The following is a 57671-nucleotide window of genomic DNA, read 5'->3' as shown; positions in this document are numbered from 1 at the left end:
GGCCGAGCCTCCATGCACGCTCCAGTCCTCGGACATGTACATGTGCGACATGTGCAGTTCGTCGCCGATCAGGAACGCACGAAACTTCCGGAACAGGCCCGTGGCCGGGTCCCGGGTGTCCAGCCATTCGATCAGATACAGTTCTCGCACCCGATCCGTCACCTGCATGCGGCGCAGTTCCCGACGGTTTTCGATCCGATACATCCAGCGCCCGGTCTGCAGGCCGGCCGAACGCAGGATCACCGGGTACCGGATCCCGTTTGCCTCCATCGCCTCCTCGACCGCCATCACCGGATCGGAAACGCCCTGCACGGGGATCGCGACCGTCCTGGGGAACCGGACACCGGGCGTATTCGCGAACCGCCGTGCATTGGCATCCCGACGGGTCTGCAGAATCCTTGACGGATGATTCACGACCGGCAGGCCCAGCCTCTCCACCAGTTGCTGCGCCGTTGCCAGGTCGTCCGGGGACTTGTCGGCATCGGTGATGGAACACAGGACGACATCCGCCGGGGGTGCCTGATCCATCAGCTCCGGGCGATCCTGGAGGGCCTCCGCATACACATCGCTGGTGGGATATCCGGCTCGTGCCACATGCGTACTCAGGTCGTTTCCGGTCTCGAAGGTGATCTGCCCCGACTGCCGGTTGATCCGTGGCGGCGTCCGACTCATTGCCTTCAGAATCAGGACATGCGGCTTGCCGTCATCCCCTTCGCGGGTCTGGAACCCCCTGTCGGCCAGGGCCTCGCGACACTCCGCAACCGCACCCTCACGGTCACCCGTCATGCCTCTGAGTGCGCCTGCCTGCAGGCGGAGTGAAGAAGGCCCGTCGGGACGACGCTCCACATTGCCCCGGGCCACCTCCAGTGCGGACTCCAGCTCCCCCAGACGGAGACGCGCCAGGACACGCGCGTTGGCCCACGTCGACGACTCCGGATCAAGCTCGGCCAGTCGGTCTGCCGCGGCGATCATGGCCTGACTGTCGTCGTTGGCACGGCCGATGCGAAACAGGCGCTTAAGGTCATCCTCGGTCCCGCCCCGTTCCGCGGCCCGATGGGCGGCCTCCAGCGCCGACGGCATCTCCAGGCGCTCCCGCGCGATCGTGAGCGCACGCCAGACCTCACCCTGACGGTCCTGGCCCGTCAGCCGCGAGAGTTCACGTTCCGCACGCTCGGTGCGTCCCTGCTCCAGATGCTGCAACGCGGCCTTGAGGGTCAGCGGCGCGCTGTTCGAACGTTTACGGGTTTTGCGGGCCAATCGAGATCTCCCCATGCTAGGCTTTTGGCGATCTTACCGTAGCGGCCGACCCGGCCAACATTTGAACGATACGGCAACGTTACGCACCGCCGTGACCGTCAGGAGACCGAGCAACCGCCATGTTCAGAACCATCATGCCACTGTCACGCGCCGGCGACTCTCTGGGTGTCGAATGGGAGGCCGGTTTCGAATTCGCGCGCGGCAGCGAGCGCGTGGAAATCGGGCTGTCCGAATGTATTCAGGCCGCCGCGGCCATGCCCCTGGCCCTGGTGAAGGATCCGGAACAGGAAGCTTTCCGCGTGGTGGCGGTCATGGGCGTGGAGGACAACGACAACCTGCTGGTCGATGACGACGGGCACTGGCATGCGGGTTACACGCCGTCCGCCCTGCGCCTCTATCCGTTCACCCTGAGCGGCGGCACCAACGGAGCCGATCCCGAACTGGCCTACGACGCGGCCAGTGGCATGGTGCATGTCGGCGGCTCGCAGCGTTTGCTCGATGACGGACAACCGACGGAACTGCCCGAGCGCCTGATCAAGGCATTGCGCTGGATGGAGGAAGACAAGATCGCGGCACGCATCGCCGCACAGTCACTGGAGGTGGCCGGCGTGGTGGGGCCATGGGAACCCTCGATCACGCTGCACGGCGAGGAGGTATCCCCCCGGGGTCTGTATGGCGTTGACCAGAAGGCACTCGCGGGCCTGCGCGGCCCCATGCTTGAAGCCCTGAATGACGCCGGCGGCCTGCTGCTGGCCCATGCCCAGCTCGTCTCAATGAACAATTTCCCATTCCTCGGTCGTCGCCTGCACGAAGCCGAGAAACAGGCGCGACCGATGCTTTTCGACGCCTGAACGGAACGAAGCGCGGATCGGCCAGGGGGCTGGCCTCCTACGGTTGAACCCGTGCCCCCCGGCAGGAGGCCGGCCCTCCGGCCGATCGGGCCCGGGGGATGGCTGCCAGCGAGGGCCCTACGCGGTGAGGGTCAGGGCCATGACCACCAGGGCCACGGCCTCGACGATCTCGAGGGTGGCGCCGGCGGGGTCGCCGGTGAAGCCGCCGAGCCAGCGGCGGAAGAACGCGGCCAGGGCGACCACGGTGGCGCCGGCGGCGATCAGGGCGATGATGGCGCCGGGCAGGCCGCCGGCCACGCCGAGGATGACCACGGCGATGGCCGTGGCCACCAGTACTCCGGCGGCGGCCCGTTCGGGCAGGTTCGCCGCCATGTCGGCACCCAGGCCGGCGGGATTGAGGTAATCCGCGAGGCGGAACAGCAGCACCAGGGCGGCGCGGCCGAGGACCACGGCGATCACCAGCGCCAGCCACTGCGCGGCGGCCACCAGCGGCACCAGTGCGGCGAACTTGACCAGCAGCACCAGCATCACGGTAGCTACCGCGATCGGGCCGGAGGTCGGGTCCTTCATGATGGTGCGGGCGCGCTCGGAGTCGCCGTGGCTGCCCACGCGAGCGTCCACCGTGTCGGCCAGCCCGTCCAGATGCAGCGCGCCAGTGATCGCCACCCAGCCGGCCAGTACCAGCGCGGCCAGCAGCAACGGTTCGGCGCCCGGCAGCAGGGCCAGCAGCATGCCGCCGACGGCCAGCAGCAGGCCCAGCACCAGCCCCACCAGCGGGTAGAACAGCAGCGAACGTCCGGCGTCTTCCGGGCGCGGGGCCTCGGCCAGCAGGCGCGCCGGCAGTGGCACCCGGGTGAGGAACACCAGCGCCAGCCACAGCGGGGCGAGCGTGGCCGGCCGGCTCATGCCTGCACCCGCGCGGGATCGACCCGGTGCAGCACCGCCAGCGGGGCCTCGATGCTCAGCAGTTCGGCCAGCGGGATGCCCTCGAAGTGCGCACGCAATACGCGGATGACGCCGCCGTGGGTCACCACCAGCGTGCGCGCGGTGCCGGGCGTGGCCACGCTCTCGCGCCAGCCGGCCAGCACGCGCTCGCGGAACGCACCCAGCGCCTCGCCTTGCGGCGGCGGGCAGCCTTCCGGATCCTGCCAGAAGCGGCCCAGCGCGTCGGCCTCGGTCTCCATCAGCGCGGCGGCGCTGCGGCCCTCCCAGGTGCCGAAGTGCAGCTCGCGCAGGCGCGGCTCCACCACCAGCGGCACCTCCCAGCGCTCGGCCCAGGCCGAGGCCGGCCCCTGACAGCGCTGCAGCGGCGAGGTCACGATGCGGTCCCAGGCCGGTTCGCCGGAGTCCAGACCGGGTGGGCGCCGGCGTGCCAGTTCACCCTCCATCGCCGCCTGGCCGCGCGCGGTCAGCGGCACGTCGCTGCCGGCGCCGCAGAAACCCTCGCCGGTGGTCTCGCCGTGACGCAGCAGCCCGACCCGCGCCCCGTCGCCGGCGGACGCCCCCGTACTCACGCGCCCGCTCCGGACTCGTCGTCCGCCACCCCGGCCTCGTCGAAGGTCGCCATGCCGGCGTGCAGCTCGCAGGCCATGCGCAGCAGCGGCACCGCGGTCGCCGCGCCGCTGCCCTCGCCCAGGCGCATGCCCAGATCCAGCAGCGGCTGCGCACCCAGCGCCTCCAGCACACGGTCGTGGCCGGGCTCGGCGGAGCGGTGGGCGTAGAAGAACCAGTCCCCGGCCCCCGGGCACAGCCGCGTCGCCACCAGTGCCGCGGTGCTGGCGATGAAGCCGTCCACCAGCACCGGCTGGCCGATCTGCGCGCTGGCCAGGAACGCACCGGTCAACCCGGCGATCTCGAAGCCGCCGACCCGGCGCAGCCACTCCAGCGCCGAATCGCCGGCCTCGGCGTGCAGGGCCAGCGCGCGTTCGATCACCTCGGCCTTGTGCCGCACCCCGGCCGGGTCCAGCCCGGTCCCCGGGCCCGCCAGCGCGTCCGGCGACGCCCCCAGCAGGCCGCAGGCCACGGCCGCCGCGGCGGTGGTGTTCCCGATGCCCATCTCCCCGCCGATGAACAGCCCCCCGCCGCCCTGGCGCGCCCGTTCGGCCGCCTGGCGCCCGGTGTTCAGCGCACGCTCCAGCTGCGCCGGGGTCATCGCCGGCTCGCGCGCGAAGTTGGCAGTGCCCGGGCCCAGGCCGGCGCGGATCACGCCCTCGGGCTCGGGACCGCCGGGCAGCGTGCCCAGGTCGATGATCTCCAGTCGCGCGTCCAGGCTGCGCGCGAGCACCGTGATCGCCGCCCCGCCGGCGGCGAAGTTGGCGACCATCTGCCCGGTCACCGCCTGCGGAAAACGCGAGATGCCTTCGGCGACCACGCCATGGTCGCCGGCGAACACGGTGATCCACGGGTGCGGCGGGTGCGGGCACTCGCGGCCCTGCAGCGCGGCCAGGCGCTCGGCCAGGGTCTCCAGGCGGCCCAGCGAGCCCGGCGGCTTGGTCAGCCGTTCCTGTCGGGCGCGGGCACGCGCGGCCGCCCCGGCATCCAGCGGCGCGGCGGGGACATTCAGCCAGTCACAGTCTTCGGTCACGCGCGTTCCTCGCAGGTCGATGCGGTCATCAGGCGTTCACTATCGGGCCCTTGAGCACGTGCGGCAGGCCGGCGACGGTCAGCACCACGCGGTCGAGATCGGCGGCCAGGCGCTGGTGCAGCGCACCGGCCTCGTCGGCGAAGCGCCGCGACAGCGCATCCAGCGGCACGACCCCCAGCCCGGTCTCGTTGCTCACCGCGATGATGCTACCCGGCAGGGTCGGCAGCGTGGCGATCAGCGCCTCGCGCTCGCGCTCGATGTGCGCCTCGTCCTCGGTGCACAGCAGCTGGGTCAGCCACAGGGTCAGGCAGTCGATCAGCAGGCAGCGATCCGGCGCCGCGGCCTCCTGCAGCCGGGCGGCCAGGTCGTCGCCGGCCTCGATCAGGTCCCAGCCGGCCGGCCGCCGGCGGCGGTGCTGTTCCACCCGCCGCAGCATCTCGTCGTCGTCGGCGCGCGCGGTGGCCACGTAGGTCACCGGCTGTCCGGACGCCAGCGCCAGCTGTTCCGCCATGCGGCTCTTGCCCGAACGCACGCCGCCCAGTATCAGGGTTCTCATGACCGGGCGCCCCCTTGTTGCACGTGCAGCAGGTCCAGCAGTCGGTCGATGTCCATGTGTTCCTCCAGTGCGTCGGCCAGACGCTCCAGGCTCGCCTCGCGCAGCGCGTCCAGATCCACGGCGGCGCCGTCCGCCTCCAGCCCGGCCCAGGCCAGCAGTGCCCCGGCGGCGGCCGGCTCGTCGAACACCCCGTGCACGTAGGTGCCGGCCACTGCGTCGTCCGTCGAACGAGCGCCGTCCGGCCCGGCGGCCAGTTGCAGCACCGGGCGTTCGCAGTCCGCCCCGGCGGTGTGCCCGGCGTGGATCTCGTAGCCGCGCACCGGCGCCGCCCGCTCCATCACGCCCTTGCCGGTCACCTGCCGCAGCTGCTTGGCCGGGCGCAGCGTGGTCTCCACGTCCAGCAGGCCCAGCCCGATCGAGGAGCCCGGGGCGCCCTCGACGCCTTCCGGGTCGTGCACCGCGCGCCCCAGCATCTGATAGCCGCCACAGATCCCCAGCACCCGGCCACCGTAGCGCAGGTGACGCATCAGTTCGCGCTCGAAGCCCTGTTCGCGCAGCCAGGCCAGGTCGTCGCGCACCGCCTTGGACCCCGGCAGGAGCACCAGATCCGCCGGCTGCAGCCGCTCCCCCGGCCCGGCGAAGCGCAGCGACACCCCCGGGTGCAGGCGCAGCGGGTCGAAATCCGTATGGTTGGACATCCGCGGCAGCGCCGGCACCACCACCCGCAGAGGCTCGCCCTCGCCGCTCGCCCACGCGCCACTCGCCGGGGCCGCCTCGCGCAGCAGCGCGTCCTCGGCATCCAGCTGCAGCCCCGACAGATACGGCAGCACGCCCAGCACCGGCTTGCCGGTCTCGGCCTCCAGCCAGTCCAGCCCGGACTGCAGCAGCGCCGGATCGCCACGAAAGCGGTTGATCACGAAGCCGGCCACCCGCGCCCGTTCGCTTTCCGCCAGCAGCGCCAGCGTACCCACCAGATGCGCGAACACCCCGCCGCGGTCGATGTCGGCGACCAGGATCACCGGGCAGTCCACCGCCTCGGCGAACCCCATGTTGGCGATGTCTCCCGCGCGCAGGTTGATCTCCGCCGGCGAGCCGGCCCCTTCCACCAGCACCGCGGCATATTGCGCCGCCAGACGCCGGTGCGCCGCCAGCACCGCCTCGCGCGCCACCGGCTTGTAGTCATGGTAGGCGCGCGCGTCCAGCTCCTCCACCGCGCGGCCGTTGACGATCACTTGCGCACCCCGGTCGCTGGAGGGCTTGAGCAGCACCGGGTTGAAGTCGGTATGCGGCTGCAGCCCGCAGGCGGCGGCCTGCAGGGCCTGGGCCCGCCCGATCTCGCCGCCCTGAGCGGTCACCGCGCTGTTGAGCGCCATGTTCTGCGGCTTGAACGGCGCCACCGCGATCCCGCGCCGGCGCAGCACGCGCCCCAGCCCGGCCACCAGCACGCTCTTGCCGGCATCCGAGGTGGTGCCCTGGACCATCAAGGTGCCGCCGGTGTCAGTCATCACTCAGCTCCGTAAGCGCGGCCTCCAGGCGCTGCCAGCCCGCCTCGTCGCCGGGCAGCCCGAAGCGCAGGCTGGCCGGCTCCTCGAAGCGCCGCACCAGGATCGCCGCGCGCGCCAGCCGGTCCTGGATCTCTTCGGCACGTTCGCTGCGCACCCACTGGAACAGCGCGGTACCGCCATCCGGGGCGAGTCCGTGTGCGCGCAGCAGGGCCGCCAGGCGTTCGCCCTCGCCCGCCAGCTGCATGCGCCGCGCCGACTGCCAGCCATGATCCGCCAGCGCCCCGGCCGCGACCTGCCGCGACGGCCCCGGCACGCTCCACGGCCCCAGGCGCGCGCTCAGCGCCCGGCGCAGCGGCTCCGGCGCGAACACGAACCCGACCCGGGCCCCGGCCAGGCCGAAGAACTTGCCCAGCGAGCGCAGCACCACCAGCCCGTCACGCGGGCCCTCGGGCACCAGACTCAACTGCGGCTCGCTGTCGACGAAGGCCTCGTCCACCACCAGCCAGCCGCCGCGCCGCGCCAGCCGGGCGTGCCACTCCCGCAGCTGCGCGGGCTCGACGCGCGTGCCGGTGGGGTTGTTGGGGTGGATCAGCACCAGCACGTCGACCGCGTCCAGCACGGCCTCGATGGCGCCGGCCTCGGGCTCCACCGGCTGCACGGCGTGGCCGCAGGCGCTCCAGGCGCGCGCGTGTTCGTTGTAGCCGGGGTGCAGCACGCCGACGCGGGCCTGCTCGCGGCCGGTGCCCTCGCCCCACAGCACCGGCAGGGCCTGGATCGCGGCCTGGGAGCCGGGCAGCGGCAGCAGGGCGTCGCTGCCGTAATACGCGGCGGCCGCCGCCTCCAGCCCGTCATCGGCCTCCGGCAGCCGCGTCCAGGCCTGCGGCGGCAGCGGCGGCACCGGCCAGCCCCGCGGGTTGATGCCGGTGGACAGGTCCAGCCAGTCCTCGACCGCATGCCCCCAGCGCCGGGCCGCCGCGCGCACGCCCCCGCCATGGCGCGACTCCGGGGTCGCGCCGTCCCGGGATCCGGACCGGGCGTCAGGCGAAGACAATGAACGACACCCCGATCACGATCACCGCCATCCACAGCGCCAGCGCGCGGTCCACCAGCCCCATCGCCCGGCGGATGCGCGCGGCACCGGCCGCCCCCTCGTCTTTGTCGCCGGTGGCCTCCGTGGCGTGACCCAGCACCGGACGCCATTCGCGCCGGCCGTGGTAATACGCATAGCCGCCCAGCCGCACACCCAGCGCGCCCGCGCCGGCGGCCATCACCGGCCCGGCATTGGGGCTCTTCCACGCGGCGGCCTGTTCGCGCCAGCAGCGCAGCGCGCTGCCCATGCGCCCGGCGGCGGCATAGGCCAGCGCGGTCAGGCGCGCCGGGATGTAGTTAAGCACGTCGTCCAGCCGCGCGGCGGCCCAGCCGAAATGGCGGTGGCGCGGCGTGCGATAGCCCCACATCGCATCCAGGGTGTTCACCAGCCGATAAGCCACCACCCCCGGCGCACCGGCCACCAGAAACCAGAACACCGTGGCGAACAGGGCGTCGTTGCCATTCTCCAGCACCGATTCCACGGTCGCGCGGCTGACGCCGTCGGCATCCATCTCGTCGGTCGCGCGTGACACCAGCATTCCCGTCCCGGCGCGCGCGCCGTCCAGGTCGTCCTGCTCCAGCGACACCGCCACCCGCTCGGCGTGCTCGTCCAGCGAGCGCCAGCCAAGTGCCAGCACCAGCACCAGCAGGCTGACGATCCAGCCCCAGGCGAGACTGGCCGCCCAGGCCGCCAGCACCACCCAAGGCAGCACCAGCACCGTCAGCAACAGGGTGCCGCGCAGCCGGCTGTCCGCGTGGAAGCGCCGTTCCAGCCCCTGCGCGAGGCGCCCGAAGCCCGCCAGCGGATGGAAGCGCCGCGGATCACCGAACAGCCGGTCCAGGGTCAGGGCGCCCAGCAGGACGAGAAAGGCGGTCACGCGCTGTTCTCCTCCCGGGAGCCACCCCGGAAATCGTCGCCGACGTCGTCCTTCGGATCGGGGACCGGGGTCGAACCCGCCCGGCCCCAGCAATCCTCGAACACCAGCTCGTCCAGCGGACGCCGGGTATCCCAACCCTCGGTCTCCAGCATCGGCTCGTCGTAGAACGCCTCCACCTCACCCAGGCACAGGATCGCGATCGGGTGCGCCCCCTCCGGCATCCCCAGGGTGCGCGCCAGCCATTCCGGCTCGAACAGCGACACCCAGCCCATGCCCAGGCCCTCGGCACGCGCCGCCAGCCACAGGTTCTGGATCGCGCAGGCAGCCGAACACAGGTCCATCTCCGGCAGGGTGCGCCGGCCCAGCACGTAGCGCTCGCGCCCGTCGGTCAGGGCGACCACCAGGATCTCCCCGGCGTCGCGGATGCCCTCCAGCTTCAGCCGCTGAACCTCGGCACCGCGCTCGCCGCAGGCCTCGGCGGTGCGCTCGTGTTCGGCGGCCACATGGCCGTGGATGGTTTCACGCAGCGCCGGATCGGCCACCCTTACGAAGCGCCACGGCTGCATGTAGCCGACGCTGGGGGCACGATGCGCAGCCTCCAGCAGGCGCCCCAGCACCTCCGCGTCCACCACGGTGCCGGCACGGAAATGCCGCATGTCGCGGCGCTCGTTGATCGCGCGATAGACCGCGGCGGCTTCTTCCGGCGGAAAACCCGACTCCGGGGCGGCCGGGAAAGGGCTGGAAGGTACGGCGGATGACGGGGTGTTGCGGGACATGCGAAGACGTCTCCCGGCAGCGGGCGAGATGGGTGCAAGGGTGTCGCGAGGATCCGGCGCATGGCCGGACGGGAAGGCAGGATGATACGCGTTCGCACCCGCCCTCTCCAGTGCGCCCGGTCACACACGGCCCTGCCGCGGGCGGGCTCTCCCGCGGGGGCCGTGACACTCCTGTTATGATATTGCGTCCTTGCAGGCGCGGCACACCGCCGGTTGCGGCTTTTTCCCGCCGGGGCACCATCCGCGCCAGCCCCCCGGAACCGGAAATCCAGGAACCACTGCGCATGTCATATCGTTCGAACCTGTTGCCGGCCCTGCTCGCGGCGAGTGCCCTGCTGCTGAGCCCGGCCGGCCACGCCGCCGACAACGACTCCATTTCCGTGATCGACGACACGGATCGGGAAGTCCGGCTGGACGCCCCGGCCGAGCGGATCGTGAGCCTGGCCCCGCACATCACCGAGGTGCTGTTCGCGATCGGCGCCGGCGACCGCGTGATCGGCGCGACCGACCACAGCGACTACCCGGAACAGGCCGCGGACATCCCCCGGGTCGGGGGCTACACCAGTCTCGACCTGGAACGCATCCTCGCCAAGGAACCCGACCTGGTGGTGGCCTGGGACAGCGGCAACTCGCGCTCGCACATCGAGCGCCTGCGCGAACTGGGCCTGACCGTCTACACCTCCGAACCGCGCGGGTTCGACGGCGTGGCCTCCAGCATGGAGCGCATGGCCGAACTGGCCGGCACCGCGGAACAGGGCCGCGCCGAGGCCCAGCGCTTCCTGCAGGAGATCGAGGCCCTGCGCGCCGAATACGCGGATCGCGACCCCGTCCCGCTGTTCTATCAGGTCTGGGACCAGCCACTGATGACGGTAAACAACGAACACCTGATCGCCGAGGCCATCGAGGTGTGCGGCGGCGAGAACGTGTTCGGCCACCTCGACCGCCTGGTACCGCGCATGGACCGCGAAGCGGTGATCCACGCCGACCCCGAGGTCATCATCGGTGGCGGCATGGGCGAGGACAACCCCGCCTGGGTCGAGGCCTGGCGCGAGTGGGACAACATGCTCGCGGTGCGCCGCGACAACCTGTTCTTCCTGCCGCCGTCGCTGCTGCAGCGCCACACCCCGCGCATCGCCGAGGGCACCGCCCTCATGTGCGAGGAGCTGCAGACCGCCCGCGACCGGCGTCCCGAATCGCCGTAACCAGGCGTGACCCGCTCCTTCCTGCTTGCCGCGGGCGTGCTGCTGCCCGCCTCGCTGTTGTCGCTGGTCGTGGCCCTGGCCTGGGGCAGCGTGGCCATCCCGCTCGGCGAGCTCCCCCGGGTGCTCACCGGCGAGGCCTCGGCGCTGCACGCCACGCTGATCACCGAACTGCGCCTGCCACGCGCGCTGGCCGCGTTCGCCGCGGGCGGGCTGCTGGGCGTCGCCGGCGCGCTGATGCAGGTGCTGCTGCGCAACCCGCTGGCCGACCCCTACGTGCTGGGCCTCTCCGGCGGCGCCTCGGTGGGCGCTCTGCTGGCCATGCTCGCCGGGCTGTCGATGTTCTCGGTATCCGCCGCGGCCTTTGCCGGGGCCATGCTCTCCACACTCATCGTGTTCGGCCTGGCGCATGGCACCGGATCCTGGACCGCCACCCGCCTGCTGCTGACCGGCGTGGTGGTGGCCGCCGGCTGGGGCGCGCTGATCAGCTTCCTGCTGGCGGTCAGCCCCACCGCGGAACTGCCGGGCATGCTCTACTGGCTGATGGGTGACGTCTCGCATGCCCGCCATCCGGGCCCGGCCTGGGGCGTGCTGGTGTTCGTGGTGCTGGCGGCCATGCCGCTGGGCCGCACCCTCAACGTCCTCGCGCGCGGCCCCATGCAGGCCGCCGCGCTGGGCGTGTCGGTGCGCCCGGTCGAATGGTCGATCTACATCGCCGCGTCGCTGATCACCGCCACCGCGGTCACCCAGGTGGGCGCGGTGGGCTTCGTCGGCCTGATCGTGCCGCACATGCTGCGTCTGGTGTTCGGCAACGACCAGCGGGTGATCCTGCCCGCCTCGGCGCTGGCCGGCGGCATCCTGCTGACCCTGGCGGATACCCTGGCGCGCACCATCATCGCCCCGGAGCAGCTGCCGGTGGGCGTGATCACCGCAATGCTGGGCGTGCCGGTGTTCCTGTTCCTGCTGTACCGGAGCCGCTGAGATGAGCCGCGCCGACGCACATGCCGATGCCCTCAGCGTGCACGAGGCCCCCACCGCCGACACCCTGCTGGCCACCCGCGACCTGGTGATCGACATCCCCGAACGCGCGGACTCCTCGCCGCTGCACCTGACCGTCAACCCCGGCCAGTGCTGGGGCATTCTCGGGCCCAATGGCGCCGGCAAGAGCACGCTGCTGCACACCCTCGCCCGCCTGCGCCCCCCGCGCGCCGGCGGGATCGAACTGACCGGGCAGCCCCTGGGCAGCCTGTCGCGGCCGGATCTGGCACGGCGCCTGGGTCTGGTGTTCCAGAACCACCATGACGGCTTCCCTGCCACCGTCCTCGAAACCGCGCTGATCGGCCGCCACCCGTACCTGCGCCCCTGGGACATCGAGACCCGCGAGGACGTGGACGCCGCCCGCGCCGCGCTGGCCACCGTGGACCTCGACGGCATGGAGGGCCGGCAGGTGGACACCCTCTCCGGCGGCGAACGCCAGCGACTGGCACTGGCCACCGTGCTGACCCAGGACCCGCAGGTTCTGCTGCTGGACGAACCCACCAGCCAGCTCGACCTGCACCACCAGGTCAGCGTCCTGCAGCGCGTGCGCGAAATCGCCGGCGGTGAACGCCGCGCCGCAGTGATGGCCCTGCATGACGTCAATCTGGCCGCCCGCTTCTGCGACCACCTCCTGCTGATGTTCCCCGACGGCGGCGCCTGCTGGGGCCCCACCCGCAGCATGCTGGTGCCCGCCGCGCTGGAACGCCTGTACAACCAGGCCCTGAGCGTGGGCGAGGTGGACGGCCACCCGGTATTCCTGCCCCGAGTGGAGTAGCCCATGGAGTTTCATCGCATCCTCGAAGGCACGACCGATCCTGACAGCCTGCAGCGACGCCTGACGGTGCCCGCCCTGCCAACAGCCTGCGAACTGATCGACAACCTGGTCGAAGACCGGGGGACCGACCAGGGCGTCATCTATTGCCTGTGGGGCGAGTTCCGCGTGAACCGCGAGCTTATCCACGGCGGCGTGCGCTTCAGCCTGCCGGACTGCCCCAACGGCGTGGCCTGGACCCTGACCACCGGGCACCCGCCGGACGAGTCCGCCGTCGTACTGCATCTGACCATGCATCGGCGCGAACACGAGCCCGACTTCATCGAGAGCCTGGAGGCCTTCGCCGACGCGTGGCAGCTCCCCTGACCGGCAACAACGCGCCGGATCGGACCATGCAATTTTCTTTTCGTTTTGCGGTCGGTATGGTGCAGACTCGACGCGAAGGAGAACGCCATGAACCCCACGCCACCGGACAGCATCCGCCACTCGCACCCGACGCAGGACGGCGCGGGCGTGAAGATCCGCCGCATCCATGACTTCGGCGGCGGCCTCGACCCGTTCCTGATGCTGGACGAGCTGAAGACCGCCCCCGGCGACGAAGACGTGGGCGGCTTTCCCGACCATCCGCATCGCGGTTTCGAGACCCTCACCTATCTGGTGCGCGGCGGCGTCAGCCATCGCGATTCCATGGGCAACGAAGGACAGGTGCAGGCCGGCGGCGCGCAATGGATGAGCGCCGGCCGCGGCGTGATCCATTCCGAGACCCTGCATCCCGATCCGGAAGGGCTGCACGGCTTTCAGCTGTGGGTGAACCTTCCGGCCGCGCGCAAGATGGAGCCCCCGCGCTATCGCGACGTCGGCACCGACGCCATGCGCCACCTGCCGGAGGAAGACGCCCCGCTGGACTTCAAGGCCGTGGCCGGCTCCTGGCAGACCAGCGCCGGCGACACCGAGGGCCCGCTCGGCCAGATCGGCGAAGGCGCGGGCATGGCGGATCTGAGCCTGCCGGCCGGCTATCGCCTGTCACTGGCCGTGCAGCTGGACGAGCGCGTGCTGGGCTACGTCTTCGAGGGCGCGCTCACCGGCCTGAACGCCGGCGAACTGGGTGTCTGGCACGGCCACACCATGATCCACCTGATCGCCCGCCAGGACAGCCGCGTCCTGCTGTTCAAGGGCCGCCCGCTGGCCGAACCCATCGCCCACTACGGGCCGTTCGTGATGAACAGCGACGCCGAGATCCAGCAGGCCATCTCCGACTACCAGTCCGGCCGCCTCGCCGCCCGCCCCGCCAGCATCGACTGACAACGGGGCCGCGGGGCCACGCGCCCACGCGACGGCGGCGCACGAATTCAATGCATTGTCCCTGTCTGCATTCAAGACCGGCCCTTCCAGTACCCCGGCTCTCGATGAAGGTTCATCACCGCAATGACGAGGACACCTCCCTCTTCCGCGGAGTAAAGCACTCCATACGGAAACCTCCGTACCAGGGCCCTCCGGATATCTCCGTCAAGCACTGGCCAGGCCGCTGGATACGATACGGCCCTCTGAACTGCCGAATACACTTCCACAGAAAGATCGTATCCGAGGCCAGGCTCGATCTCTTCGTAGTAGCCCACAGCCTCACGCAATTCGCGCTCAGCTTCCGGATGAAAGCGGAAGCTCATTGAGATTGCTCGCCCCAGATCTTCGCAAACACTTGTTCTCCGGGAACGGCCTCCACATCACCGGAACGAAACTCCTTCAATCGCTCCTGCGCCACCGAAGCCCATTTTTCATCGATCCGGGATTCGGGGGGATTGAGACTGCGCAGAAGCGAATCGACCACCAGCGCACGCTCCTCAACTGGGAGTGCCTCGGCTTCATCAATCAGGTCCTTGATCCTCATAGATCACCTCTCACGTAGATCCTGTTACTTCCGAACGCCAGCCATCAGACGCTCAAGACACGATCGGCCCCCGGACGGTACTACACCACAATACTCCGCGACGCGGGCCTACCCCCGCGCGTCGCGTTCCCAGTTCATGCAGCGGCGCACGGCTTCCTTCCAGCCGTGGTACTGGCGGTCGCGCGTGGCGGCGTCCAGCTGCGGCTCGAACACGCGTTCGATGCGGCTGAATGCGCGCAGGTCGTCGCGGCTCCACAGGCCCGTGGCCAGACCGGCCAGGCCGGCGGCGCCCAGGGCGGTGCTCTCGGTGATGGCCGGGCGCTCCACCCGCACCCCCAGCTGGTCGGCCTGGAACTGGACCATCAGATTGTTGGCCACCGCACCGCCGTCCACCCGCAGGGTCTGCAGGGCCAGGCCGGAATCGGCCTGCATGGCCTCGATCACGTCGCGGGTCTGGTAGGCCAGGGCATCCAGCGTCGCGCGCGTCACGTGCTCCTTGCGCGTGCCCCGGGTCAGGCCGAAGATCGCCCCGCGCGCATGCGGATCCCAGTACGGCGCCCCCAGCCCGGCGAAGGCCGGCACCACGTAGACCCCGCCGGCGTCCTCCACCCGGCTCGCGAAGTACTCCGACTCCGCGGCCGTATCGATCAGGTGCATCTCGTCGCGCAGCCACTGCACGGCGGCCCCGGCGATGAAGATGGAGCCCTCCAGGGCGTATTCCACCTGCCCGTCCAGGCCCCAGGCGATGGTGGTCAGCAGGCCGTGTTCCGAGGTCACCGGGCGGGTGCCGGTGTTCATCAGCAGGAAACAGCCGGTGCCGTAGGTGTTCTTGGCCATGCCCGGCTCGAAACAGGCCTGGCCGAACAGGGCCGCGTGCTGGTCCCCGGCCATGCCGGCCACCGGCACCCGCGCGCCGCCGAACATCTCCGTGCCGGTGTGGCCCAGTACCTCGCTGGAGGACACCACCTCGGGCAGCATGGCGCGCGGGATGTCCAGCGCTTTCAGCAGGGTGTCGTCCCACTGCAGGCGGTGGATGTCGAACAGCATGGTGCGCGAGGCGTTGGTCACGTCGGTGACGTGGCGCTCGCCGCGCGTGAGGTTCCACACCAGCCAGCTGTCCATGGTGCCGAACAGCAGGTCGCCGTTGCGGGCCTTCTCGCGCGCGCCGTCCACGTGATCGAGGATCCAGCGGATCTTGGTACCGGAGAAATAGGCGTCCGGCAGCAGCCCGGTGGTCGCGCGGATATGGCCTTCCAGACCCTCGTCGCGCAGGCGGTCGCAGAGATCCGCGGTACGCCGGTCCTGCCACACGATGGCCGGATGGATCGGGCGGCCGCTGTGACGATCCCATACCAGCGTGGTCTCGCGCTGGTTGGTGATGCCGATGGCCGCCAGCTGCGCGGGCTTGATGCCATTGCGCTCCAGCGCCTCGCGCGCCACGCCGATCTGGGTGCCCCAGATCTCCATCGCGTCATGCTCCACCCAGCCGGAGTGCGGGTAGGACTGGGCGAACTCTTTCTGCGCGACCCCGGCGATACCGCCCTCCAGATCGAACAGGATGGCCCGGCAGCTGGTGGTGCCCTGGTCCAGGGCGAGGATGTATCCGTTGGCCATGATGTCCTCCCGCTTGATCCGCCTCGCCCCGAGTTTCAGGCGAGCGCGTCCGCATCCGCAAACTGCAGCGCCGCCAGCCGTGCATACAGCCCGCCCTGCGCCAGCAGTTCGGCATGGGTGCCCTCGCCGACCACGCGGCCGCCGTCCAGCACGACGATCCGGTCCGCCGACTGCACGGTGGCCAGCCGGTGGGCAATGGTCAGCACGGTGCGCGCGTGCCGCACCTCTTCCAGCGCCGCCTGCACCTCGCGTTCGCTTTCGGCGTCCAGCGCGCTGGTGGCCTCGTCCAGCAGCAGCACGGCCGGCTCGCGCAGCAGGGCGCGGGCCAGCGCCAGACGCGCCCGCTGGCCGCCGGACAGGCGCACGCCGCGCTCGCCCAGCGCGGTGTCCCAGCCCTCCGGCAGCGCCTCGATGAACCCCCGCGCATGCGCCGCCTCCGCGGCCGCCTGCAGCGCCGCGTCGGACGCATCCGGCACGCCGTAGGCCACGTTTTCGCGCACGGTCCCGGAGAACAGCACCGGCTCCTGCGGCACCACCGCGATGTGCCGGCGCAGTTCGTCCGGCCGCAGGCGGCGCAGGTCGTGCCCGTCGAGCCGGATACAGCCCGCATCCGGGTCATGAAACCGCAGCAGCAGCCGGAACAGGGTCGACTTGCCGGACCCCGACGGTCCCACCAGCGCCACCGACTCGCCCGGGCGTACCCGCAGGGAGACCCCGTCCAGTGCCGGCGGCTGCGGGCGCGTCGGATAGGCGAAGACCACGTCCTCCAGCGCGATCTCGCCGCGCACCGGGTCCGCCAGGGCTTCGGGGTGTCGTGGCCAGGGCGGCCCGGAACGGACCTCCGCGAGTTCCAGCAGGCGCTCCGCGGCTCCGGCCGCCCGCAGCAGTTCATTGGTCACCTCGCTGAGCGCGGCGATCGAACCCGCCACCAGGGCCGCGTAGAACAGGAACGCGGCCAGCTCGCCCGGGGTCATCATCCCGTCCAGCACGCGGTGGCCACCGATCCACAGGACCCCGGCGATCAGGCCGAACATCAAAAGCATCACCGCAGCGGCCAGCAGTGCGCCGGTGGCGGCCCGGCGCGTGGCCATGCCGAAGGCGGCTTCCACCGCCGAGGCATGCCGGCCGCGTTCGGCGTCTTCCTGGCCGTGGGCCTGCACCGTCTCGATCGCGTACAGGGTCTCGTCAGTGCGTGCGCCCACGTCCGCGACCCGGTCCTGGGTCCGGCGCGAGAGCCGGCGCACCCGGCGCCCCAGCAGCCACACCGGCACGGCCACCGCCGGCAGGCCGGCCACCAGCAGGACCGCCAGCGGCGGACTGGACAGGAACATCAGGACCAGCCCGCCGACGATCAGCAGCAGGTTGCGCGCGGCAATGGTCAGGGTGGTGCCGACCACGGTCTGGATCAGCGTCGCGTCGGCCGTCAGGCGCGAGATCACCTCGCCGGTGCGGGTCTGCTCGAAAAACGCCGGATCCAGCCGGATCACATTGGCGAAAACCGCGCGGCGCAGATCGGCCACCACCCGTTCCCCGAGCCACGTCACCAGATAGATGCGCGCACCCACGCCGATGGCCATCACCGTCACCACCACCAGCAGCAGCACCAGCGCGCGGTTGAGCCCGGCGGGGTCCTCGGGACCCAGGCCAGCGTCCACCAGCAGGCGCAGCACCCCGCCGAAGGCCAGGATCGCCCCCGAGCCCACCACCAGCGCCACCAGCCCGAACACGATCCGCCGCCGGTACGGCCGCAGGAATGCGAGCAGCGGCATCAGGACCCGCAGGTTGCGGGCCGCGGGGCGCGGGGTGTCGGCGTCGTCCCAGTTCATGCCGGCTGCCGGCGGTGGGGGAATGCGGGTGCGGAGAGGGTCATCCGCCGGCTGCGACGAATTCGACGGTGTTCCCGTCAGGATCGCGCACAAAGGCCGCGGGACGCCCGGAACGGCTGCGCTGCGCGGGGAAACCCGCCGCCTCCAGCCGTGCCAGCAGGGCCTCCAGCCCGTCCACCGCCAGGGCCAGATGGCGGTCGCGGCCCCCGGCGACCCCGCGCTCCACCGGATCCGGGTTGGGCACACCCAGCAGATGCAGGGCGCGCCCGTCACCCAGATCGAACCAGCGCCCGGGGAACCCGAGATCCGGGCGCGGCAACGGCGCCAGCCCGAGCAGATCCCCGTAGAACGCGGCCGAGCGCTCCGGTTCCGCCACCACCACGCTCACGTGGTGCACCCCGCGCACCACGCCGTCGCTCATGCGACCGCCCCGTCTCCCGGGGTCTGCAGCAGCACCACGGTCTGCGCGGCGAGACCCTCCTCGCGGCCGGTATAGCCCAGCCGCTCGGTGGTGGTGGCCTTCACGTTGACCGCGTCCGCCGGCAACCCGGTATCCGCGGCGATGTTGGCGCGCATGGTGTCCACGTGCGGGCCCATGCGCGGACGCTGGGCGATGATGGTGGCGTCGATGTTCACCGGCACCCAGCCCGCCGCGCGCACCCGGCGCAGGGTCTCTTCCAGCAGGTCGCGGCTGTCGGCACCGGAGAACGCCGGATCGCTGTCGGGAAAGTGGCGGCCGATGTCGCCCAGACCGGCCGCCCCCAGCAGGGCATCGCACAGCGCGTGCAGCAGCACGTCACCGTCGGAGTGGGCGCGCACGCCGTAATCGAACGGGATCCGCACCCCGCCGACCACCACGTGATCCCCCGCCTCATAGGCGTGTACATCGAAACCCTGGCCCACACGCATCGCCGTCATCCCCGATACCCTCCGTCGAGCCGGCCCTGTTCCAGCAAGTATAGACGGGCCAGTTCGAGGTCCTCGGCGCGCGTAATCTTGATGTTCATCAGCGAGCCCTCCACCAGCCGCGGCCGCAGTCCCGCCCATTCGATCGCGCTGGCCTCGTCGGTCACCGGGTGTCCGGCGGCACGCGCACGGGCGTTGGCGTCGCGCAGCGTGCCCAGGCGGAACATCTGCGGGGTCAGGGCCCGCCACACCCGCTCGCGATCGAGGGTGGATTCCACCCGACCATCGGCGTCCGCCCACTTGATGGTATCGGTGGACGGGGCCGCCAGCACCCCCCCCACGGGATCGTCGCGCAGCTCGTCCAGCATGCGGTCGAGATCGTCCGGCGGCAGGCACGGGCGCGCGGCGTCGTGCACCAGCACCCAGTCCTCGGGGCCGGCGCGTTCCTCGAGGAAGTCCAGGCCGTTCTGCACGGAGTCGGCCCGCTCGTCGCCGCCGGCCACGCGGAACAGACGCCCGCCGGCCAGCGGCAGGTCGAGCGCGTCCGGATCCACGTCCGGGCCCAGCACCAGGATCACGCCGCGAATCCGCGGATGCTCCAGAAAGATCGACAGGGTATGGGCCAGCACGCTGCGCGGCCCCAGGGTGAGGAACTGTTTGGGACGATCCGTCCCCATGCGACGACCAATCCCGGCTGCGGGGATCAGCGCCCAGAAGACTCCCGAACCTTCGGGGGAGTCGGCATCACTCATCGAACGGATCCTCCACGATCGTCGTGTCCTCCTCGAAATGCTCCGGCGCGGCCCCGGTGGACGCGTCCTCGGGCATCAGCCCCGGGACTTCGCCCGGGGCTTCGTCTTCTTCATCCACGATGAAGAAAAAGGTCTCGTCCTCGCGAATCATGCCCAGGTCGCGCCGGGCGCGTTCTTCCACCGCCGCGGAGCCCTCGCGCAGATCGCGGACCTCGGCCTCCAGCGCCCGGTTGCGTTCGCGCAGGCGCTGATTTTCCGCTTCCTGCATGGCCGTCTCGCTGCGCAGTTCGCGGACATCCGGCCAGCCGCCCTCGCCGAACCACAACGGCCACTGCAGCGCCAGCACGAGCAGCACCAGACCGCCCGGCAGCAGCCAGCGCATCGCTCAGGCCTCCGGCCGGGACACCCCGGTTCCCCGGGGTCAGGGCCGGACCCGGAAGGCGTCCATGCCCGGGTAGCGGGCCTGCCCGCCAAGATGCTCCTCGATCCGCATGAGCTGGTTGTACTTGGCCACGCGATCGGAGCGCGACAGCGAGCCGGTCTTGATCTGCCCGGCGCCGGTGGCCACGGCCAGATCGGCGATGGTCACGTCCTCGGTCTCGCCCGAGCGGTGCGAGATCACCGAGGTGTAACCCGCCTCGCGCGCCATCTCGATCGCCTGCAGGGTCTCGGTCACGGTGCCGATCTGGTTCAGCTTGATCAGGATGGAGTTGGCCACGCCGCGGTCGATGCCCTCGCGCAGGATCTGCGTGTTGGTCACGAACAGATCGTCGCCCACCAGCTGCACGCGCTCACCCAGACGCTCGGTCAGGATCTTCCAGCCCTCCCAGTCGTCTTCGGCCAGCCCGTCCTCGATGCTGAGGATGGGGTACTGATCGACCCAGTGCGCGAGGTAGTCGCAGAATTCCTCGGCATTAAACGACTTGCCCTCGGAATCCAGGTGGTAGCGGCCATCGCGGTAGAACTCGGAGGCGGCGCAGTCGAGGCCCAGCCAGATGTCGCGCCCGGCCTTGAACCCGGCCTGATGGATCGCCTCGAGGATGGTCTCCACCGCGGCCGAGTTGGACTCCAGGTTGGGCGCGAACCCGCCCTCGTCGCCCACGCCGGTGCCCAGACCGCGCTGGTTGAGCACCTTCTTCAGCGCGTGAAAGACCTCGGCACCGTAGCGCACCGCTTCACGCACGCTGGGGGCACCCACCGGCAGGATCATGAACTCCTGCATGTCGACGCTGTTGTCGGCATGCTCACCGCCGTTGACGATGTTCATCATCGGCACCGGCAGCAGATGCGCATCCGGCCCGCCGACCGTCTCGAACAGCGGGCGCTCGGCATCGGCCGCGCGGGCATGGGCCACGGCCATGGACACCGCCAGCAGGGCGTTGGCGCCCAGGCGCGACTTGTTCTCGGTACCGTCCAGCTCCAGCATGCGCTGGTCGACCGCGGTCTGGTCGGCCTCCATGCCGCGCAGGGTGTCGCGGATCTCGCCGTTCACGTGACCCACCGCCTTCTCCACGCCCTTGCCGCCATAGCGGGCCGCGGCGTCGCGCAGTTCCAGGGCCTCGCGCGCCCCGGTGGAAGCCCCCGACGGCACCGACGCCCGCCCGGTCGCACCGGAGGCCAGGACGACGTCGGCTTCCACCGTCGGGTTGCCGCGGGAATCGATGATCTCGCGCGCGTGGATCTCGGCAATCTGGGACATGCTCGTACTCTCTCCTTGACTCGTTCGATTCGGGGCCGGCCGCCCCCGGGGTCATCCCGGGGTCAGCCCAGGCCGTATTCGGCTTCCGCCAGCGGACGCGACTTGGTCGCCTCGTCCAGCGCCTTCAGGGTTTCCAGCAGCTCGCGCATGCGCGGCAGCGGCCAGGCATTGGGACCATCCGACAGCGCGTTCGCCGGATCGGGGTGGGTCTCCATGAACAGCCCGGAGATACCGCTGGCCACGGCCGCACGCGCCAGCACCGGCACGTATTCGCGCTGCCCGCCGGAGCTGGCACCCTGCCCGCCCGGCTGCTGCACCGAGTGGGTGGCGTCGAACACCACCGGGGCGCCGGTGCGGCGCATGTCGGCCAGGCCGCGCATGTCGGAGATCAGGGTGTTGTAGCCGAAGGACACCCCGCGCTCGCAGACCATCACCGACTCGTTGCCGGCCTCGCGCGCCTTGTCCACCACGTTGCCCATGTCCCAGGGGGCCATGAACTGGCCCTTCTTGATGTTCACCGGGAGCCCCTGACGGGCCACGTTCTGGATGAAATTGGTCTGGCGGCACAAAAACGCCGGGGTCTGCAGCACGTCCACCACCGCGGCGACCTCCGCCAGCGGGGTGTCCTCGTGCACGTCGGTCAGCACCGGCACGCCCATGCGCTCGCGCACCGTTTCAAGGATACGCAGCCCTTCCTCCATGCCCGGCCCGCGATAGCTGCGGGTGGAGGACCGGTTGGCCTTGTCGAAGGACGACTTGTAGACGAACGGGATCCCCAGTTCGCCCGTGATTTCGGCGAGCTGCCCTGCGGTTTCCTCGGCCATGGCCTCCGATTCGATCACGCAGGGACCGGCAATCAGGAAGAACGGCCGGTCCAGGCCCACGGAGAAACCGCACAGTTCCATCAACCCGCCCTCAATCGGTCAGCGCCGCGCCGACATCCGGCGCGCGCTCGTTCTGGTAGTCCCGCGCCGCACGGACGAAGCCGGCGAACAGCGGGTGTCCGTCGCGCGGCGTGGAGGTGAACTCGGGGTGGAACTGACAGCCGACGAACCACGGATGTTCCGGAAGCTCCACCGCCTCCACCAGTTCCCCGGACTCGGACAGCCCGGAGATCACCAGACCGGCCTGCTCCAGACGCGCGCGGTAGGCGTTGTTGAATTCGTAACGGTGGCGGTGGCGTTCCTCGATGCGACTGGTGCCGTAGGCCGCAGCGATGCGCGAGCCTTCGCTCAGGCAGGCAGTCTGCGCACCCAGGCGCATGGTGCCGCCCAGATCGCTTTCGGCATCGCGATGTTCGATCCGCCCCTCGCGGTCCTGCCATTCGGTGATCAGTGCGATTACCGGATGCGGAGTATCGGGCGCGAACTCGGTGGAATGTGCCCCGTTGAGGCCGGCCACGTTGCGGGCGTATTCGATCACCGCCACCTGCATGCCGAGGCAGATGCCCAGATAGGGGATACCCTCCTCGCGCGCATGGCGAACCGCCTCGATCTTGCCCTCGACCCCGCGCTCGCCGAAGCCGCCCGGCACCAGGATCGCGTCCAGCCCTTCCAGCTCGGCGCGTGCCTCGGGGGTGTCGCCCTCCAGCTTTTCCGAATCCAGGTAGCGGATGCGCACCCGGGTGCCGACCTCGATGCCCGCATGGGTCAGGGCTTCGTTGACCGACTTGTAGGACTCGGTCAGTTCGACATACTTGCCGACCATACCGACCGTGACCTCCGATTCAGGGAACTCCATGGCGTTGACCACGTGCTTCCAGTCGGACAGGTCGGCGACCGGCAGATCCTCGATGTGCAGCTTGCGCAGCACGATCTCGTCGAGCTTCTGCGAATGCAGCCACAGCGGAATCTTGTAGATGTTGTCGACGTCCACCGCGGAGATGACCGCCTTTTCCTCGACGTTGGTGAACAGCGCCATCTTGCGCCGCTCCCCCTCGGGGATCGCCTGACTCGAGCGGCACAGCAGGATGTCCGGCTGGATGCCGATGGAACGCAGTTCCTTGACCGAATGCTGGGTCGGCTTGGTCTTGATCTCGCCGGCGGCGTCGATATAGGGGACCAGGGTCAGGTGCATGAACAGCGCGTTGTCGCGCCCCAGCTCCACGCCCATCTGGCGGATCGCCTCGAGGAACGGCAGGGACTCGATGTCGCCCACCGTGCCGCCGATCTCGATCAGTGCGATGTCGGCGTCATCCGCCCCTTCACGGATCGAGCGCTTGATCTCGTCGGTGATGTGCGGAATGACCTGCACCGTGCCGCCCAGATAGTCGCCGCGACGTTCCTTGCGGATTACGTTCTCGTAGATCTGGCCGGTGGTGAAATTGTTGTGCCGCGAGGTGCGGATGCGCACGAAGCGCTCGTAGTGCCCGAGATCCAGGTCGGTCTCGGCCCCGTCATGGGTAACGAACACCTCGCCATGCTGGAACGGACTCATGGTCCCCGGATCGACGTTGATGTAGGGGTCCAGCTTCATCAGCGTGACCTTCAGGCCACGCGCCTCGAGGATCGCCCCCAGGGAGGCGGATGCAATACCTTTGCCCAGAGACGAAACCACGCCTCCGGTGATAAAAACGAATCGCGTCATGCGGGAAACCTGGCCGGGACCGACGGGGGTCAAAATGCCCGCAAAGGGTACCAGACCCCCCGTTTCCGCTCAATCGCGAACGCGCCGCGCGAGGCGCCTGCGGGCCCGTCATGGCGGGGCTGTGGCGCCTTGGCCCGAACCTGCGACGCAGCTCACGCAGCGCCGCCGTCATCCGGTCCGCGCGGCCACAGCACGGCACGCACCTCACCCCCCGGCGGGCGCAGCAGCGGGATGCGCGCACGCCGCCATGGCGGAATCCCGCGCTCCTGCATCAGCGACTTCAGCCGCCGGTGCCGGCCGCCCGCCGGCACCCGTTCACCACCCTGGCGGAACACCACCTCCACCGCCCCGGCCAGCAGCGGATCGGCGAACGCCGGATGCTCGCGGGTCAGCACCCGGCCATCGGGCAGACGCAGCCGCTGCTGGCCGGCCGGCCACGGAATCGGCGACGCGGGCTCCGTCTCCGGCGGATCCAGATACAGCGCATCGCGGTAGCGCCGCAGGCAGCCCTCGTCCCAGTCCAGCCGCGGCTGGCGATCCTCGCCGGCCGCCAGCGCCTGACGCAGGAATTCCGCCAGCCGCTGGTGGCCCGGCGGGCGCAGGCCGTGTTCCCGGATCCAGTGCCGCAGAAGGGCGCTCCGGCGCCCCGGTTCCAGCGGCCGCAGGACGGACAGCGGCAGGCACTCACCGGCCCCGGCGCCCGCCAGTTGGCGCGCGAGATCGGCGTCCTCCCCGTCGGCCACCCCGGCCTGCCAGCGCGCGGCCCGCGCCAGCCCGGCCGAGGCCGCAAACCGTTCATTGAGCCGCGGCAGGATCTCGCGGCGCAGGAAGTTGCGGTCGAACCCCGGATCGGCATTGGTGGGATCCTCCACCCAGGTGAGCCCGTCCTTCCATGCCCGCTCCGCCACGGCTGCATCCGCCACGTCCAGCAGCGGGCGCGCCAGCCAGCCCTCGCCTTCGCGGCGCCACGGGGGCATGCCACGCAGGCCGAGCGGACCGCTGCCGCGCACGGCCGCGAGCAGGAAGGTCTCGGCCTGGTCCCCGGCATGATGCGCGGTGACCACCACCCCGGTCGGCCCCAGGCCCTCGCGCAGCAGCGCATAGCGGGCGTGCCGGGCCGCGGCCTCCACCCCGTCCGCGCGGGTCTCGAGGGGACCGACCGCGCGGTGCTCGAAATGCAGACCCAGCGAATGCGCCACCGCACGGCAGTGTTCCGCCTGGGCCGCGGACTGCGCGTGCAACCCGTGGTCCACGTGCCAGACTTCGGGATCGGGATGCCCGACAGCTCGACAGGTCGCGGTCAGGGCATGCAGCAGGACGCTGGAATCGCGACCGCCGCTGAAGGCGACGCGCAGCGGGCCGCCCGCGGGACACTCCTCGAGGAACCGCCGCAACGCGACGTCGACGGGGTCAGGCGCCGGCTTCCTGGAAGGCACCGTAGTCCATCAGCCGGCGGTAACGCCGTTCCAGGCGCTTGCCCGGGTCCAGCCGCTCCAGCCCGCCCAGGGTCTCGGCCAGCGCCGCACGCAGATGCTCGGTCATGGTCTCCGGATCGCGGTGGGCGCCGCCCAGCGGTTCGTCGATCACCCGGTCGATCAGCCCCAGGTCCTTCAGCCGGCCGGAGGTGATCCCCAGCGCCTCGGCGGCCTCGGAGGCCTTTTCCGAACTCTTCCACAGGATCGAGGCGCAGCCTTCCGGCGAGATCACCGAATAGGTCGAATACTGCAGCATGAGCGTCGCATCGCCCACCCCGATCGCCAGCGCACCGCCGGAGCCACCCTCACCGATCACCGTGGCGATGATCGGGGTGTCCAGCCGCGCCATCACCCGCAGGTTGCGCGCGATCGCCTCGCTCTGGCCGCGTTCCTCGGCCCCCACGCCGGGATAGGCGCCCGGGGTGTCGATGAAGGTGAACACCGGCATGCGGAAGCGCTCGGCCATCTCCATCAGGCGCAGGGCCTTGCGATAGCCCTCCGGACGCGGCATGCCGAAATTGCGCTGCACCTTGTCCCGGGTCTGGCGCCCCTTCTGGTGGCCGATGATCATCACCGGCCGCCCGTCGAAGCGGGCGATGCCGCCGACGATCGCGGGATCATCGGCATAGGCGCGGTCGCCGTGCAGTTCCTCGAATTCCTCGAACAGCGCCGGGATGTAGTCGAGCAGATACGGACGCCGGGGATGACGTGACAGCTGGGCAATCTGCCAGGGCGTGAGCTTGGCAAAGATGCTTTCGGTCAGCGACTGGCACTTGTCCTGCAGCCGCTGGACCTCTTCCTGGATGTTGACCTCGGTGTCGTCGCCCACGTACTGCAGGTCGCGGATGCGGGCCTCCAGCTCGGCGATCGGCTGTTCGAAGTCGAGAAATTCCGGGTTCATGCAAGGATTCCAGTCAGTCACGTTCGGGGTGGCGAGTGTAACGAATCGGCGCGATCTACGCTGGCCGACAGCGGGCCCCGCCGGCCGGGCCTAGCCCCGCTGGTAGAGCAGCCGCGCCTCGCAGGACGGACCCAGGGTCTGCTGGATGCCGCGCAGCAAGGCCTCGTTCGGCAGGATGCGCCAGTCCTGCGGCACCTTCAGTTCCGCCTCCATGCCGTCGCGGCGATAGCGCAGGCGCAGCGGGCAGCCGGGCGGGGCACCCTCTTCGTCCGCCTCCGGCGTCCCGCCACTGCCATTGCCGTTGCCGCGCCCGGCCGGTCGGTGCTCCTGCAGCAGGCCGTGCAGCCCGGCGATCTGCTCCGGCCGGACCTCGCGCAGGTCCAGACACAGCGCGCGTGCCCACTGCGCGCGCGCCTCGTCCAGGGTCAGGACCCGGCGCGCGCGCATGCGCACCCCGCCGGCGTAGTCGTCCAGGGTCACCGTACCCTCGGCCACCAGCAGGGTGTCCGGCTCCAGGCGCTCACGATACTGGTTGAAATCGTCGTTGAAGAGCACCAGCTCGGCGCGCCCGCTGCGGTCGTCCAGGGTTGCCACGCCCATACGCCCGCTGTTGGTGTTGCGCACCCGCACGCCCACCACCAGCCCGGCGATGCGCACGGTCTCCTGGCGTCCGCGCCCGCGGTTCTCGCCCTCGTCGGGGCGCTGTTCCAGTTTCGCCTCCAGCTCGGCCAGGCTGGTGCCGGTCAGGCTGCGCAGCTCCTCGCGATAGCGCTCCACCGGATGCCCGGTCAGATACAGCCCGAGGGTCTCTTTCTCCCCGCGCAGCCGGTCATCGTCCTCCATCTCCGGCTGCGTCTCGCTCTCCGGCACCACCGCGGCCGCCGGGTCGCCGAACAGATCCACCACGCCGAGGCTGGCATTGCGTTCGGTCTGTTCCGCCGCGGCTACCGCGGTGGGGATGTCGGCCAGCAGGGTCGCACGGTTGGCACCGAGGGAATCCAGCGCACCGGCCCGCACCAGGGTCTCCAGCACACGCTTGTTGAGCTTGCCCAGATCCACCCGCTGGCACAGATCCACCAGCCCGTGGAACGGCCCGCCCTCGTTGCGTGCCTTCAGCAGGGTCTCGATCGCGGACTCGCCGACGCCCTTGATCGCCCCCAGCCCGTACACCACCGTGCGCGCGTCCTGCACGGTAAAGCGGTAGTCGGACTGGTTCACGTCCGGCGGGAGCACCGCCAGCTCCATGCTGCGGCATTCCTCGATCAGACCGACCACCTTGTCGGTGTTGTCCATGTCCGCCGACAGCACCGCCGCCATGAACGGCGCCGGGTAATGGGCCTTGAGCCAGGCGGTCTGGTAGGCCACCAGGGCATAGGCCGCGGAGTGCGACTTGTTGAAGCCGTAGCCGGCGAACTTCTCCACCAGGTCGAAGATGTAGGTCGCGGTGTTTTCCTCCACCCCGCGCTCGACCGCGCCATTGACGAAGATCTCGCGCTGCTTGGCCATCTCCTCGGGCTTCTTCTTGCCCATCGCGCGGCGCAACAGGTCCGCACCGCCCAGGGTGTAGCCGGCCAGGACCTGGGCGATCTGCATCACCTGCTCCTGATACAGGATCACGCCGTAGGTCGGCTTGAGCACCGGCTCCAGATCCGGGTGCGGGTATTCCACCTCGGAGCGCCCGTGCTTGCGGTCGATGAAGTCGTCCACCATGCCCGACTGCAACGGACCCGGCCGGTACAATGCCACCAGCGCGATGATGTCCTCGAAGGAATCCGGCTGCAGGCGCCGGATGAGATCCTTCATGCCGCCGGATTCCAGCTGGAACACTGCCGTGGTCTGGTAGTTCTTCAACAGGCGGAACGACTCCGGATCATCCAGCGGGACACCCTCCAGGTCGATCTCGATCTCCGGATCCATGCGCCGCAGGTTCTGCACCGCCCAGTCGATGATGGTCAGCGTGCGCAGCCCGAGGAAGTCGAACTTGACCAGGCCCACCGCCTCGACGTCGTCCTTGTCGAAGTGGGTGACCAGCGAGCCGCCGTCGTCTTCACAGTACAGCGGGGAGAAGTCGGTCAGGGCCGACGGCGCAATCACCACCCCGCCGGCATGCTTGCCGGCGTTGCGGGTCAGGCCTTCCAGTTTCATCGCCAGATCGATGATCGCGCGGACTTCCTCGTCCTCGTCGTACTGCGCCTTGAGGTCCTCGCTCTCGGCCAGGGCCTTCTCCAGGGTCATGCCCAGCTCGAACGGGATCAGCTTGGCGATGCGATCGACGAACCCGTAGCCGTGCCCCAGCACGCGCCCGACGTCGCGCACCACCGCCTTGGCCGCCATGGTGCCGTGGGTGATGATCTGCGAGACCTTGTCACGGCCGTAGCGCTCGGCGACGTATTCGATCACGTCGTCGCGCTTCTCCATGCAGAAGTCGACGTCGAAGTCGGGCATGGAGACGCGTTCGGGATTGAGAAAGCGCTCGAACAGAAGCTCGTAACGCAATGGATCCAGGTCGGTAATGCCCAGCACGTAGGCCACCAGCGAGCCGGCACCGGAACCGCGCCCGGGCCCCACGGGAATCCCGTTGTCCTTGGCCCACTGGATGAAGTCGGCCACGATCAGGAAGTAGCCGGGGAAGCCCATCTGGCAGATCACGTCCAGCTCGCGCGTCAGCCGCGCCTCGTAGTCCGCGGTGTCGGCGAACTGGAAGCGCTCCAGGCGTGCACGCAGCCCCTGATCGGAGATCTCGCGCAGATGCTGCTCCACCGTGCGCCCCTCGGGCACCGGAAAATCCGGCAGCACCGACTCCCCGAGGGTCAGGCGCACGCTGCAGCGCCGGGCGATGGCCACGCTGTTGGCCAGGGCCTCGGGGATATCGTCGAACAGCGCGGCCATCTCCTGTGGCGTGCGCAGGTACTGTTGCTCGGAGTAGCGCCGCGGCCGGCGCGCGTCGTCCAGGGTGTGGCCGTCGTGGATGCACACCCGCGCCTCGTGGGCCTCGAAATCCTCGCTGCCGAGAAAACGCACGTCGTTGGTCGCGACCACCGGAAGCCCGTGGCTCTCGGCCGCGCCGATCGCGGCCTCGATCCAGGCCTCCTCGCCCGGCCGCCCGGTGCGCGTGAGCTCCAGGTAGAAGCGCCCGGGGAAACGCTCCAGCCACGGGCGCAGTACGGGTTCGGCGAGGGCCTGCGCGACCCCGCTGCCACTGACGAACAGCCCGTCGATGGTCCCGGACAGGGCGATCAGCCCCTCCGCCGCACCGCCATCCAGCCACGCGCAGTCGATCCGCGGCACGCCTTTCTCCTGGCCTTCCTGCCAGGCGCGCGAGATCAGCCGGGTCAGGTTGCGATAGCCGGCATCGTTCTGCGCCAGCAGGGTCATGCGCGCCGGGGTGGCATCGGCGCGCGCGTCGCGCACCAGCACGTCGGCCCCCACGATCGGCTGCACGCCGGCGCCGATCGCCGCCTTGTAGAACTTCACCAGCCCGAACAGGTTGCAGTGGTCGGTGACCGCCACCGCCGGCATGCCGGCCGCGGCCACGCTCTGCACCAGCGGCTTCAGACGCACCAGGCCGTCAATCAGGGAATACTCCGAGTGCAGCCGCAGGTGCACGAACCCCGGGTCCTGCAGGTTGAGATCGTCAGTGGTTTGGGTATTCATCATCATGCCTCGCTGGCGGCCGCCAGCGCCCGCGCCACCGGACCATAGCTGCGCCGATGCTCGGGGCACGGCCCGTGCTGTTCCAGCGCCGCCCGGTGCGCGGCGGTGGGATAACCCGCATGCCGGTCGAAGCCGTATTCCGGCCACTGCTCGTGCAGCGCGCGCAGTTCACCGTCGCGTGCCACCTTGGCGATCACCGAGGCGGCACTGATGGCCGCGACGCTGCCATCACCGCCGACCCGGGCCTCGGCGGTCCAGGGACCCTCGGGGGTGAAGCGCCCGTCCACCAGCAGATGTGCCGGGGCCGGATCCAGGGCCTGCACCGCCCGCTGCATGGCCAACAGGGTCGCGCGATGGATGTTCAGGCGATCGATCTCGCCCGCCTCGGCGCGCCCCAGGGCCCAGGCCAGGGCGCCATCGCGGATCTGCTCGTCCAGGGCTTCGCGCCGGCGCGCCGTCAGTTTCTTGGAATCGGTCAGACCGGGGGCATGGAAGCCCTCCGGCAGGATCACGGCCGCAGCCACCACCGGCCCGGCCAGCGGTCCGCGGCCCACCTCGTCGACGCCCGCGACCCGCCCTGTACCGCCTGCAATCCCGCTCATGAAGCCGCTCCCGCCGTTCGCGCGCAATCCCCCGGCCCATGGCCCGCACGCCACCCGGGGGATCCGTTACAATAGCGCCGAAATCCTAGCACAGCCCCCTCCGGACCGAGCATCCCGACCATGTCTCAGAATCCCCTGCGCTGCGCCGCCATTGGTGTTGGCCACCTCGGCCGCTGGCATGCGGCGAAATACGCGGCCCTCCCCGATACCGAACTGGTGGCGGTGGCCGATGCCGACCCCGAAACCGCCCGGCGCGTCGCCGAAGAACACGGCTGCGCCGCCGAAACCGACCACCGCGCGCTGATCGGCCGGGTGGACGCGGTCTCCATCGCCGCGCCCACCACCCTGCACTACGCGATCGCCCGCGACTTCCTCGACGCCGGCTGCCACGTATTGGTGGAAAAGCCCATCACCGCCACCCTGGACGAAGCCGAGGCACTCAACCGCCTCGCCGAGGAGCGCGGCGTGGTACTGCAGGTCGGGCATCTGGAGCGTTTCAACGCCGCCCTGCGCCAGCTGGCCGAGAATCCGCTGCACCCGCGTTTCATCGAGTCGCACCGACTGGCGCCGTACAAGCCGCGCGCCACCGACGTCTCGGTGGTGCTGGACCTGATGATCCACGACATCGACATCATCCTGGCGCTGGTCGACTCGCCACTGGCCGAGATCCGTGCTTCCGGCGCCCGGGTCCTGACCGGCGACATCGACATCGCCAATGCGCGCCTGGAGTTCGAGAACGGCTGCGTGGCCAACGTCACCTCCAGCCGCATCAGCACCAAATCCGAGCGGCGCATGCGCATCTTCCAGTCGCATGCCTATGCCTCGGTGGACTTCCAGAACCGCATCCTGTCGTTCAACCACCTGGGCGACGTCGATCCCGAGACCGGAGCGCCCGAGATCCACCGCGACGAGCGCGTATTCGACGAAGCCGATGCGCTGCTGGCCGAGATCCGCGCCTTCGTCGCCGCCGCGCGCGGTCAGGCCCCGGTGCTGGTCAGCGGCCGCGACGGCCAGCGCGCGCTGGAGACCGCCAGCCGCATCACCGAACTGGTGCAGGCCAATCTCAACGTGATGGGCCGCGCCGACGGCCCCCACTCGTCCCTTTGATTTCTCCATTCCCGAAAACGGCAACAGGAGCCCGCCCGTGATCCCCATGGTCGACCTGCAGCGTCAGTACCAGACGCTGCGCACCGAGATCGATGCCGCCCTGCAGGAAGTCCTCACCGGCGCCCGTTTCATCCTCGGACCCAACGTCCAGGCCCTGGAAGAGGAGCTGGCCGACTACCTCGGCGTGGAACACGCCATCACCTGCGCATCCGGCACCGACGCCCTGCAGCTGGCCCTGCATGCCGCGGGCATCGGTCCGGGCGACGAGGTTATCACCACGCCCTTCACCTTCATCGCCACCGCCGAGGCGATCCGTTACCTGGGCGCCGAGCCGGTATTCGTGGACATCGACCCGCGGACCTTCAATCTGGATCCGGAGCAGATCGAGCCGGCCATCAGCCCGCGTACCCGCGCCATCCTCCCGGTGCATCTGTTCGGCCAGCCGGCCGACCTGCCGCGCATCCGCGAGATCGCCGAGCGCCACAAGCTGATGGTGATCGAGGACTGCGCGCAGTCCTTCGGCGCCAGCATCGACGGCGCGCAGACCGGCTCCACCACCGCGTTCGGGGCATTCAGCTTCTTCCCCAGCAAGAACCTCGGCGCGTTCGGCGACGGCGGACTGGTCACCACCTCCTGCCCGTCCTCGGCCGAGGCCCTGCGTCGCCTGCGCAACCATGGCTCCAGCCAGCGCTACTACCACGACGAGATCGGCTACAACTCGCGCCTGGACGAGATGCAGGCCGCCATCCTGCGCTGCAAACTGCCGCACATCGACCACTACAACGCCGAGCGCCGGCGCGTGGCCGCACGCTACAGCGAGGGCCTCAAAGGCTTGCCGCTGGAGACCCCGCACGAGGACGGCATCGGCCTGCACGTCTACCACCAGTACACCCTGCTGACCGATCACCGCGACGCGCTGATGCCTGCCCTGACCGAGGACGGCATCGCCAACGCGATCTACTACCCGGTGCCGCTGCACCAGCAGAAGGCGTTCGCAGAGCCCGACGGCGAGCCCGAATCCCTGCCGGTGACCGAATCGGTGGCCGCGCGCTGCCTGTCCCTGCCGATCTTCCCCGAACTGGAAGACGCGCAGGTCGACCGCATCGTCGAACGGATCCGTGTTTCCCTGACATGACCCGCGAGGTGGTCGTCTGCGCCGGCGAGAGCTCCGGCGATGCCCTGGGGGCGGGGCTGGTGCGGGAACTCGCCGGCCACGCGGACGACCTGCATTTCTCCGGGATGGGTGGCGAACGCATGCGCGCCGCCGGCGTGGACACCCGCATCGACGTGGAAGAACTGGCGGTGGTCGGGCTGGTCGACGTACTGGTCAACTACCCCCGCCTGCGGCGGCTGTTCCGCCGCATGTGCGACCATCTCGAGACCACCCGCCCCGCGCTGCTGGTGCTGGTCGACTACGTCGAATTCAACCTGCGCCTGGCCGCGCACGCCAAACGCCTGGGCATCCCGGTACTGTTCTACGTGAGTCCGCAGCTGTGGGCATGGCGCAGTGGCCGTATCCGGCGCATCCGCCGCTACGTGGATGCCATGGCCGTGCTGTTCCCGTTCGAGACCGCCATCTACGAACGCGCCGGCGTGCCGGTACGCTACGTCGGCAACCCGCTCGTTGACCACGTGCAGGCGCCGGAACCACCCCTGCGCGAACGCCTGGGCGTCGCGCCGGATACCCGAATCATCGGCCTGCTGCCGGGCAGTCGCGGCGGCGAGCTCAAGCGCCACTGGCCCCTGCTGCTGGAAACCGCCCGCCGCCTGCACCATCGACATCCGGATCTGCGCTTCGCGGTGGGCCTCGCCCCCGGTGTCACCGCGGAGCGCCTCGCCGGGCTGGCCGCCTCACCCGCCGCGGGCGGGGAGCCCGGCAGCAAGCCGCCACTGGACTATGTCGGTGAAGAGGACGGGACCCACGCGATCATGGCGGATGCCGACCTCCTGCTCACCGCGTCAGGCACCGCGACCCTGGAAGCCGGCCTGCTGCGCGCCCCGATGCTGGTGTTCTACCGCATGGGGGCCGTGTCGCATCTGGTGTTCCGCCGGCTGGTGCACCTGGAGCACATCGCTCTGGTCAACATCGTCGCCGAGGAAGGGGTCGTCCCCGAATACCTGCAGCACGACGCGACGCCGCAACGCCTCGCCGAGGATGCGGACGCCCTGCTGCGGGAACCGGAACGCCTGGAAGCGATGCGCGAGCGCCTGTCACGGGTACGGGAAAGACTGGGCGACGGCGGCGCGGATCGCCGCGTGGCCGCAGCGGCCGCCGAGATGCTGGAGCACGGACACCTGCTGCCCGCCGACTGACGCCCCGTGCGGGCTCGGCGCGTTTGCCCCTGGTTCGCGACCAGGGCCGCCCCTGCATGCCGGAACCCGACAAATGCCCCGTGCGCCCCATGCGGTACCCCTGCAGGAGCGCGCTTACGCGCGAAAACCGCGATCAGTGCTGGCGACCACCCCGCAGGATGCCGCGCCGCGATCCCTGGACGAAGTGGATCAGGTCGCGCACCTCGGGGATATCGGTCTCCGCCAGCATCGCGTCGAGATGGGATTCGCGCCCGGCCCGTCCGCGCATGCCGCGGATGAACACCCGGTGCAGCCCCTGGATCGCCACGTCGCTGAAACCGTTGCGGCGCAGCCCCACCTTGTTGATGCCGATCAGCCGCGCGTAGTTGCCGCTGGCCAGGCAGTACGGCGGCAGGTCGCGGTTGAGCGCCGAGCCCATGCTGGTGAACGCGAAGGTCCCGACGCGGCAGAACTGGTGCACCAGGGTAAAGCCGCCCAGGGTGGCCTTGTCGTGGATCTCCACGTGGCCGGCCAGCGAGGTGGCATTGGAGAAGATGATCTCGTTGCCGATGGTGCAGTCGTGGGCGATGTGCACATAGGCCATGATCAGGTTGTCATGGCCGATCACCGTCTCGCCCAGCCCCTTGGCGGTGCCGCGGCTGAGGGTCACCGACTCGCGGATCACGTTGCGGTCGCCGATCACCAGCCGGGTCGGCTCACCGCGATAGCTGGTATCCTGGGGCTCCTCGCCGATCGAGGAGAACTGGAAGATACGGTTGTCGCGGCCGATTTCGGTCGGACCGTTGATCACCACGTGCGGCCCGACTCGGGTCCCCGCGCCGATGCGCACGTTCGGGCCGATCACCGAGAACGGTCCGACTTCCACCGAGCTGTCGAGCTCGGCGCTCGGATGGATGTCCGCCCGCGAATCGATCACGCGTCGATTTCCTTGCCCGCACACATCAGTTCAGCGGTGGCGCAGATCTCGTCGCCTACCTTCGCCTCGGCATCGAAGCGCCAGATCCCGCGCACCGTGCGCGTCAGCTCCACCCGCAGATCCAGCTGATCGCCGGGCACCACCTGGCGGCGGAAACGCGCCTGGTCGATGCCCACGAACAGGTAGAGCTGCTGCTTGTCCTGATTGACGCCGCGCGCCTCCTCGGTCTTGAAGGCCAGCAGCCCGGTCGCCTGGGCCAGGGCCTCGAGGATCAGCACCCCCGGCATCACCGGCTTGACCGGGAAATGCCCCTGAAAGAACGGCTCGTTGATGCTGACGTTCTTCAGCCCTACCAGATGCTCGCCGGGTTCGCACTCCACCACCCGATCCACCATGAGGAACGGGTATCGATGGGGGAGGTACTGCATGATCTGCTGAACGTCGAGGGCATCCACGGGGCGTATCCTGTGTTCTTGTTAGGGTATTGTCGTGCCGGGCCGCCGGATGCCCTGCTTTTTATGTGTCGCGCGCGCGCCGACCCATGCGCCGCAGACGGGCCAGGGTCCGGTTCCACAGGCGGGCCTCCTGGTGCGGAACACCCGAGGCGTAGTGCCCGGCATGATCGATGCTGCGCGTAACCAGTGTCATCGCGTGGATCGTCACGTGATCGGCAATGCTCAGATGGCCGAGGATCCCCGCCCCTCCACCAATGGCGCAGTGACGACCGATACGGGCGCTGCCGGCGATTCCGACACAGCCGGCGATGGCCGTATGGTCTCCAATCTCGACGTTATGGGCAACATGAACAAGGTTGTCGATCTTCACGCCTTCGCCAATCCGGGTGTCTTCCACGGCCCCGCGGTCGATGGTGCAGTTGGCCCCGATCTCCACATCATCACCCACGCGGACCCCGCCAAGCTGCTCGATCTTGAGCCACGTCCCGTCTTCCGGGGCGAAGCCGAAACCGTCGGCCCCGATAACCGTGCCGGCATGGACGATGCAGCGCTCGCCCAGCACCACGCCGTCGAGTACGCGCACGCCGGGATGCAGGAAGCTGCCCGCGCCGATCACCGCGTCGCGGCCGACATGCGCCTGCGCCTCGACCACGGCGCCGGATTCCAGGCGGGCACCCGCGCCAATGACCGCTCCGGCAGCGACCGTCGCGGCGGGATCGACCCGTGCCGACGGATCGACAACCGCCGAAGGCGCAATGCCCGGCTCACGCGCGCGGCGCGTTTCGGCCAGCATCTGGCTCACGCGCGCATAGGCCGGATAAACCGCCGCCACGCGGATGCGCACCGCCCCCGCCGGCAGGACCGCGGCAGGCAGATCGGCGGGAATCAGCAGGGCCCCGGCGCGCGAATCCGCCAGCCCGTCCGGCAATGCATCGGCGCGCACCACGAACGCCAGCTGATCCGGTGCCGCACGCGCCGGGGAGGCCAGTCCGCGGATACGCCGCGCACCGTCGCCCTCCAGCTCGCCCCCGACCCGACGCGCCAGGGCCGCGGTCTCGATGCCGTCCGGATCACTCACGCTGCATCGCGGCCAGCACGTCGTCGGTGATGTCCACGCGATCCGAGGCGTAGAGCACGTTGCGCTCGGTCAGGATCACGTCGATGTCGCGCTCGCGCGCCAGCTCGGCGATCGCGTCGTTGATGCGCCGCTGCAGGCGCGACAGTTCCTCGTTGCGGCGCACGTTGAGGTCCTCGGAAAAGCTCTCCTGGGCGCGCCGGAACTCGCGCGAGCGGGCCGAGAACTCGCGTTCCAGCGCGGCCCGTTCGGACGGGTCCATCATGTCGCCCTCGCGCTCCAGGCGATCACGCAGCCGCTGCAGTTCCTCGCGTTCTGCCACCAGCTCGGAATCGCGCGGGGAGAATTCCTCCTCCAGCTCGCGCATCGCCTGTTCCGCTTGCGGCGAATCCTCGAGGATCCGGTTCATGGTCACATACCCCACGGTCTGCGCCCCGGCAATCGCGGGCACTGCCGTCCAGCCCGCCACCACCAGCGCGACCCCGATACCGGCCGTTATCCAGGCCTTCATGCCGCCTCCCGGGGCATTGCCGCCCCCGTGATTGTTGCTGCCGTGTCCGCCGCTCTCAGAAACCCGCTCCCAGCTGGAACTGGAAACTCTGAGTATCGTCACCGGGCTCGTCGTTCAGCGGCTCGGCCACACTGAAGCTCAGCGGCCCCACCGGCGAGAACCAGGTCAGCGCCAGTCCCGCCGCCGCGCGCAGCTCGCCCACGTCGAAATCGCCCGGCTCGTTGAACACGTTGCCGGCGTCCACGAAGGTACTCATGCGGATCGCATCGTTATCCGCGGCGAACGGGGCCGGGAAGAACAGCTCGCCGGACACCGTGGTCCGCAGGCGCCCGCCATAGGGATCATCGTTGCTGTCGCGCGTGGCCGGCTGCCCGTTGCGCAGCGGCCGCAGGTCACCCAGACGGTTGTCCTCGTAGCCGCGCACCGACTGGATCCCGCCGGCAAAGAACCGTTCGAAGAACGGCAGTTCGTCGCTGCCGAACCCGTCGCCGTAACCGATGCCGCCGGAAACGGAGAAGCTGAAGTTTTCGCTCAGGCGGAACAGCTCCTCGCCCGAATACGTGAGCTTGTAAAACTCGCGGTCGCTGCCGGGAATGGCCAGCTCCGCCCCGATCCGGTGCCGCCGACCCTCGGAGGCAAAGGTCGTCGAATCCCGCGTATCGTGGATGTAGCTGGTCTCCAGCTTGACCAGGTTGGCCGTGTCACCGAACTCGTCCAGTTCGTCGCGGATCTCCACCGGCGTGCCCGTACGCCCGCCGGTGTGGTCCACGGTATTGACCTCGATGTGCTCGAAGCCCGGCCGGATGCGCACCCGATCCACCTCCGACAGCGGGATCCCGTAGCTCACGTTGAACCCGTAGCGGTCGGTGGAATAGCGCGAGATGTTCGCCGCTTCGGCGTCCACCTCGCGGTAGAACACCGAGAACCCGCGGCTGGCCCCGGCCGGCGTGTAATGCGGATTGGTCAGGTCCATGCGGAACACCCGGTTCACGTCGGAGGTACTGATCTCCGTGGAAAACCGGTTGCCGGTGCCGAGGAAGTTGTCCTGCGAGATCGAGCCGGACAGCAACAGCCCCTGGTTCTGCGAATACCCGGCGCCGATCGACAGCGCGCCGGACTGGCGTTCCGTCACGCTGATGTCGAGATCGACCTCGTCGTCCGAGCCCGGCACCCGCCGCGTCTCCACGTTCGCGCTGGCAACGAACGGCAGGCGCTGCAGGCGGATCCGCGAGCGCTCGATCAGCGCCCCGTTGTACCAGGACGACTCCATCTGCCGCAGCTCGCGGCGGTAGACGCTCTCCTGGGTGTTCTCGTTGCCGGAGATGTTGATCCGCCGTACGTACACCCGGGGGCCGGGGTCCACGAAGAACGTCACCGTGACTTCGCGGTTGTCCTCGTCGACATCCGGCACCGGATTGACGTTGGCAAAGGCATAACCCTCGCGCTCCAGGCGTTCCGCCATGCGCTCCGCCGACTCGGTGACCTGGCTGCGCGAGAACGGCGCGCCCAGATCCACCTCGATCAGGCTCTCCAGTTCCTCCTCCGGAATCACGAAGTCACCGGCCAGCGAGGTCCCCGTCAGGGTGTAGGGCTCGCCCTCGTCCACGTTGATGGTAATGAACAGGTCTTCGCGATTGGGCGACAGCGTGACCTGGGTGGAATCCACGTCGAACTCGAGAAAGCCGGAATCCAGGTAGTGCGAGCGCAGGGTCTCGAGGTCGCCGGAGAGCTTCTCCCGGGAATAGTCGTCGCGGCTGGAGAAGAACTGCCACCAGCGCGGGACCCCCGATTCGAAATCACCCTTGAGGTCACCGTCATCGAACGCCTGGTTGCCGACCAGGTTCACGCCACGGATCTTCGCCTGCGGCCCTTCCGTAATGTCGATGTCGACATCCACCCGGTTGCGCGCAAGATCGACGATGTCGACGTCGATCCGCACGTTGTAGCGTCCGCGGGCGAAATACTGTTCGCGGATCTCGTTCTCGATGCGCTCCAGCAGGGTACGGTTGAACACCCGCCCGCTGCGCAGGCCCACCGATTCCAGCGCCTCCTCCAGCGCCTCGTCGGGGATGTCGTTGTTCCCGGAGAAGCGGATCTCGTTGATCGCCGGCCGTTCGGAAACGATCACCACCAGCACGTCGCCGCGGCGGGCGAGCTCCACGTCGTCGAAGAAGCCGGTGCGGAACAGCTCGCGGATCACTTCCGGCGTCTGGCTGTCGTCGAAGGTGTCCCCCACCTCCACCGGAAGATAGCTCAGGGCCGTCCCCGCGGTAATACGTTCCAGCCCTTCGATCTCGATGTCCTCGATCTGATAGGCCTGCCCCCAGGCCGGCCCCGCGAGGGTCACCAGGCCGAGCAGGGCCCATCCTTTCAAGCTTTGTCGCGCCATGCTGTCCGCCAAGTGGAGGGCGTCCGGTACCGTTTCCGGTCAGCCGAACAACCGTGTCAAGTCGTTGTAGAAGGCGAGGATCATCAATGCCGCGATCATCAGCAACCCGATCTGCTGGCCCACGATCTGGGTCTTTTCCGACACCGGGCTGCCCTTCACGGCTTCCGCCGCGTAGTACAGCAGGTGCCCGCCGTCGAGCATCGGTATGGGCAGCAGATTGATAATCCCCAGCGACACGCTGACGATCCCGAGAAACCCGAGGAAGGCAGATATCCCGATGACCGCGGACGTGCCGGCAAACTCGGCTATGGTAACCGGTCCGCTGATATTTTTGACCGAGGCCTCGCCGGTCACCATGCGCCAGAGGATCCCGAGGGTCAGGGTCGTGACCTCCCAGGTCCGCACCGCACCGGAGCCGATGGCTTCCACCGGCCCCTGGCGCACGATCACGCTCAGCTCGCGCATCGCCGGCTGATCCGGATCCACGCCGGCCCCGATCCGCCCGATGGTACCCTCTTCGGCCTCCACCGGCTCGGGGGTCAGCGTCACCTGTCGCCGCGTCCCGTCACGTTCCAGCGTGACGGACAGCTCGCTCCCGGCGCTGGCCCGGATCCGCTCGACCCAGGCATTCCAGCCGGCGACGCTGTCGCCGTTCATCGCGACCACCCGGTCCCCGGTCTGCAGCCCGGCGCGATCGGCCGGCGAGCCGGATTCGACCTGGCCGATCACGGGCTCCAGCTGCGGCCGGAACGGCGCCACGCCCAGGCGATCAAGGAACTGGCCCTCGCCCAGAAGCTCCGCGCGGGCCGACAGATCCAGACGGCGTTCGACCTCGCGGCCGTCGGCATCGCGAACCACCAGCGGCACCGTATCACCACGCACCGCGTGGTCAAGCAGCCGCAGATTGGCCTGTTCCCAGTCCCCGACCTCGCGCCCGGCAATGCGCACGATCTCCTCGCCGCGCTCCAGGCCCGCTTCCGCGGCCGGCGATCCCGGGGTGATCTCGCCCACCACCGGGCGCACGCCACCCACGCCGATCATGAACATCACCGCGAACACCGCGATCGCCAGCAGGAAGTTCGCCGCAGGGCCGGCGGACACGACGAAGGTCCTCGCCCCCAGTCCCTGGCGATCGAACGCCCGGTGTTCCTCGCCCGGCGGCACCTCGCCCTCGCGACCGTCGAGCATCTTCACATAGCCGCCCAGGGGGATGGAGGCGATCGCGAATTCGGTCCGGTCACGTCCGAAACGCCGCGACCACAACGGCCGTCCGAAGCCCACGGAAAAACGCAGGACCTTCACCCCCATCAGGCGGGCCGCCAGAAAATGGCCGTACTCGTGCACCGTGACGAGCACCCCGATCGCCACGACAAAGGCCAGCAGACTGGTCAGAAATCCCGTCACACCGCTTCACGCCTCCGCATGTCCAGCCAGTCCCGCGCGTGCGCTCTCGCCCGCGCGTCGGCACCCAGTACGACTTCCAGCGTGCCCGCGGGTTCCGCCTCCACCCCCTCCAGGGTCGCCTCGATCAGGGCCGGGATCGCGTCAAAGGCCAGCTCGCCCGCGAGGAAGGCCTCCACCGCGACCTCGTTGGCGGCGTTCAGCACCGCGGTGGCCGTGCCGCCCTTCTCCAGCGCGCGCTGCGCCAGGCGCAGGGCCGGATAACGGGTCTCGCAGGGCTCGGAGAATTCCAGCGCCCCCATGCTGAGCAGGTCCAGTGCCTGTACACCGGAGGACATGCGTTCCGGCCAGGCCAGCGCATGGGCGATCGGCGTGCGCATGTCGGGGTTGCCCATCTGCGCCAGCACCGAACCGTCTTCATACGCCACCATCGAGTGCACGATACTCTGCGGATGCAGCACCACCTGGATACTCGACGGCGGCACCGCGAACAGCCAGCAGGCCTCGACCAGCTCCAGCCCCTTGTTCATCATCGTGGCCGAGTCGACCGAGATCTTGCGGCCCATGTCCCAGTTCGGGTGAGCGCAGGCCTCGTCCGGGGTGATCTCGCCAAAGGTCTCCAGCGAGCGCTCGCGAAACGGCCCGCCGGAAGCCGTCAGCCAGATCCGGCTGGCCCCGTGCGGGCTTACCGGGTCGGCGCAGGTGTAGCCATTGGGCAGGCACTGGAAGATCGCGTTGTGTTCCGAATCGATCGGCAGCAGCCGCGCCCCCGAGCGCCCGACCGCATCCATCAGCAGCGCACCCGACATCACCAGCGCTTCCTTGTTGGCCAGCAGCACCCGCTTGCCGTGCTCCGCCGCCGCCAGGGTCGGCAGCAGGCCCGCGGCACCGACGATCGCCGCCATCACCGCATCCACCTCGGGCGCGCGACAGACCTCGACCAGTGCCTCCATACCGCCCCGCACCTCGGTCTCGCAGCCGGCCGCGGCCAGTCGGTCGCGCAGGCTCTCCGCCGCCTCCGGTTCCCCCATCACCGCCACCCGCGGGCGATACTGCAGGCATTGCGCCTCCATCCGCTCGACATTGCGATATGCGGTCAGCGCGTAGACCGAGAAGCGTTCCGGCTGCCGCGCCACCACGTCCAGGGTGCTGAGTCCGATGGAACCGGTGGAGCCAAGGATGGTGATCTGTTGCTTGTTCATGGAATGCTCCCGGAGGTCGGGGCGTTATGCCCTGGCACGTTCAGGTGGCGGGCACCGGCCACAGCTGCAGCCAGTACAACCCGCCCGCCAGCACTGGCGCGGCCGCAAGATGGCTGTCCACGCGATCCAGAATACCGCCGTGCCCCGGCAGCAAGGAACCGCTGTCCTTGGCCCCGGCCCGGCGCTTGAGAATGCTTTCGAACAGATCGCCCACCACGGAGATCAGCCCCGTCACCATGGACAGCAGCACGAACGGGAGGGCCTCCATCGGATCCAGGTCGGCGGCCACGGCCACGATCACCGCGAACACGAATACCAGGCCCATGCCCCCCATCAGGCCCTCGCGGGTCTTCCCGGGACTGATCTCGGGCGCCATCGCAGTACGTCCGAAGCGCCGACCCGCGAAATAGGCCCCGGTATCCGCCAGCCCGATCATCACGATCAGATAGACCACCAGCAGCGGCTCGATTCGGTGCAGTGCGAGAATGGCGACCCCTGCCGCCATGACCATCAACAGGCCACTGACGCGCAGCAAGGGGCGCCAGAGCGACTCCGACGCGGTATCCGCGTGATAGAACGGCAGTGCAAAGGCCGCTGCCGCCCACAGCGCCACCCCGAGGATCACTCCCGTCAGCTCCAGGTGCGCACTGCCGGCCAGCGTCGGCAGTGCGATCCCGGCCATCACCAGGGCGGTCCAGGGAACCAGCATTGCGCCCCCCCGGAGCTGTGCCAGAACGCCCCATTCCCAGGCCGCCAGGCCCAGGGTCGCGGCGACCAGGATCAGCACCGCCCACGCCGGGCCCCAGGCAATCAGCGCCAGTGCCGGCAATCCCAGGGCACTGGCCGTAATCACTCGCTGTTTAAGCATCCGCCTCGGCCTCGCCCTGCGCGGCGGGAACACCGCCGAACCGACGCTGACGTCCGGCGTACCACTCGAGCGCGGCGGAAAAGTCATCCCGAGCCATTTCCGGCCACAGGGTATCGACAAAAAGCAGTTCGGCGTACGCCGCCTGCCATAGCAGAAAGTTGCTGATCCGCCGCTCGCCGCCGGTCCGGATCAGCAGATCCACGTCGGGCAGGCCCGCGGTACTGAGGTAGCGTTCCAGACCGGCCTCGTCGTCACTGCGCGCGCCGTCACCCTGCTCGCGCGCCCAGCGCAGCGCCGCCTGCTGCATGTCCCAGCGCCCGCCGTAACCCAGCGCGATCACCAGTTCCAGCCCCCGGTTATCAGCGGTCCGGCGCTCGGCTTCCTGCATGCGTTGCTGCAGCTCCTCGGGGAAACGCGCGCGCTCGCCGATGAAGCGCAGTTTCACGCCGCGCTCCAGCAGTTCCGGGAGTTCGCCCTCGATGGCGGAGACAAAAAGCTCGAACAGGGCCTCCACTTCTTCCCGCGGGCGGCGCCAGTTCTCGCTGCTGAAGGCAAACAGGGTCAGCGCGGTGATCCCCTGTTCACCAAAATAACGCACGGCCTCGCGCGTGGCGCCGAGACCTTCGCGGTGCCCGGCAGCCCGCGGCTCACCCCGCGCCTCGGCCCAGCGGCCATTACCGTCCATGATCACCGCCACATGGGCGGGCAGCTCGGCATCGGCGGCCATGTTCGGGTGCGGATCCGGCATGATCGGAGGCCGTCAGACCTCCATCAGCTCGTTTTCCTTGTCGGCGAGCATCTTGTCGATGCGCGCGATGTGATCATCCGTCAGCTTCTGGATCTCGTCCTGAGCGCGCTTTTCGTCGTCCTCGGAGATGTCCTTGTCCTTCACCTGCTGCTTGAAGGTATTGTTGGCGTCTCGCCGGATGTTGCGCACCGCGACGCGGGCGCCCTCCGCCTCGGACTTGACCACCTTGACCAGCTCGCGCCGCCGTTCCTCGGTCAGCGCCGGCAGCGGCACGCGGATCACCATCCCCTGGGACGACGGGTTGAGCCCCAGATCGGAAGTCATGATCGCCTTTTCGATCTTGCCGATCATGTCCTTCTCGTAGGGCTGCACCGCCAGCGTGCGGGCATCCTCGGCATTCACGTTGGCCACCTGGTTGATCGGCACCTCGGTGCCGTAATACTCCACGTGCACGTGATCCAGAAGGCTGGGGTGCGCGCGCCCGGTGCGGATCTTGCCCAGCTCCGAGCGCAGAGATTCCAGCGTCTTGTCCATGCGCTCGCGCGCATCCTTGATCGTCGCATCTGTCATTGCCTGGACCCCTCGACCAGGGTTCCCACCGACTCGCCCATCACCAGGCGCTGCAGGTCCCCCTTCGCAAACATGTTCATGACTCGTATCGGCAGCTCGTTGTCGCGGCACATCACCAGCGCGGTAGTGTCCATCACCCCCAGACGCCGCTCCAGCGCATCGTCGTAGGTGAGCCTGTCGAAACGCCGTGCGTCCGTCTGTGTGAACGGATCCGCATCGTACACTCCGTCCACCTTGGTGGCCTTGATCATCAGATCGGCATTGATCTCGATCGCCCGCAGACTGGCCGCGGAATCGGTGGTGAAGAACGGGTTCCCGGTGCCGGCGGCAAACACCACCACCCGGCCCTTTTCAAGGTGCCGCACCGCGCGCCGGCGGATGTAATCCTCGCAGACCTGGTTGATGCGGATGGCCGACATCACCCGGCAGAAGCGCCCGGCCCGCTCGATCGCGTCCTGAAGGGCCAGGGCATTGATCACCGTGGCCAGCATGCCCATGTGGTCGCCGGTCACGCGGTCCACGCCGCCTTCGGCCAGCCCGGCGCCACGAAAGATATTGCCGCCCCCGATGACGATACCCACCTCGACCCCGCGCCGCGAGAGTTCGCAGACCTCTTCGGCCACCTGCGACAGCACCGCCGGATCGACACCGTAATGATGTTCCCCCAGCAGGGCCTCCCCGCTCAGCTTCAGCAGGATGCGTCGGTAGGCGGGCTGCGTGTCCTGGCTCATCGGGTTCCTTTTCTCGGGCTGGCTGACGGGGTCGGAGTGGTCTTAATCCTGAAATGCTGCTTGTTACGGGCAGGCCGGACCCCGCAGGATCCGGCCCGGCCGGCTCAGGCCCCGCGGGCCTGCGCCATGACTTCCTCGGCGAAGTTCTCGCTCTTCTTCTCGATACCTTCGCCCACTTCGTAGCGCACGAAGCCGGTGACCTTTGCGCCCTTCTCCTTGAGCAGGTCGCCCACGGTCTGGTCCGGGTTCATCACGAACGCCTGACCCACCAGGGTGATCTCGCCGAGGTACTTGCGGATGCGCCCTTCGATCATCTTCTCGATGATGTTCTCCGGCTTGCCGGATTCCTCGGCCTGGGCCTTGAACATCGCGCGTTCCTTGTCGAGCATCTCGGTCGGGACTTCGTCCTCGTCCACGCACACCGGCTGCTGGGCCGCGATGTGCATGGCGATGTGCTTCGCCAGCTCGTCGTCGGCCTTGTCCAGGGCCACCAGCACGCCGATGCGCGCGCCATGCTGGTAGGCGCCCAGCGAACCCTCGGCGTTGAGGCGCTCGAAACGGCGAACCTGCACGTTCTCGCCGACCTTGGCCACCAGCTGGGTGCGATGCTCTTCCAGCTTCTCGCCCTCGACTTCTTCGTTCATCAGGCCATCCACGTCGGTGGCCTCGGTGTTCAGCGCGGTCTGCGCGCAGCGCGTGGCGAACGCACGGAAGTTGTCGTCGTTGCCGACGAAGTCGGTCTCGCAGTTGACCTCCACGATCACCGCGCGGTTGCCCTCGCTGACGATCTCCACGCGACCTTCGGCCGCCACGCGGTCGGCCTTCTTGTCGGCCTTGGCCATGCCCGACTTGCGCATGGCTTCCACGGCGGCCTCGAGATCACCGTCCACCTCGGTGAGGGCCTTCTTGCATTCCATCATGCCTGCGCCGGTACGTTCGCGCAGTTCCTTAACCTGGGCAGCACTGATTGCCATCGGAATCAACTCCTGAAGGATTCTTGCGGAGCCGGCCGCGCGGATCGCGGCCGGCCGGTTTCATCAAGCCTGGTCGGCGGCCGAAGCCTCGGAACCTTCGGCCGTTTCGGCCTGGCCGAACGCCTCTTCGCCGGCGGCAGTGGTCATCGTGCCCTTGGCCTCGACGATGGTGTCGGCGATCGCGGCAACGTACAGCTGGATCGCGCGCATCGCGTCATCGTTGCCCGGGATCACGTAGTCCACGCCGTCCGGCGGGTTGTTCGAATCGACCACGGCGACCACCGGGATACCACGCTTCTTCGCCTCGTTGACCGCGATGCGCTCGTAGCCGACGTCGATCACGAACATGGCATCCGGCATGCGGTTCATGTCCTTGATGCCGCCCAGACCGCGGTCCAGCTTGTCCTTCTCGCGGCGGCGGGACAGCGCCTCGCGCTTGTTCAGCACGTCGAAGGAGCCGTCGGTGTCCATGGTCTCGAGATCCTTGAGACGCTTGATCGACTGCTTCACGGTGCTGAAGTTGGTCAGCATCCCGCCCAGCCAGCGGTGGGTCACGTGCGGCATGCCGGCGCGGCGGGCTTCTTCGGCGACCACATCGCGGGCGGAGCGCTTGGTACCGACGAACAGGATCTGGCCACCATCGGCCGCAACCTTGCCAAGAAAGTTCAACGCGTCGTTGAACATCGGCAGGGTCTTCTCCAGGTTGATGATGTGAATCTTGTTGCGCTCGCCAAAGATGTACGGCGCCATCTTGGGATGCCAGTAACGGGTCTGGTGGCCGAAGTGGACGCCGGCCTCCAGCATCTGACGCATGGTCACGAGGGACATGAGTGTTCTCCTGTTGTACGGGTTGGGCCTCCACGCATCCCGGCCTGAAACCGATCCGCTTGTGCGAACCAGCACCCGACAGACCGTGTCGATACGTGTGTGGATTAAGGTTGCGAGTCTCCGCTGAATTGCCAGCGAAGCGCGCGCTTTATAGCATAGAACGCTTATTCGAACCAAGCACGCGCGGCCCGTCATGCCGCGTCCGGAGACCCCATGTCCGTCACCATCAAGACCCCGGAAGAAATCGAGTACATGCGCGTGGCGGGCCGTCTGGCCGCCGAAGTGCTGGAGATGATCGAGCCCCATGTCGCCCCCGGCGTCACCACCGGCGAGCTCGACCGGATCTGCCATGACTATATCGTCAACGACCAGGAGGCGACCCCCGCGCCACTGAATTACCGGGGGTTCCCCAAGTCCGTGTGCACCTCGGTCAACCACGTGGTCTGCCACGGGATCCCCGGGGATCGCACACTCAAGAACGGCGACATCGTCAACATCGACGTCACGGTGATCAAGGACGGGTTCCACGGCGACACCAGCCGCATGTTCACGGTCGGCAAGCCGAGCATCCAGGCGCAGCGGGTGATCGACGTCGCCCGCACCGGGATGTACCTGGGCATCCAGCAGGTGCGCCCCGGCGCGACCCTGGGCGACATCGGCCACGCCATCCAGACCTACGCCGAAAAGCAGCGCTGCTCGGTGGTGCGCGAGTTCTGCGGCCACGGCATCGGACGCGGCTTCCACGAGGACCCGCAGGTGCTGCACTACGGCAAGCCCGGTACCGGCATGGTGCTGGAAGCCGGCATGTGCTTCACCATCGAACCCATGGTCAACGCGGGCAAGCGCCACACCAAAGTGCTGGCCGACGGCTGGACCGCGGTCACCAAGGACCGCAGCCCCTCGGCCCAGTGGGAGCACACCCTGCTGGTGACCGACGACGGCTACGAGATCCTGACCCTGCGCAAGGATGAGACCCCGCCGCAGGAAGCGGCGGCCTGACATCCGTCCCGACACCGCCCCGGAGGCGCGCATGGCCAACACGGAACCTGCCCTGAGCGACAGCAGCGCGGACTACCAGGAGCTCAGCCGCCACCCCGGTGACATCGCGCGGTTCCGCGAATATCGCCGGGGGATCGTGGAACAGCAGTACCGGGGCTTCCATGACGGGGTGGCGATCGAGGATCTGATCTTCGGCCACGCCCGCCGGATCGACGACCTCCTGCGCCTGATCTGGGCCCAGTTCGGCCTCGCCGCCGACCCGAACCTGTGTCTGGTGGCGGTCGGCGGCTACGGCCGGGGCGAACTGCATCCGGCCTCCGACATCGACATCCAGATCCTGGTGACGGGCGAACACGACGCCACGCGCTCCGAACGCATCGGCGAGTTCGTCACCTTCCTCTGGGACATCGGCATCGAGGTCGGCCACAGCGTACGCAGCATCGAGGACTGCACCCGCGAGGCCCGCGACGACATCACGGTGGTTACCAACCTGATCGAGTCGCGCTACGTGAGCGGCAGCCTGGCCCTTTTCAACGACTTTCGCGCCACGATCGAGGCCGATCGCGTATGGGATTCACGCAGCTTCTATGCCGCCAAGCTGGCGGAGCAGCAGGCCCGCCATCGTCGCTTCGGCGAAACCGCCTATCGTCTGGAACCCAACGTCAAGGAAGGCCCCGGCGGACTGCGCGACATCCAGATGATCGGCTGGGTGACCAAGCGCCACTTCGGCGCGGAACGGATCGAGGAGCTGGTCTCGCTCGGCTTTCTGCGCGAGGGCGAGTTCCAGGAAATGGTGGAGGGACAGAACTTCCTCTGGCGGGTGCGCTTTGCCCTGCACATGCTCACCGGCCGGCGCGAGGACCGCCTGCTGTTCGACCTGCAGCGTCAGCTCGCCAGCACCTTCGGCTTCGTCGACCAGAACCACAACCGGGCGGTCGAGCAGTTCATGCAGCGCTACTTCCGCACGATCAACGACCTGGAGCGCCTGAACGAACTGCTGCTGCAGCATTTCAACGAGGCGATCCTGGATGACCCGGAGCAGCTCCAGCAGCCCGAACGCATCCATCCCCGCTTTCAGGTCCGCGGCGGCTATCTGGAAGTCGCCCACGACCAGGTCTTCATGATCTACCCGCCGGCCCTGCTGGAAGTCTTCCGTATCCTCCAGCAGCACCCGGAGATCCAGGGCATCCGCGCCTCCACGGTGCGCCTCATCCGCGCTCACCGGCACCTGATCGACGGCCACTTTCGCCGCAACCGCCTCAACCGGGACCTGTTCATGGCGATCCTGCGCGCCCCGCGCGGCATCACCAGCCAGCTCCGGCGCATGAACCGCTACGGCGTGCTGGGCAATTATCTGCCCGCCTTCGGTCGAATCATCGGGCGCATGCAGTACGACCTGTTCCACGTCTACACGGTCGACGAACACACCCTGCACGTGGTGCGCAATGCGCGCCGTCTCGCCCTGCCCGAATTCGCCCATGAACACCCGCTGGCCAGCGAGATCCACGCCGGCCTGGAACGCCCCGAACGCCTGGTGCTGGCCGCGCTGTTCCACGACATCGCCAAGGGCCGCGGCGGCGATCACTCGGAGCTGGGCGCACAGGACGCACTGCACTTCTGCCAGCAGCACGGGCTGTCGGACGCGGACGCCGCGCTGGTCGCCTGGCTGGTGCGTTCGCACCTTCTGATGTCCCTGACCGCCCAGCGCCGCGACATCTCCGACCCCGACGTGGTGATGGAATTCGCCCGCGAGGTACGCTCGCCGGAGCGCCTCGACTTCCTCTATCTGCTGACCATCGCCGACATCCGCGGAACCAACCCGGAGATGTGGAACAGCTGGAAGGACTCCCTGCTGCAGACGCTGTACCACGCCACCCGCAACGTCCTCGACCGCGGGCTCGACCGGCCGCCGGACATGGAGGAACAGATCCGCCAGACCCGCCGCGAGACCCTGGAACTGCTGGCGCCGCAGGGCATTGGCGGGGAAGATGCCGCCGTGCTGTGGGGCCGCCTGGACGACGAATACTTCCTGCGCCATTCGCCCGACGAGATCGCCTGGCACACCCAGGCCCTGCTGAACAACGACCTCGAGGACCTGCCCCTGGTGCTGGTCCGCCCGCGCACCTCGCGCGGCAGCACCGAGGTCTTCGTCTATGCCGAGGATCACCCGCGCCTGTTCGCGCGGACCACCGCCGCCCTCGCCCAGCTCGGTCTGGACATCGTCGACGCCCGCATCATCAGTACCGCCGACGGTCACAGCCTGGACACCTTTCTGGTGCTGGAGAACGCCGGCCAGACCGTCGAATCCGGCTACCGCACCCAGGAAATCTGCGCGACCCTCAACCGGGCGCTGCGCGATGGCGCCGTCGGCGCGGCCCCGGTGCAGCGCCAGCTCCCGCGGCGGCTGAAGCATTTCGACGTCGACACCCGGGTGGAATTCGAGGAAGGTTCGCCGGGCGGTGCCACGCGCATGCGCATCCGCGCGCTGGACCGCCCCGGCCTGCTGTCCACCGTCGGCCATGTGCTGGCCGAGCACGACACCGACATCCGCACCGCGCGCATCGCCACCGCCGGGGAACAGGTCGAGGACAGCTTCACCCTCACCGGCAGCGACCGCCGGCCGCTCACCGCAGCCGAACGCGAACGCCTGCGCGCGGCCCTGCTGGAAGCTATCCGGGAGTCGGAGCCCCCGAGTTCGAATGCGGGCCCGAATGGGAGTCCGAATGCAGCGGACGCGGGACCGGCATGACCCCCGCCTCCGCGGCGCCCGGCTCGCCCGCCTCGCCCAGCAGGCGCGACTCGAAATCCGTCAGCACACTGAATTCCACCCGCCTTGATGCCTCGCGATCCTCGCGTCCGCGCTCATCCAGCACTCGGCGCGAGGATGACATCCCGACCGCCGCGACGCGCTCGCGGAACCAGTCCTCGCCGCGCACGCGCTCCAGACCCCAGGCGTATTCCAGCACCGAACGCGTGCGCCGCTGACTCAGGTCCATGTTGGCGAAATAGGCCTCGCGCGCGTCCTCCGCCCCGGCCCATTCGCTGGACGTATGGCCCTCGATGCGCACCTCGCGGATGACCCCGGCGAACGGCCGCAGGCGCTCGGCATAGCGCGGCATGAAATCCTCCAGGATGGCCTCGAAGCGCGGCCGTATCGCCGCGGAACTCTGCTCGAACAGCACCTCCGGCTCGCGGAAGCTGAGCGTCAGATCCTCGCGGTCCAGCTCCGCGTTCCAGCGCTCCAGATCCTCCTCGAATTCGTCCAGCAACGCGGCGTGGATCGCATCGCGCAGCGCCAGCGCCTCGCTGCGGGTTTCCTCGTGGGCCGCCTGCGAGCGCTCCACCTGCACCATGTGCAGCACCGCAATAAACAGGAAGATCATCATCAGCGCGGCCATCAGGTCGGCCACCGCCAGCCATTGCGAACCCTGCTCGGAAGGCGTTTCCCCCGCAGCCCGCGCCCGCCGCGCAAACAGCCGCCGCAGGATCACGAGCGCCCCCCGGCAGCCGCCATGCTGCGCCCTTCGGTCGCGGACCAGCGCGCCTGCGCGGCCTGTCCCGCCTCAATCGCGTTCTCCAGGCTCTCCAGCATGCCCTCCAGACGCGCGTCCATCGCCGGGAAGGCCTCGGTCGCACGATCCCGCAGCGCCGCGATGGATCCCAGCAGGGCCTCCAGCTCCACCGTCTCGCGGCGCAGGCTGGACAGCGTCGCATCCTGATCCTCCACGTGCCGCGTGATGCGGAAGGCCTGATCGGTCAGCTTCTCCAGACTGGCGCCGGAGTGCTCCATGCCCTCGCGCGCCTGATCGAACGCCCGCCGCAGTTCCTCCATCTGGTCGCGGTACTGCCCCTGCCACTCCAGCAGGCGGCCCACCGATGCATCGAGCCGGCGGAAGTTCTCGCCGAACTGCTCGCCCAGGCGCGTGTTGAAGTCGCGGATCACCTGCTCCAGCGCCGCCACCAGATGGCCGCTGCTCATCTCGCTCATGCGCTCCGCCAGCCCGTCCAGGGCCTCCAGGGTCTCGCGATGCTGGCGCTGCTGACGCTCCTCCAGGCCGCGATCCATGGCCTCCAGCCGCTGCGCCACCGCCTGCATCGCATCACGCTGTTCGCGCAGCAGATCCGGCACCAGGGCCGGATCCTGCGGCAACCCGTTGCCGCCCGCGGCGCCCGCGCCCCCGGCCGCGTCCGGATCATCCGCGGCGGCGGGCTCGGGCCGCAGCACCTGCAGCAGGCGCAACAGGGCCGCCAGTGCAATGCCAACGATGCTGGTAACGAACGCCAGCTTCAGCCCTTCCAGCAGCGCCGGCACCGAGGCCTCGACCCGCGCCGCATCGAAGTCCAGCAACCCGATCGCCACCCCGAGGAAGGTCCCGAGGATCCCCAGCGTGGTCAGCAGTGCCGGGGCCGCCGCCTGCAGCCGCGTCATCCGCCCCAGCGCCATGCCCGCCAGCGCCAGACCGGCGAGGACCAGCAGGCCGAGGGAAAACGCGCCGATCACGGTCATCGGCGTCAGCGCCTCCAGCGTCCCCAGCAGGGCGCTCGCCAGTCCGTTCAACCACTGTGTCATGCTTGCTCCTGTCCGGGTGTCGGCGCCCGGGAAACGCCCGCGGCGCCATGGCCATGCCGACTCCCCGGATCCGCAAGCAATATCAGGGCCACCCGTCGCAGGCCCCTCGCGCACGGGCGTCGCCCCGATAAACGTCGACCTTCCGACACCCTCGGGCGCACCCCGCGGTTCCACCCGCGCCCATACCGTCAACAAACCGTCACGCCATCGGGCGCCTTTCGCCGGCGGGCAGCGAAGCAGCGCCAGAAACGCTACCCTGATGACAGATTTGCCCCGGGAGGGCCCGATGCCAGGCCGCACCAACCTGCCCCTGATCCTGACCCTGGTCCTGCTCCTCGGGACCATGGCCGCGGCACTCCCCGCCGCCGCGCAGACGGCGGAGGGCCCCGCGGCGGATGCCGATCCCGTGACCCTGGGCATCCTTCCGTTCGCCAGTCCCAAAACCCTGTTTCAGCGCTATGCACCGTTGCGGGACTGGCTGGCGCAGACCCTCGACCGCGAAGTGCGCATCGAGACCGCACGCAATTTCGAAACCTTCCTCGGGCGCACCGACGCGGGCCGTTACGATCTGGTGCTCACCGGGTCCCACCTGGCCCGGCGCGCCCGCACGCACGGCGACTACCGTCCGCTGGTCGCGGCCACCCACCGCCTCTCCGCGCGGATCGTGACGCCGATCGATTCCCCGATCGACTCGGTACAGGACCTGGCCGGGCAAACCATCGCCGCCCCGCCGCGTCTGAGCATGGGCACCGTGGCCGTGCGTTATCTCCTGGATCTTCCACTGGCGGACAATCCGCCCGAGTACATCTATTATTCCCATCACGAGACCGCCCTGGACGCGCTGCAGCGCGGCCTTGCGGATGCTGCGATCATGGTGGTGGATGACGAGGCGGGTTCCGCACGTCCTGAAACGCGTGACCCGGACCGGGAACGCCTGATCTCCCTGCGGGACGGCCAACTGGTGCGCATGCTGATGCGCACGCCGCGCTTCCCGGGCGCGGTCATCCTGGCGCGCGAGGACCGCCTGCCTTCCACCGTTGACCTGGCCGGACAGCTGACCGCCCTGAGCGACACGCCGGAAGGGCGCGAGCGCCTGAACCGCATGGGCCACCGGGGCTTTGCAAGGTTCGACACGGACGCCATCCCGGACATAATGCCGCTGCCGGATCCGGGCTTTGTCCTTCCGGACAGCGGCGAACCGGCCGCGACGGACCGCTGAACCCGCCACCACTCGAACCACAACGGGGGAACACCATGGACAGCATGCTCGACGACACCGGAAAACTGGTCCTGCGCCTCGCGCTGGGCGTCATGATCCTGCTGCACGGAGTCGACAAGATCCTCGGCGGAATCAGCGGTATCGAGTCCATGGTGGTGGGCGCGGGCTTGCCCGCGTTCGTCGCCTGGGGCGTCTACATCGGTGAAGTCCTGGCCCCGATCCTGGTGATCCTGGGACTGTATGCGCGCATCGGCGCGGTGCTGATCGCGATCAACATGGTGTTCGCCATCGCCCTCGCCCATGCCCACGAACTGACCGACCTGACCGCCCACGGCGGCTGGGTCCTGGAACTGCAGGGCATGTTCCTGTTTGCCGCGGCGGCACTGGCACTCACCGGCCCGGGCCATTACTCCGTCAACCGGAGCTGACTCCCTTGGCCACCGCCCTTCTCTCCACCTGCAACCGGCCCCGGACCCGCGCCTGACCCCATGCGCCTGAACTTCGCCGCGCAGGTCGCGATCGGCACGGTCGCCATCCAGGCCGTGATGGTCATCGTGCTGATGGCCAGCGGAACCTCGCTCATCCGCGACAACCAGGCCGAGGTGCTGGAACGCTTCGCCGACCAGCAGGGCCGTCTGCTGAGTTCGGCCGTCGGGCCCGGTCTGGCCTACGCCGACCCCGGCATGCTGCAGGAGCTGCTGGACGACCTGGAGCAGGACACAACCCTGCGCTACGCGGTGGTCGAAGACGCGGACGGCCGACGCATGGCCGAGGTGGGTTCGGTGCCCGCCAGCCTTCCCGAACACGACGGCCTGCACCAGCAACCCGGAACCCTGGAGATGGGCATCCCGGTGGATCTGGCCGGGCAGCACCTCGGGACGATCCACGTCGAGTACTCCACCGATGACATCGACGCCCTCGCCACCGACCTGCTGCACCGCAACATCGCCCTGGCCCTGGGCGTGCTGGCCCTGTCCATGGCCGCGGGGACCCTCTTCGCGCTGATCGTGACCCGCCGGCTGCGGCTGCTCAACCTGGGCGGCCAGGCCCTGCAACGCGGCAATCTCGAATATCGCCTGAAGGTCACCTCCAGCGACGAATTCGGCGATCTCGCCCGCACGTTCAACAACGTCGCCGAACACCTGGAGACCACCCAGAGCGAGATCGAGCAGCAGAATACCCGTCTCAACCGCTCCGTTGCGCGCCTGGAATCCATGCTGGGCGGAGCCGACGCCCTCCTGTGGGAGGCCAATCCGCAGACCGGCCACTGGGAGTTCATCGCCGGCGACACCCGCCATCTCCTGGGATATCCGGTCGAGCGCCTCGCGCGCCCGGGGCTGCGCGTGCGGCGCATCCATCCCGAAGACCTGTCGCGGGTCAAGGATACCTCCCGGGATCCTTCCGAAAAGCCCCGCCTGGTGGACTACCGCTTCCGCCACCGCGACGGCTACTGGATGTGGCTGCGCGACATCCAGTCGTGGGCTGCCGACGACCAGGGGCGCCCGGTGCTGCGCGGCCTGACCCTCAACATCACCGCCCACCGCCAGGCGGCGGATGCCCTGCACGAGAGCGAGTCGCGCTACGAGGAGGTCGTCAACAACATCTCGGAAGTAATCTTCCGCACCGACGCCGAGGGCCGCTGGACCCTGCTCAACCCGGCCTGGGAGAAGCTGACCGGCTTCAGCGTGGACGAGAGCCTCGGCCGCAGCCTGTGCGAATTCGTCGCCACCGAGGACCGTGCCGAGGCCGACCAGGTCTGCCACACCCTGATGCAGGGCGAACAGGACCGTGATTTTGCCGAAGAGATCCGCCTGCGCACCCGGGAAGGCGATGCCCGCTGGGTCAGCGTGTTCGCCAGCACCCGGCGCGATGAACGCGGCCGCGTGATCGCCCTGTTCGGCACCATCATGGACATCAGTGACCGCAAGCGGGCGGAAGAAGAAGTGCGCCGCCTCGCCTTCTTCGACAACCTCACCCACCTGCCGAACCGCACGCTGCTGCACGACCGTCTGCGTCAGTCGCTGGCCCATGCACACCGAACCGGCCTGCACGGCGCGGCGCTGTTCCTCGACCTCGACAACTTCAAGGACATCAACGACACCCTCGGCCACGCGGTGGGCGACGAACTGCTGCAGCAGGTCGCCGCGCGCCTGCGCTCCACCACCCGCGAGGCCGACACGCTGGCACGCCTGGGTGGCGACGAATTCGTCCTCGTGCTCAACGACCTCAACGCCGACCAGGATCGCGCTGCCACCCAGGCCGAGGCGGTGGGACGCAAGCTGATCGAGCTGATGCGCGAGCCGTTCCCGATCGGCGGCCAGGACCGCCACGTGAGCCCCAGCATCGGCGCGACCCTGTTCAGCGGCGACCACCTCGGCGTGCAGGAAGTGCTCAAGCAGGCGGACCTGGCGATGTACCGGGCCAAGAACGCCGGGCGCAACACCGTGCGCTTCTACGACCCCGAGCTGCACCGCGCGGTGGAAGCCCGCTTCCAGCTCGAGACCGAGCTCCGGGAAGCCCTGCGCCGGGACGAGTTCGAGGTCCACTGCCAGCTGCAGGTCAACAGCGACGACCGCCCGGTGGGGGCCGAACTCCTGCTGCGCTGGGCGCACCCGGAACGCGGCTGGGTCTCGCCCGGCGAGTTCATCCCGGTCGCGGAGCAGACCGGGCTGATCGTGCCCATCGGCCAGCGCGTGCTGGAGGAGGCCTGCCGGCGCCTGGCGCAGTGGAAACACGACCCCGCCCTGCGCGACCTGACCCTGTCGGTGAACGTGAGCGCGCGCCAGTTCCGCCACGGTACGTTCGTCGCCGAACTCGCCGGCCTGCTGGAGGCCACCGGGGCGCCGGGCCCCCGGCTGAAGCTCGAGATCACCGAGAGCATGCTGCTGGAAGACATCGATCACGCGATCGACAACATGCAGCAGCTGCGCGAGCTGGGCATCGGCTTCGCCCTGGACGACTTCGGCACCGGCTACTCGTCGCTGGCCTATCTCAAGCAACTGCCGCTATCCCAGCTCAAGATCGACCAGTCCTTCGTGCGCGACGTCCTCGACGATCCCAATGACGCCGCCATCGCCGAGATGGTGGTCAACCTCGCCCACACCCTCCGGCTGGACGTGATCGCCGAAGGCGTGGAGACCGAAGACCAGCGCGCGTTCCTGATGCACCTGGGCTGCTGGCACTTCCAGGGCTTTCTGTACGGCCGTCCCGCAACCATCGAAACCGTCGAGGCCCTCGCCGGCACCGGCGAGCCGCTGGCCCCGGCCTCCGGCGAAAACGATTCGTAAAAACCGAATATTCGATCGCCAAAATGGCGATTTTCATTCGGCTGGTCAGGATCTAACCTTGGGGAAATATCCCGCAAGAAAGGACCCGCCATGACCACCCGAGTACTCGTGCTGTACTACTCCACCTGGGGCCACATCGAGCAGATGGCCGAAGCCGAGGCGCGGGGCGCCCGCGGCGTCGCCGACACCGAGGTCACCATCAAGCGCGTGCCCGAACTGATGCCCGAGGATGTCGCCCGCAACGCCGGCGCCCGGCTCGACCAGCCGGCCCCCGTGGCCCGTCCCGAGGAGCTGGCCGACTACGACGCCATCATCATCGGCACACCCACGCGCTACGGCCGCATGGCCGCACAGATGGCGAACTTCCTGGATCAGACCGGCTCGCTGTGGTTCAACGACCGCCTGGTGGGCAAGATCGGCAGCGTGTTCAGCTCCACCGCCAGCCAGCACGGCGGCCAGGAGACCACCCTGATCTCCACCATCGTGAACCTGATGCACTTCGGCATGACCATCGTCGGCCTGCCGTACACCGAAAAGCGCCTGCTGGAAATGGGCCAGATCAGCGGCGGGACGCCCTACGGCGCCACCACCCTGGCCGACGGCGACGGCAGCCGCCAGCCCACCGAGGCCGAACTCGGCATGGCCGAATCCCAGGGCCGCCACGTCGCCGAAGTCGCCCGCACCCAGAAGCTGGGCCAGGCCGCCGGCTGACAACACCCCTGGCCCAAATCGGCCGGAGGGCCGGCCTCCCACCGGGGCCGGGGTCGACCCGTAGGAGGCCAGCCCCCTGGCCGATTGGGTTCTCGCCGTCCCGCCGGGGCCGATCGGCCGGAGGGCCGGCCTCCTGCCGGGCAGGGTGCGACCCGTAGATACCGTGTCTCGCTTACTGGTTGCAACCGGTGCTACAGCGAGGTTGGTACGGCTGCTGCGACTTCAGCACACCGAAGGCGATGTGGAGCAACTTCCGCATTGCGGCGCCGATCGCGGCCATCTTCGCCTTCCCACGCCGCAACAGGCGCTGGTATTGATCCCGAACGTCGGCGTTGTGATGCGCGGCGGCGATCGCTGCCATGTAGAGCTTGCGTCGCAGACCGCTTGACCCC

Annotated in this window: 54 protein-coding genes and 1 pseudogene (1 of these 55 running past the window's edge); 15 read left to right on the top strand and 40 right to left on the bottom strand. The window is 69.2% G+C overall.

Annotated elements, in window-relative coordinates; genetic code table 11:
• Positions 1-1257, bottom strand: partial view of a hypothetical protein gene (locus D577_RS0112650; RefSeq protein WP_018947837.1) — the 5' portion only. Its footprint begins 312 nt before the window's first position; 1257 of the gene's 1569 nt are visible here — the first part of the coding sequence; the start codon lies at positions 1255-1257; its stop codon lies off the left edge, out of view.
• Positions 1258-1376: 119 nt separating this feature from the next.
• Here D577_RS0112650 and D577_RS0112645 point away from each other — a divergent pair, with 119 nt between their 5' ends.
• Positions 1377-2108, top strand: coding sequence for a SapC family protein (locus D577_RS0112645; RefSeq protein ID WP_018947836.1), 732 nt, complete (start codon positions 1377-1379; stop codon positions 2106-2108).
• 117 nt (positions 2109-2225) lie between these two features.
• Here D577_RS0112645 and cobS read toward each other — a convergent pair whose 3' ends face one another.
• From cobS to bluB, 8 genes are read right to left on the bottom strand one after another with little or no spacing between them, the layout of a single operon-like run.
• Positions 2226-3014, bottom strand: coding sequence for an adenosylcobinamide-GDP ribazoletransferase (cobS, locus tag D577_RS0112640; protein WP_018947835.1), 789 nt, complete (start codon positions 3012-3014; stop codon positions 2226-2228).
• Positions 3011-3622 carry a histidine phosphatase family protein gene (locus tag D577_RS0112635; RefSeq protein WP_018947834.1) on the bottom strand — a complete coding sequence of 204 codons (612 nt, stop codon included), beginning with the start codon at positions 3620-3622 and terminating at the stop codon, positions 3011-3013. Before D577_RS0112635 ends, cobS begins: the two co-directional genes overlap by 4 nt.
• Positions 3619-4692 carry a nicotinate-nucleotide--dimethylbenzimidazole phosphoribosyltransferase gene (cobT, locus tag D577_RS0112630; protein WP_018947833.1) on the bottom strand — a complete coding sequence of 358 codons (1074 nt, stop codon included), beginning with the start codon at positions 4690-4692 and terminating at the stop codon, positions 3619-3621. Before cobT ends, D577_RS0112635 begins: the two co-directional genes overlap by 4 nt.
• Positions 4693-4720: 28 nt before the next feature.
• On the bottom strand, positions 4721-5248 hold the full coding sequence (gene cobU / locus D577_RS0112625) for a bifunctional adenosylcobinamide kinase/adenosylcobinamide-phosphate guanylyltransferase (protein ID WP_026289066.1): 528 nt from the start codon (positions 5246-5248) through the stop codon (positions 4721-4723).
• Positions 5245-6753 carry a cobyric acid synthase gene (locus D577_RS0112620; RefSeq protein ID WP_018947831.1) on the bottom strand — a complete coding sequence of 503 codons (1509 nt, stop codon included), beginning with the start codon at positions 6751-6753 and terminating at the stop codon, positions 5245-5247. The genes cobU and D577_RS0112620 overlap by 4 nt, the downstream gene beginning before the upstream one ends.
• On the bottom strand, positions 6746-7735 hold the full coding sequence (cobD, locus tag D577_RS0112615) for a threonine-phosphate decarboxylase CobD (protein ID WP_018947830.1): 990 nt from the start codon (positions 7733-7735) through the stop codon (positions 6746-6748). The genes D577_RS0112620 and cobD overlap by 8 nt, the downstream gene beginning before the upstream one ends.
• Positions 7736-7790: 55 nt before the next feature.
• Positions 7791-8720, bottom strand: a complete 930-nt coding sequence (gene cbiB, locus D577_RS0112610) for an adenosylcobinamide-phosphate synthase CbiB (protein ID WP_018947829.1) — start codon at positions 8718-8720, stop codon at positions 7791-7793.
• Positions 8717-9496 (bottom strand): 5,6-dimethylbenzimidazole synthase, encoded by a 780-nt coding sequence (bluB, locus tag D577_RS0112605; RefSeq protein ID WP_018947828.1) that lies wholly within the window; start codon positions 9494-9496, stop codon positions 8717-8719. The genes cbiB and bluB overlap by 4 nt, the downstream gene beginning before the upstream one ends.
• Positions 9497-9780: 284 nt before the next feature.
• Between bluB and D577_RS0112600 the strand changes: the two genes are divergently transcribed.
• From D577_RS0112600 to D577_RS0112580, 5 genes are all read left to right on the top strand, one after another.
• Positions 9781-10698: a cobalamin-binding protein gene (locus D577_RS0112600; protein ID WP_018947827.1), complete on the top strand. Its 918-nt coding sequence runs from the start codon at positions 9781-9783 to the stop codon at positions 10696-10698.
• 6 nt (positions 10699-10704) lie between these two features.
• Positions 10705-11676, top strand: coding sequence for an iron ABC transporter permease (locus D577_RS0112595; RefSeq protein WP_018947826.1), 972 nt, complete (start codon positions 10705-10707; stop codon positions 11674-11676).
• Position 11677: 1 nt separating this feature from the next.
• Complete coding sequence (locus D577_RS0112590) at positions 11678-12508, top strand: ABC transporter ATP-binding protein (RefSeq protein WP_018870698.1); 831 nt, start codon at positions 11678-11680, stop codon at positions 12506-12508.
• 3 nt (positions 12509-12511) lie between these two features.
• Positions 12512-12871, top strand: a complete 360-nt coding sequence (locus D577_RS0112585; protein WP_018870699.1) for a hypothetical protein — start codon at positions 12512-12514, stop codon at positions 12869-12871.
• 87 nt (positions 12872-12958) lie between these two features.
• A complete protein-coding gene (locus D577_RS0112580) occupies positions 12959-13807 on the top strand; it encodes a pirin family protein (protein ID WP_018947825.1) in 849 nt (282 codons plus the stop codon).
• A 71-nt stretch (positions 13808-13878) separates the two neighbouring features.
• Here the strand turns inward: D577_RS0112580 and D577_RS14535 are convergent, their stop codons facing one another.
• The 15 genes from D577_RS14535 to rnhB all read right to left on the bottom strand — a co-directional run bounded on the left by D577_RS14535 (position 13879) and on the right by rnhB (position 30405).
• Complete coding sequence (locus tag D577_RS14535; protein ID WP_081618842.1) at positions 13879-14169, bottom strand: plasmid stabilization protein; 291 nt, start codon at positions 14167-14169, stop codon at positions 13879-13881.
• A complete protein-coding gene (locus D577_RS0112575; protein WP_018947824.1) occupies positions 14166-14390 on the bottom strand; it encodes an addiction module protein in 225 nt (74 codons plus the stop codon). The genes D577_RS14535 and D577_RS0112575 overlap by 4 nt, the downstream gene beginning before the upstream one ends.
• Positions 14391-14498: 108 nt before the next feature.
• On the bottom strand, positions 14499-16004 hold the full coding sequence (glpK, locus tag D577_RS0112570) for a glycerol kinase GlpK (protein WP_018947823.1): 1506 nt from the start codon (positions 16002-16004) through the stop codon (positions 14499-14501).
• Between the two features lie 35 nt (positions 16005-16039).
• A complete protein-coding gene (locus D577_RS0112565; RefSeq protein ID WP_018947822.1) occupies positions 16040-17830 on the bottom strand; it encodes an ABC transporter transmembrane domain-containing protein in 1791 nt (596 codons plus the stop codon).
• A gap of 40 nt (positions 17831-17870) precedes the next feature.
• On the bottom strand, positions 17871-18251 hold the full coding sequence (locus tag D577_RS0112560) for a VOC family protein (RefSeq protein ID WP_018947821.1): 381 nt from the start codon (positions 18249-18251) through the stop codon (positions 17871-17873).
• A complete protein-coding gene (gene ispF / locus D577_RS0112555) occupies positions 18248-18748 on the bottom strand; it encodes a 2-C-methyl-D-erythritol 2,4-cyclodiphosphate synthase (protein WP_018947820.1) in 501 nt (166 codons plus the stop codon). The genes D577_RS0112560 and ispF overlap by 4 nt, the downstream gene beginning before the upstream one ends.
• Positions 18745-19488: a 2-C-methyl-D-erythritol 4-phosphate cytidylyltransferase gene (ispD, locus tag D577_RS0112550; RefSeq protein WP_018947819.1), complete on the bottom strand. Its 744-nt coding sequence runs from the start codon at positions 19486-19488 to the stop codon at positions 18745-18747. Before ispD ends, ispF begins: the two co-directional genes overlap by 4 nt.
• The gene (gene ftsB / locus D577_RS0112545; RefSeq protein ID WP_018947818.1) at positions 19481-19870 is read right to left on the bottom strand and encodes a cell division protein FtsB; all 390 of its coding nucleotides are present in this window, start codon (positions 19868-19870) and stop codon (positions 19481-19483) included. The genes ispD and ftsB overlap by 8 nt, the downstream gene beginning before the upstream one ends.
• 39 nt (positions 19871-19909) lie before the next feature.
• Positions 19910-21187, bottom strand: a complete 1278-nt coding sequence (gene eno, locus D577_RS0112540) for a phosphopyruvate hydratase (RefSeq protein WP_018947817.1) — start codon at positions 21185-21187, stop codon at positions 19910-19912.
• Between the two features lie 62 nt (positions 21188-21249).
• Positions 21250-22092: a 3-deoxy-8-phosphooctulonate synthase gene (kdsA, locus tag D577_RS0112535; RefSeq protein ID WP_018947816.1), complete on the bottom strand. Its 843-nt coding sequence runs from the start codon at positions 22090-22092 to the stop codon at positions 21250-21252.
• A gap of 10 nt (positions 22093-22102) precedes the next feature.
• Positions 22103-23773 (bottom strand): CTP synthase, encoded by a 1671-nt coding sequence (locus D577_RS0112530; RefSeq protein ID WP_026289065.1) that lies wholly within the window; start codon positions 23771-23773, stop codon positions 22103-22105.
• A 152-nt stretch (positions 23774-23925) separates the two neighbouring features.
• Positions 23926-25209 (bottom strand): tRNA lysidine(34) synthetase TilS, encoded by a 1284-nt coding sequence (tilS, locus tag D577_RS0112525; protein ID WP_026289064.1) that lies wholly within the window; start codon positions 25207-25209, stop codon positions 23926-23928.
• Complete coding sequence (locus D577_RS0112520; RefSeq protein ID WP_018947813.1) at positions 25184-26149, bottom strand: acetyl-CoA carboxylase carboxyltransferase subunit alpha; 966 nt, start codon at positions 26147-26149, stop codon at positions 25184-25186. The genes tilS and D577_RS0112520 overlap by 26 nt, the downstream gene beginning before the upstream one ends.
• Before the next feature lie 90 nt (positions 26150-26239).
• On the bottom strand, positions 26240-29806 hold the full coding sequence (gene dnaE / locus D577_RS0112515) for a DNA polymerase III subunit alpha (protein WP_018947812.1): 3567 nt from the start codon (positions 29804-29806) through the stop codon (positions 26240-26242).
• Positions 29806-30405: a ribonuclease HII gene (gene rnhB / locus D577_RS0112510; RefSeq protein WP_018947811.1), complete on the bottom strand. Its 600-nt coding sequence runs from the start codon at positions 30403-30405 to the stop codon at positions 29806-29808. Before rnhB ends, dnaE begins: the two co-directional genes overlap by 1 nt.
• Positions 30406-30525: 120 nt before the next feature.
• On the opposite strand from rnhB, the gene D577_RS0112505 reads away from it, so the two are divergent.
• Genes D577_RS0112505 through lpxB form a run of 3 tightly spaced genes read left to right on the top strand, consistent with a single transcriptional unit; the run spans position 30526 to position 33825 of the window.
• Entirely contained in the window at positions 30526-31512 is a 987-nt protein-coding gene (locus tag D577_RS0112505) for a Gfo/Idh/MocA family protein (RefSeq protein ID WP_018947810.1), read from the top strand.
• 37 nt (positions 31513-31549) lie between these two features.
• Complete coding sequence (locus D577_RS0112500; protein WP_018947809.1) at positions 31550-32647, top strand: DegT/DnrJ/EryC1/StrS aminotransferase family protein; 1098 nt, start codon at positions 31550-31552, stop codon at positions 32645-32647.
• A complete protein-coding gene (gene lpxB, locus D577_RS0112495) occupies positions 32644-33825 on the top strand; it encodes a lipid-A-disaccharide synthase (RefSeq protein ID WP_018947808.1) in 1182 nt (393 codons plus the stop codon). The genes D577_RS0112500 and lpxB overlap by 4 nt, the downstream gene beginning before the upstream one ends.
• Before the next feature lie 133 nt (positions 33826-33958).
• Here lpxB and lpxA read toward each other — a convergent pair whose 3' ends face one another.
• The 13 genes from lpxA to rpsB form a co-directional block, all read right to left on the bottom strand.
• A complete protein-coding gene (gene lpxA / locus D577_RS0112490; protein ID WP_018947807.1) occupies positions 33959-34741 on the bottom strand; it encodes an acyl-ACP--UDP-N-acetylglucosamine O-acyltransferase in 783 nt (260 codons plus the stop codon).
• On the bottom strand, positions 34738-35196 hold the full coding sequence (gene fabZ, locus D577_RS0112485; protein ID WP_018947806.1) for a 3-hydroxyacyl-ACP dehydratase FabZ: 459 nt from the start codon (positions 35194-35196) through the stop codon (positions 34738-34740). The genes lpxA and fabZ overlap by 4 nt, the downstream gene beginning before the upstream one ends.
• A gap of 61 nt (positions 35197-35257) precedes the next feature.
• Positions 35258-36274: a UDP-3-O-(3-hydroxymyristoyl)glucosamine N-acyltransferase gene (gene lpxD / locus D577_RS0112480; RefSeq protein WP_018947805.1), complete on the bottom strand. Its 1017-nt coding sequence runs from the start codon at positions 36272-36274 to the stop codon at positions 35258-35260.
• Positions 36267-36782, bottom strand: a complete 516-nt coding sequence (locus D577_RS0112475; RefSeq protein WP_018947804.1) for an OmpH family outer membrane protein — start codon at positions 36780-36782, stop codon at positions 36267-36269. The genes lpxD and D577_RS0112475 overlap by 8 nt, the downstream gene beginning before the upstream one ends.
• Positions 36783-36837: 55 nt before the next feature.
• Entirely contained in the window at positions 36838-39171 is a 2334-nt protein-coding gene (bamA, locus tag D577_RS0112470; protein ID WP_018947803.1) for an outer membrane protein assembly factor BamA, read from the bottom strand.
• A 39-nt stretch (positions 39172-39210) separates the two neighbouring features.
• Positions 39211-40575, bottom strand: coding sequence for an RIP metalloprotease RseP (rseP, locus tag D577_RS0112465; protein WP_018947802.1), 1365 nt, complete (start codon positions 40573-40575; stop codon positions 39211-39213).
• On the bottom strand, positions 40572-41774 hold the full coding sequence (gene ispC / locus D577_RS0112460; protein ID WP_018947801.1) for a 1-deoxy-D-xylulose-5-phosphate reductoisomerase: 1203 nt from the start codon (positions 41772-41774) through the stop codon (positions 40572-40574). The genes rseP and ispC overlap by 4 nt, the downstream gene beginning before the upstream one ends.
• A gap of 40 nt (positions 41775-41814) precedes the next feature.
• Positions 41815-42642 (bottom strand): phosphatidate cytidylyltransferase, encoded by an 828-nt coding sequence (locus tag D577_RS0112455; protein WP_026289062.1) that lies wholly within the window; start codon positions 42640-42642, stop codon positions 41815-41817.
• Positions 42635-43390 (bottom strand): polyprenyl diphosphate synthase, encoded by a 756-nt coding sequence (gene uppS, locus D577_RS0112450; protein ID WP_018947799.1) that lies wholly within the window; start codon positions 43388-43390, stop codon positions 42635-42637. The genes D577_RS0112455 and uppS overlap by 8 nt, the downstream gene beginning before the upstream one ends.
• Positions 43391-43402: 12 nt before the next feature.
• Positions 43403-43960 carry a ribosome recycling factor gene (frr, locus tag D577_RS0112445; RefSeq protein WP_018947798.1) on the bottom strand — a complete coding sequence of 186 codons (558 nt, stop codon included), beginning with the start codon at positions 43958-43960 and terminating at the stop codon, positions 43403-43405.
• On the bottom strand, positions 43957-44691 hold the full coding sequence (pyrH, locus tag D577_RS0112440; RefSeq protein ID WP_018947797.1) for a UMP kinase: 735 nt from the start codon (positions 44689-44691) through the stop codon (positions 43957-43959). The genes frr and pyrH overlap by 4 nt, the downstream gene beginning before the upstream one ends.
• A 104-nt stretch (positions 44692-44795) precedes the next feature.
• Positions 44796-45665: a translation elongation factor Ts gene (tsf, locus tag D577_RS0112435; protein WP_018947796.1), complete on the bottom strand. Its 870-nt coding sequence runs from the start codon at positions 45663-45665 to the stop codon at positions 44796-44798.
• 63 nt (positions 45666-45728) lie between these two features.
• The gene (rpsB, locus tag D577_RS0112430; RefSeq protein ID WP_018947795.1) at positions 45729-46493 is read right to left on the bottom strand and encodes a 30S ribosomal protein S2; all 765 of its coding nucleotides are present in this window, start codon (positions 46491-46493) and stop codon (positions 45729-45731) included.
• A gap of 213 nt (positions 46494-46706) precedes the next feature.
• On the opposite strand from rpsB, the gene map reads away from it, so the two are divergent.
• Both map and glnD read left to right on the top strand, forming a co-directional pair.
• On the top strand, positions 46707-47492 hold the full coding sequence (gene map / locus D577_RS0112425; protein WP_018947794.1) for a type I methionyl aminopeptidase: 786 nt from the start codon (positions 46707-46709) through the stop codon (positions 47490-47492).
• Positions 47493-47523: 31 nt separating this feature from the next.
• Positions 47524-50241, top strand: a complete 2718-nt coding sequence (gene glnD, locus D577_RS0112420) for a [protein-PII] uridylyltransferase (protein ID WP_018947793.1) — start codon at positions 47524-47526, stop codon at positions 50239-50241.
• Here the strand turns inward: glnD and D577_RS0112415 are convergent.
• The gene (locus D577_RS0112415) at positions 50162-50983 is read right to left on the bottom strand and encodes an OmpA family protein (RefSeq protein WP_018947792.1); all 822 of its coding nucleotides are present in this window, start codon (positions 50981-50983) and stop codon (positions 50162-50164) included. The genes glnD and D577_RS0112415 overlap by 80 nt on opposite strands.
• Complete coding sequence (locus D577_RS0112410; RefSeq protein ID WP_018947791.1) at positions 50980-52062, bottom strand: hypothetical protein; 1083 nt, start codon at positions 52060-52062, stop codon at positions 50980-50982. The genes D577_RS0112415 and D577_RS0112410 overlap by 4 nt, the downstream gene beginning before the upstream one ends.
• Before the next feature lie 286 nt (positions 52063-52348).
• Between D577_RS0112410 and D577_RS0112405 the strand changes: the two genes are divergently transcribed.
• The 4 genes from D577_RS0112405 to wrbA all read left to right on the top strand — a co-directional run bounded on the left by D577_RS0112405 (position 52349) and on the right by wrbA (position 57279).
• Positions 52349-53281, top strand: a complete 933-nt coding sequence (locus D577_RS0112405; RefSeq protein WP_018947790.1) for a phosphate/phosphite/phosphonate ABC transporter substrate-binding protein — start codon at positions 52349-52351, stop codon at positions 53279-53281.
• 35 nt (positions 53282-53316) lie between these two features.
• The gene (locus D577_RS0112400) at positions 53317-53709 is read left to right on the top strand and encodes a DoxX family protein (RefSeq protein WP_018947789.1); all 393 of its coding nucleotides are present in this window, start codon (positions 53317-53319) and stop codon (positions 53707-53709) included.
• A 60-nt stretch (positions 53710-53769) separates the two neighbouring features.
• Positions 53770-56568, top strand: a complete 2799-nt coding sequence (locus tag D577_RS0112395; RefSeq protein WP_018947788.1) for an EAL domain-containing protein — start codon at positions 53770-53772, stop codon at positions 56566-56568.
• Between the two features lie 90 nt (positions 56569-56658).
• On the top strand, positions 56659-57279 hold the full coding sequence (gene wrbA / locus D577_RS0112390; RefSeq protein ID WP_018947787.1) for an NAD(P)H:quinone oxidoreductase: 621 nt from the start codon (positions 56659-56661) through the stop codon (positions 57277-57279).
• A gap of 172 nt (positions 57280-57451) precedes the next feature.
• Here wrbA and D577_RS0112385 read toward each other — a convergent pair.
• A pseudogene (locus D577_RS0112385) lies at positions 57452-57671 on the bottom strand (IS110 family transposase); the annotation flags it as partial.

Origin of the sequence: Thioalkalivibrio sp. AKL17 (assembly GCF_000377885.1) — a bacterium.
Lineage (GTDB): Bacteria > Pseudomonadota > Gammaproteobacteria > Ectothiorhodospirales > Ectothiorhodospiraceae > Thioalkalivibrio > Thioalkalivibrio halophilus.
This window is presented reverse-complemented; position numbering and strand designations above follow the sequence as displayed.

Coding starts and splice junctions, on each gene's coding strand:
- D577_RS0112565 (WP_018947822.1), bottom strand. CDS start 17,830: ATGAACTGGGACGACGCCGACACCCCGCGCCCCGCGGCCCGCAACCTG.
- tsf (WP_018947796.1), bottom strand. CDS start 45,665: ATGGCAATCAGTGCTGCCCAGGTTAAGGAACTGCGCGAACGTACCGGC.
- D577_RS0112590 (WP_018870698.1), top strand. CDS start 11,678: ATGAGCCGCGCCGACGCACATGCCGATGCCCTCAGCGTGCACGAGGCC.
- glpK (WP_018947823.1), bottom strand. CDS start 16,004: ATGGCCAACGGATACATCCTCGCCCTGGACCAGGGCACCACCAGCTGC.
- D577_RS0112475 (WP_018947804.1), bottom strand. CDS start 36,782: ATGAAGGCCTGGATAACGGCCGGTATCGGGGTCGCGCTGGTGGTGGCG.
- D577_RS0112405 (WP_018947790.1), top strand. CDS start 52,349: ATGCCAGGCCGCACCAACCTGCCCCTGATCCTGACCCTGGTCCTGCTC.
- D577_RS0112530 (WP_026289065.1), bottom strand. CDS start 23,773: ATGACGCGATTCGTTTTTATCACCGGAGGCGTGGTTTCGTCTCTGGGC.
- D577_RS0112395 (WP_018947788.1), top strand. CDS start 53,770: ATGCGCCTGAACTTCGCCGCGCAGGTCGCGATCGGCACGGTCGCCATC.
- cobU (WP_026289066.1), bottom strand. CDS start 5,248: ATGAGAACCCTGATACTGGGCGGCGTGCGTTCGGGCAAGAGCCGCATG.
- D577_RS0112575 (WP_018947824.1), bottom strand. CDS start 14,390: ATGAGGATCAAGGACCTGATTGATGAAGCCGAGGCACTCCCAGTTGAG.
- D577_RS0112505 (WP_018947810.1), top strand. CDS start 30,526: ATGTCTCAGAATCCCCTGCGCTGCGCCGCCATTGGTGTTGGCCACCTC.
- rnhB (WP_018947811.1), bottom strand. CDS start 30,405: ATGAGCGGGATTGCAGGCGGTACAGGGCGGGTCGCGGGCGTCGACGAG.
- pyrH (WP_018947797.1), bottom strand. CDS start 44,691: ATGAGCCAGGACACGCAGCCCGCCTACCGACGCATCCTGCTGAAGCTG.
- kdsA (WP_018947816.1), bottom strand. CDS start 22,092: ATGGAACTGTGCGGTTTCTCCGTGGGCCTGGACCGGCCGTTCTTCCTG.
- D577_RS0112580 (WP_018947825.1), top strand. CDS start 12,959: ATGAACCCCACGCCACCGGACAGCATCCGCCACTCGCACCCGACGCAG.
- ftsB (WP_018947818.1), bottom strand. CDS start 19,870: ATGCGCTGGCTGCTGCCGGGCGGTCTGGTGCTGCTCGTGCTGGCGCTG.
- cobS (WP_018947835.1), bottom strand. CDS start 3,014: ATGAGCCGGCCGGCCACGCTCGCCCCGCTGTGGCTGGCGCTGGTGTTC.
- D577_RS14535 (WP_081618842.1), bottom strand. CDS start 14,169: ATGAGCTTCCGCTTTCATCCGGAAGCTGAGCGCGAATTGCGTGAGGCT.
- dnaE (WP_018947812.1), bottom strand. CDS start 29,806: ATGATGAATACCCAAACCACTGACGATCTCAACCTGCAGGACCCGGGG.
- eno (WP_018947817.1), bottom strand. CDS start 21,187: ATGTCCCAGATTGCCGAGATCCACGCGCGCGAGATCATCGATTCCCGC.
- D577_RS0112400 (WP_018947789.1), top strand. CDS start 53,317: ATGGACAGCATGCTCGACGACACCGGAAAACTGGTCCTGCGCCTCGCG.
- D577_RS0112560 (WP_018947821.1), bottom strand. CDS start 18,251: ATGAGCGACGGCGTGGTGCGCGGGGTGCACCACGTGAGCGTGGTGGTG.
- D577_RS0112620 (WP_018947831.1), bottom strand. CDS start 6,753: ATGACTGACACCGGCGGCACCTTGATGGTCCAGGGCACCACCTCGGAT.
- D577_RS0112585 (WP_018870699.1), top strand. CDS start 12,512: ATGGAGTTTCATCGCATCCTCGAAGGCACGACCGATCCTGACAGCCTG.
- uppS (WP_018947799.1), bottom strand. CDS start 43,390: ATGCCGGATCCGCACCCGAACATGGCCGCCGATGCCGAGCTGCCCGCC.
- D577_RS0112455 (WP_026289062.1), bottom strand. CDS start 42,642: ATGCTTAAACAGCGAGTGATTACGGCCAGTGCCCTGGGATTGCCGGCA.
- map (WP_018947794.1), top strand. CDS start 46,707: ATGTCCGTCACCATCAAGACCCCGGAAGAAATCGAGTACATGCGCGTG.
- glnD (WP_018947793.1), top strand. CDS start 47,524: ATGGCCAACACGGAACCTGCCCTGAGCGACAGCAGCGCGGACTACCAG.
- wrbA (WP_018947787.1), top strand. CDS start 56,659: ATGACCACCCGAGTACTCGTGCTGTACTACTCCACCTGGGGCCACATC.
- D577_RS0112410 (WP_018947791.1), bottom strand. CDS start 52,062: ATGACACAGTGGTTGAACGGACTGGCGAGCGCCCTGCTGGGGACGCTG.
- D577_RS0112520 (WP_018947813.1), bottom strand. CDS start 26,149: ATGAACCCGGAATTTCTCGACTTCGAACAGCCGATCGCCGAGCTGGAG.
- bluB (WP_018947828.1), bottom strand. CDS start 9,496: ATGTCCCGCAACACCCCGTCATCCGCCGTACCTTCCAGCCCTTTCCCG.
- rpsB (WP_018947795.1), bottom strand. CDS start 46,493: ATGTCCCTCGTGACCATGCGTCAGATGCTGGAGGCCGGCGTCCACTTC.
- ispC (WP_018947801.1), bottom strand. CDS start 41,774: ATGAACAAGCAACAGATCACCATCCTTGGCTCCACCGGTTCCATCGGA.
- bamA (WP_018947803.1), bottom strand. CDS start 39,171: ATGGCGCGACAAAGCTTGAAAGGATGGGCCCTGCTCGGCCTGGTGACC.
- ispD (WP_018947819.1), bottom strand. CDS start 19,488: ATGAGTGATGCCGACTCCCCCGAAGGTTCGGGAGTCTTCTGGGCGCTG.
- frr (WP_018947798.1), bottom strand. CDS start 43,960: ATGACAGATGCGACGATCAAGGATGCGCGCGAGCGCATGGACAAGACG.
- ispF (WP_018947820.1), bottom strand. CDS start 18,748: ATGACGGCGATGCGTGTGGGCCAGGGTTTCGATGTACACGCCTATGAG.
- D577_RS0112600 (WP_018947827.1), top strand. CDS start 9,781: ATGTCATATCGTTCGAACCTGTTGCCGGCCCTGCTCGCGGCGAGTGCC.
- lpxB (WP_018947808.1), top strand. CDS start 32,644: ATGACCCGCGAGGTGGTCGTCTGCGCCGGCGAGAGCTCCGGCGATGCC.
- D577_RS0112645 (WP_018947836.1), top strand. CDS start 1,377: ATGTTCAGAACCATCATGCCACTGTCACGCGCCGGCGACTCTCTGGGT.